Origin of the sequence: Hymenobacter terricola, assembly GCF_017921975.2 — a bacterium.
Taxonomy (GTDB): domain Bacteria; phylum Bacteroidota; class Bacteroidia; order Cytophagales; family Hymenobacteraceae; genus Hymenobacter; species Hymenobacter terricola.
In genome coordinates this window covers 1-57671 of record NZ_JAGEMO020000023.1, presented here as the reverse complement: position 1 = coordinate 57671, position 57671 = coordinate 1, and the positions used below count along the sequence as shown (strand labels likewise).

Here is a 57671-nt window from a genome sequence, read left to right as displayed (position 1 = left end):
CCCATCTACAGTCGTCTCGATGGCGTTCTCGTGCAGGGCAGCACCGCATCATCAGGTACTACGGCCAGCCGCTACTACCTCTACGACGCCGCTAACCCGGGCGCGGCCTTTGTTAACCCCGCCCCTGGCGTTACTAACGCTAACCTGAGCTCGTTGACGGCCGCCGATAAAATCGTGCTGGGCCAAACCAATCCGAGCATTTTCGGTGGCCTCGACAACAACATCACTTACAAAGGCTTCGACCTGGATGTGTTTGTGCGCTACAGCCTCGGAAACAAGCTGATGAACATCACGCGCCAGCAATTGCTGCGCACGGACTTTCTCAACAACAGCACCGAAATCCTGACTCGCTGGCAGAATCCCGGCGACCAGACCGACGTGCCCCGCATCGCATCGGGCAACAGCGGTTTTGTGAACCAGGACGGCAGCGGCTCGTCGCGGTTTGTAGAAAGTGGTAATTTCCTGCGGATGCAGAACATTACCCTGGGCTACAGCCTGCCCGCGCGCTTGCTAGGTCCCACTACGCTGAGCCGGGTACGGGTATTCGTACAAGCCCAGAACGTGTTCACCGTCACCAAGTACAGAGGTGTTGACCCGGAAGTAAACAACTCCCCCACCTCGAACAACACAACGGGGGTTGATTACAACAGCAACCCGCAGCAGCGTGTGTTCACGGGCGGCGTCAACGTAGCCTTCTAATTTCTAAATCTTGCTATTTTCATGAAGAACATATTCAACATAATTGCCGGCAGCCGCCAGCGGGTTCTGGCAGTGGCATTTACCGCCACTTTGGGCCTGGGAGCCTGCCAGGTAACGGACCTGCAACCGAAAGATGTGCTTTCGGAGACAGCCGTTTACAACGACCCTGCTCGCATTGCGCTGGCCGTGGCCGGTGTTTATAACTCTGCCCAATCGGGTTTTTACGACCCTTTGAATGGCACCGCGTTAGGTGTTCGCGGCTATCCTTTTGGCGCGGCCTCGATTGACCTGGGCGATGCTAGAGGCGAAGATGTGACCGATATGCTTGGCTTCTTTGGCATCGTGTTTTCGAACACCGTGACGACGGCTAGCCCGAACATCGTCAATATGTGGTCGAACTGCTATGCCGTGGCAAACCAAGCCAACGTAACCATAGAGGGCGTTCGGAAAGCTGCTGCGGCCGGGGTTATCACCGCCGCCGATGCCGCCGCTTATGAAGGCGAGTTGCGGTTTCTGCGGGCGCTGGCCCACCATGAACTGGTGCTGAACTATTCGCGGCCCTTTGCCGAAAATAACGGCAGCAGTCCCGGGGTGCCATATCGCGACGTTCCGGTAAACACCATTGCCGGTCTGGAGCTGGCTAAATCGCAAGGCCGCGGCACCGTAGCCGATGATTATGCCAAAATTCTGGCCGACCTCGACTTCGCCGAAGCAAACCTGCCCGTAACCCGCACACTGGCAATTACGCCCGCCCCGCCGGCCCCATCGGTAACGCGGGCTACCAAAGGCGCGGCAATTGCTCTGAAGCAACGCATCCGGTTGCACCAGGCTAACTGGGCCGAATTGGTTAGGGAAGGCAGCAAGCTCATTACGGGCACGACCACCTTCACGAGCCCGGCACCATTTGGGGGCGCAACGGCACAGTACCAGTTGATGCCCACGCAACGCGCTGCTTTTCCTGGTGGACCAGTTGCTACGGCAGAAAGCATCTTTTCAATTGAAAACAGTACCGCTGATAACACGGGTGTAAACGGCGGCCTGTCGAGCGTATTTGCCACCACCACCATCAACGGCCGCTCCTTGCTCGGGGTCAGCCCTATTCTCTACAATGCGCCTTTCTTCACCTGCGCAGACCTGCGCCGCACCGCAATGATGGTGGCTAACCCGGCCGCTCCGGCGTGCTACGTCATCAGAAAGTACACCGACCCCGCTAACAACTCTGATTTCGCGCCCATCATCCGCTACGCGGAGGTGCTGCTGAACCAAGCCGAAGCGCTGGCCCGCACTGGTAATAGCCCCTTGGCCCTTAGCCTACTGAATGCCGTGCGCAACCGCTCGGTAACAACTGCTGCTGACCAATTCGCTGCCGGCTCACTTACCGGAAATGCCTTGGTTCAGGCCATTCTAAACGAGCGTCGCATTGAGTTTGTGGGCGAAGGCAAACGCTGGGGCGATATCTCACGCCTTTCGTCCGAGGCCGCATTTGCTCCCATTCCAGGGGGTGGCATCCCGGCCAAGTTTTATGGCAACCTGGGCAGTAGCCAGGTTTCGCTGGCACGTTATTCCTGCGGCAATACCGGCTTGCTCACGGGCCAGCTGGTATCGGCTACGCCAGCCAATTCCACTCAGTTTCTGTGGCCTATCCCGGCCCTTGAGGTTGGCAGCAACCCCACGTTAGCCGCTCAGCAAAACCCTGGTTACTAACTGATTAACAATTCAATAAAAAGCCCTGGCCAATTGGCCTTGTCCTTACCCAAAACGCAAACGCCCTTCCGGCCATGTGGCTGGAAGGGCGTTTGCGCGGTTGCCTATCCGGTTTGCCGCTTTTCAAGCGGGGTCAGCCAGCAAAAAAGGGCCTTGGCGTTAACTCGGGAAGTCGGAAAAAGAGTTGGGTAAGGACAAGGCCAATTGGCCGGGGCTTTTCTGCATTAAAAACCAAACCGCCACTATAGAATATACTGGCTCAAATCGCGGTTTTTCACCATGCCGGCCAGGCGCTCGTCCACCAGGGCGGCGGTGATGAGGATGTGGGCGTTGGCCCCAATCTTGTCCGGTACGTCGTAGAGGATGTCGTTGAGCAAGCGGCTCATGACGGTGTGCAGGCGGCGGGCCCCGATGTTTTCGACCTCTGAGTTTACCTCGAAGGCAATTTCAGCCAAGCGCTCCAGGGCCGCGTCATCGAAGGTTAGCTCGACTTCCTCGGCTTTGAGCAGGGCCTCGTATTGCTTGGTGAGGGCATTTTTGGGCTCTTTGAGGATGTGGTAGAAGTCTTCCTTGGTGAGGCTTTGCAGCTCGACGCGGATGGGGAAACGGCCTTGCAGCTCGGGAATAAGGTCCGAAGGCTTGCTGACGTGGAAGGCGCCGGCGGCGATGAACAGGATGTGGTCGGTGTTGACGATGCCATACTTGGTGTTCACGGCCGAGCCTTCCACGATGGGCAGCAGGTCGCGCTGCACGCCCTGGCGGCTCACGTCGGGGCCACCGCCGCCGTTTTTGCCGCCGCTGCTGGCTACTTTGTCAATTTCGTCGATAAAGATGATGCCGGCGTTTTCAGCCTGGCGCACGGCTTCGTCCTTCACCTCGTCCATGTCGATGAGTTTGGCGGCTTCCTCGTCGAGGAGCAGCTTGCGGGCCTCGGCCACGGTCACTTTGCGCTTGCGGGTTTTCTTAGGCATCATGTTCCCCAGCATGTCCTGCAGGCCGGAAAGCGTGCCTTCGTCCATGCCGGGAGGCGCCCCCATGATGCCCACGCTGGGACCGGACTGCGCTACCTGAATCTCGATTTTGCGGTCTTCGAGCTCGCCGTTTTTAATTTTCTGGCGGAACCGCTCGCGGGTACGCTCGTTCAGTTCGGCATCCGACTGCGGCATGTCGTCCCCTCCCCCACTGCCAAAGCCAACGCCGGCTTTGGTACCGGCGGGCCGGGGCATGGCGGGAATCAGAGCGTCGAGAATCAATTCCTCCACAGCGTCGGCGGCCTGAGCTTTCACGGCTTCCTGGCGGCGGGCTTTCACGCGGTTGAACGACTGCTCGGCGAGGTCGCGCACCATGCTTTCCACGTCGCGGCCCACATAGCCCACTTCGGTGAACTTGCTGGCCTCTACTTTCACAAAGGGCGCGTCGGCGAGGTGGGCCAGGCGACGGGCAATTTCGGTTTTGCCCACGCCGGTGGCCCCAATCATCAGAATGTTGTTGGGCACTATTTCGGCCTGCATGTCGAGCGGGGCGTGCAGGCGGCGCCAGCGGTTGCGCAGGGCAATGGCGACGTGGCGCTTGGCCTCGTGCTGGCCGATGATGTACTTATCGAGTTCGGCCACAATCTGGGCCGGGGTTAGGAAATCTTGGTTGAGCATGGGAAGTGTACGGAAAACAGGGAGCAAAAGAACGTCATGCTGAGCTTGCCGAAGCGTCTCTGCCGCAGTACTAAATGTGATTAGTGGCGCGGTGGAGATGCTTCGGCTCCGCTCAGCATGACGTTCTGGTCGTGTATGAGTATAGGCTATTCCTTCTTCTTGAACAGCGAATCCAGGTTGCGCGACAGCGTGAAGTATTCGCTGGAGCCCGCTGCCTGCAGCGTGGCGTGGGTGTAGTCAATCTGAAACGTGCTGATTTTGAGCATCACGCCAAAGCTCAGGCCGGCGCTGCCGCTGGTATTGTCCAGGCGCAGTTCGCGGCGCTGAAGGTGGTTATAGCCCACCCGGATATTCAGGCCTTTGCCCAGGACCAGGGCCGCGCTGGCGGTGAAGTGCCGGGCCAGGTTGTCGCCGAAGCTTTTGGTGGGCTTCTTCTCCACGTTGTTGGCATCGAGGGTGCCGCGCTGGTTGGGGTCGAGGTACTGAATATCCCACATTTGCAGGTGGTGCGCGGTGAGGGAGAAGCGCAGCGGCATGTGTTCCGGTTTCACGGTGGCCCCTAGCTGCACATCAAGCGGCAGGGGCCCGCGGTCCGTGCCGGGGTAGGGCGAGAACTGATAGCCAGCGTTTTTCACGGCCAGGCCCGCCGTAAAATCGGCCGTGGGGTGCTTGTACACCACGCCCGCGTCGCCCACGCCCGCCAGCGAGCGGCTGCCTGCAATGCTGCTCACGGCCACCTTGGTAGTGACGCCAAACGTGAATTTGCCCTTGGTGTAGGAGTCCGTCACGCCCACCGTGTACTCGTTCACGCCGAATGTACCCAGGCTGTTGCCGGCCGCGTCATAGCTCTCGAAATCGCCGTAGTTGAGGTAGGTGACGCCAATGCCGAAGCGCCCGGCCTTCTTGGTATTGAAGACGTAGGCCGCAGTGCTCTGTTTGATATCGGCCAGATACGCCACGTAGCTTAGCGCCAGGCGGCCGTCCATATCCGGGTTCAGCAGGGCCGGATTGCCGTACAACATGGTTGGGTCGTCGTTGCGGGCCGACACGCTCATGCCGCCCAAAGCCGCCAACTGCGCACTCGGCGGCAGGTCCAGAAACGGAAATACCGCCCGCCCGCCAAGCTGCTGCGCGGCGGCCGGCCGCAACCCCATCACTCCCAACAAAAGGCCAAAACCGGCTACCCGGCGCGCGGAAAACTGCTTCATATAGCTAAGGTAACGGGTGTAGAATATGCTTCAGCTTGTTCCCGACAGAACGGCCGCAGCCTGCGAACTACTTAACGCCGATTAGGGCGCTAAAGTATTCCTCATGTTCTGTACCGGAACAAGCCAAAGCATGTTTTTACCTACTGTACTTCCACGCTGGGGCCGGCCACGGGCACGGGCTCGTCGCGTACGGGCAGCTTTTGGGGGTGCGGCACCAGCTCATCGAGCAGGGCCACGCGCAGCACATCGTCCACACGGTCGGCATAATGAATGGTGAGGCCCTTGAGGTAGTCCTCCTGGATTTCCTCAATGTCCTTGCGGTTTTTGGGACAGAGAATAATGTCCTTCATGCCGGCGCGGCGAGCGGCCAGCAGCTTTTCCTTGATGCCGCCCACGGGCAACACCTTGCCGCGCAGCGTGATTTCGCCGGTCATGGCGAGGCGCGGGCGCACCCGGCGCTGGGTGAAGGCCGAGGCCATGCTGGTAAAAATGGCAATGCCGGCGCTGGGTCCGTCCTTGGGCACAGCGCCCTCGGGGAAGTGAATGTGCAGGTCGTACTGCTCAAACAAGCGGTAATCGATGCCGATTTCGTCGGCCCGCGAGCGCAGGTAGGACAAGGCTGTGATGGCCGATTCCTTCATCACGTCGCCCAGCTGGCCGCTGAGCGTGAGCTTGCCCCGGCCCCGGCTCAGCAGGCTTTCCACGAACAGAATATCGCCGCCCACCGAGGTCCAGGCCAGGCCCGTCACCACGCCGGCGGTGTCGTTGTCCTGGTACTGGTCGCGGTCGAAGATGGCCGCGCCGAGGATTTTGCGGATTTCGGAGGGCTCCATCACGGCGGGCAGGGGCTCTTTGCCGGCCTTGCGGCGGGCCAGGTTGCGGGTCACGGCGGCCAACTTGCGCTCCAGGCCGCGCACGCCCGATTCCCGGGTGTAGTCATCGGCCACGCGGTGCAGGGCGGCGTCGGTGATTTTCACCTCGGCTTCGCCCAGGCCGTGCTCTTTGAGCTGCTTGGGCCAGAGGTGCTTGCGGGCAATCTGCACTTTCTCCTCCTGCGTGTAGCCGGTGAGGTCGATGATTTCCATCCGGTCGCGCAGGGCGGGCTGGATGGTGTCAAGCGAGTTGGCCGTGGCGATAAACAGGACCTTGCTCAGGTCGTATTCCACCTCCAGGTAGTTGTCGGTGAAGGTGGCGTTCTGCTCGGGGTCCAGCACTTCGAGCAGGGCCGAGCTGGGGTCGCCGCGGAAGTCGCTGCTCACCTTATCAATCTCATCGAGAATGATGACGGGGTTCGACACGCCCACTTTCTTAATCTGGGCAATAATGCGGCCGGGCATGGCCCCCACGTAGGTTTTGCGGTGCCCGCGAATCTCGGCTTCGTCGCGCACCCCACCCAGGCTCATGCGGATGTACTTGCGGCCCATAGCGGCGGCAATGCTGCGGCCCAGGCTGGTTTTGCCCACGCCGGGAGGGCCGTACAGGCACAAAATCGGCGCTTTCAAATCCTGCTTCAGCTTGAGCACGGCGAGGTATTCGAGGATGCGCTCCTTCACCTTTTCGAGGCCGAAATGGTCGGCGTCAAGGATTTTTTTGGTCTGTTTGAGGTTGAATTTATCCTTGGTGTACTCGCCCCAGGGCAGGTCCAGCATAAATTCGACGTAGTTCATGCTCACCGAATAATCGGGGGCCATGGGGTTGGTGCGGGCCAGCTTCTCCATCTCCTTTTTGAAGTGGAGCGCCACGGCTTCGGGCCATTTTTTGGTTTCGGCGCGGGCGCGCAGGCGGTGCACGTCTTCGTCGGGGCCGTCCTGGCCCAGCTCGTCCTGCAGGGTTTTGAGCTGCTGGCGCAGGAAATACTCGCGCTGCTGGGCATCAATCCCGGTGTGGGTTTTGGAGCGGATGTCCTGCTTGATTTCGAGCAGCTCGGCCTGGCTGAGCAGGGCTTCAAGGAGCTGGCGGGCCTGCTGCTCGGGGTCGGCCAGTGCCAGAAGGCGCTGTTTGGCGGGCAGGTCGAGCTGCACGTTGGAGGACAGGAAGTGCGTGAGGAAAGCCGGCGACTGAATGCCGTCGAGCATGGCCCGGGCTTCCATCGGAATCTCGGGCGTGAGCTCCAGCACCTTGGTGGCGGCTTCGCGCAGGGCTTGCAGCAGGCCGAACTCGCCCGGAATATCCGGGTTCAGGGCCACTTCGTTGAAGTAGCTCACCCGCGCCACCAGAGGCGTGAACGAGAGCTGCTCTTCGACGGTGAAGCGCACCTGGCCTTGCAGGATGATGGTAATCTGGCCATCGGGCTGTTCCAGCAGCTTCAGAATGCGGGCCAGGGTGCCCACGGGGTGCAGCTCGTCGGTAGTGGGCTCGTCGGCGTCGGGATTTTGCTGGGCCACCACGCCGAGGAGCTTGTCGGCGGCGTAGGCTTTGCGCACCAGCTTCACGCTTTTTTTGCGGGTGACGGTGACCGGCAGCACCACGCCCGGAAACAGGACGGTGTTGCGCACCGGCAGCAACGGCAGCGTGGGCGGGGCGTCGTCGCCGCGCAGGAGGTGGTCGGGGTCGGCGGCCATAATGGCGATGGCTTCGGGTTGAGAATTGGAGTCGCTGAGGGCCCGCAACGGGGACGCAGAGGAGGAGAAAGCAGATGCCAGACGCATGTACGAGAGTAAAGCCAGAAGCAACGGCGGCGGGTGCCAGATTGGCAGCCCGCCGCCTCAGGAAACAAGAGGTACAAGATACGTCCCCCCGCTGCGTTTGGCCTTCAAGGGCCGTGCCAGCGGCGGCGGGCCGCCAAAGCGGCGCACTCTGAGCAAGCCATACCCCGCAAAATCGCTAAATTGTTGGCAACTTGCGCAACTTATTCTTTCATTACTCTACTAATGCCCTTTTTATTGCGTCGGTGTTCGTTTCTCTTCTTGCTCGTGTTGCTGGGAATGACCGCCGCGCCGTGCGCCCACGCCCAGCGCCGGCCCACGAAACGCATTCCGGCCGCCGCCTCGCCCTCGGCCGATACCACCAGCGGTGGGGCTTCGGCGGCGCCTAAGAAATCGATTGCGAAGCCAGCGGCTAAATCAGGCCTTGGCAATCAGCCGGCTGGCACTCCCAAGCCCGCCATCGCGCCCGGCACCTACCGGGTGCGCGGCCTCAACAGCCGGGTGAGCCGCAAGCTGCACCTGCGGCCCGACGGCACGCCCGATTTCGTGAACATCAACCGCTATCCGTTTTACGAGGACAAAAAGGCCCTGCGCGCCATTGCCAAGGCTGAGCGCCGCCGCCAATACCACCAGACCCGGCTGCTGCTGGAGGACTACGTGGCGCGGTTTGGGCCCACCAATTTTGCCAGGAACACCGACATGCTCTGGCGCCTGGGCCAGCTGCTGGAACGCGACAGCCAATCGGTGAAAGCCAAGGCGTACTACCGCCTGGCCCTGAAGCACAGCCGCGCCAGCAACAAAGGCGTGCAGCTGTACTACGACTCGCTGGAAGCGAAGAACAAGGACCTGTACGTGCCCCTGAAAACGTACTACGACCTGGTAGAGTACCGCAAAAACCTCAACACCTTCCACCCGCCCAAGGGCGTGTACACGAGCATGGGCGACGCCATCAACAGCAAGGCGCCGGACTACGGGCCGGCCCTGGCCGGCAACGATTCGCTGCTGCTGTTCAGCAGCAAGCGCAAACGGCGCGGCCTGACCGGCGTGGTGGACGAGGACCTGTACACTTCGCACCGGGAAGGCGTGAGCTGGACCGATGCCGAGCCGCTGCCCAAGCCCATCAACTCGCCCAACAACGAGGGCTCGGCCTGCCTGAGCAAAGACGGGCGCACCATCTACTTCGCCCGCTGCGAGTGCGCCACCTGCCACGGCAACTGCGACCTGTTCACGGCCACGCGCGGAAAGGACGGCAAGTGGAGCACGCCCAAAAGCCTGGGGATGCTGGTGAATTCGCCGGCCTGGGACTCGCAGCCCACGCTCTCGCAGGGCGAGGACACGCTGTATTTCGCCTCGGACCGGCTGGGGGGCTTTGGGTTGTCCGACATTTATTACACCCACAAGCTGAAGAACGGGCAGTGGAGCGCGGCCGAAAACGTGGGGCCGGTTATTAATACCCGCGAGAACGAGGTGAGCCCGTTTTATCATCCGCTGTATCACGTGCTGTACTTCAGCTCGCGGGGGCAGCTGCTGAATTTTGGCGACTTCGACATCTACAAAACCTACAAGGTGGGCGGCCGCTGGCAGGAGCCCAAAAACATTGGCCCGCTGGTGAACGGCAAGGGCTCGGAATATTATTTCACGATAGACCGCGAAAGCAAAAACCTCTACTACGCCCGCTCCGAGGCCCAGGACTTGAACAACCTGGACCTTTATTCCTTCCCGCTGCCGATGGAAGCCCAGCCCCTGGCCACCACCAAAGTAGAGGGCACCCTCATCGATTCGGTGAGCAGCAAGCCGCTGAAGGGCATTGTGAGCATCATTGACACCGATAACGGCATTGAGGTGGCCAGCAAGTTTATCCGGCCCGATGGCACGTTCGACTTCGAGCTGATTGAGGGCTCGCACTATGCCATGCTGATTCAGAGCCCTGATTTTTTCAGCGTCGAAAAGCAGTTTGCGCTCAAGGGTGACACGGTGATGACCCTGCTCACGAACAGCATCGACTACAAGCTGCCACTCATTTTCCGGAACCTGGAGTTTGAGCAGGGCAAGGCCACGGTGCTGGCCAATATGCATCCCACGCTCGACCGCATCGCGCTGTTTCTGGTGGACCACCCCACGTTCCGGCTCAGCATCGCGGGCCACACCGACAGCAGCGGCGACCCCGACGTGAACGAGAAGCTCTCGCAGGACCGGGCCGAGGAAATCCGCCACTACATCGAGCGCAAGGGCAAGCTCCAGCCCAACCGCATCGAAAGCTTCGGCTACGGCTCCACCAAGCCCCTCAAGGACGAGCTGACCGATGCCGACGCCAGGGTGAACCGCCGGGTGGAGTTCAAGCTCATGAAGCCCGAAGGGGCCGACAAGCCGGCCGACGGCGGCGGGGACTGGAAGTAAGGCCAGCTCGATGGGCACTTTGGGATACTCAAGAGGCACTCGAGCTTGCTCAAGAGGCACTTTTGCTATCTCAAAGGACACTTTTGCCTCCTCAAGAAGCAGTCGGAGCATCTCATAGGCCACTTTTGCTTGCTCGTAGGCAATAAGTGAATGCTCATAAGGCACTTTTGCTTGCTCATAAGGTTTACGGAGCGGCTATGCTCCTACTCCACGGCCAGCACGCGCACGGGTTTGCCGTTGAAAACAGCCTCCTCCCCGGCCCGCAGGCCCTTGAGCGCCACGGCTACCGGCGCGGCGGCCGATACGGCAAATACGTCCGGCCCCGGCAACTGCCCGGCGCTGATGCTGATGTAGAACCGGCCCATGCTGGTGGTGACCAGGGCGCCGGGGCGCACGGTATCGCAGGCGGCTTCGGGGTTGATGCGGGCCAGCTCGGCTTGCAGCTGCTGGGCCTGCTGCATGTGGGCGGCGTTGCGGTCGCGCTCGGCGTTGGCCATTTCGCGGCCGGTTTCATACTTGTCGCCGGCGCTGCTCTTGGTTTCGGAGGAGGAGGATTCCTGGGCGGCCTGCATGGCGGTGCGGGCGGCAGCGATGCGCTGCGCGATGAAGGCGTGGCAGAGGGAGTGGAGGGCGGGTTTGGGTGTCATGGATTGGGAAAAATCTGTATCCAGGAAACCTTGGCATTAGTTGCAACAATTTTTACTGGTTCATCGGCCACTAGGAACTTACCTATATGCTCCTGTTTAAAAAACGCATATTCAATCCCAGGCTTATCTACTTCTCCTAAAAAAGCCATTTCAATATCCTGCATCATCATGTTTGGGACCGCCTGCATGGCCGGAAAAGCTGCTTTCAATTGACGGGATGTAGAGCCCACATGGATTCCCTGTGCTGTTTGATAGCTAGGGCTGAGCACAATCAACCCAGTTACTTTTTGGGTCTGTGGATTCATCCAGAACACGAATAGCTTTTGGCCGCTACGACTGACGACGGTAGCGTTAGGCTTATTGCCATATTCATCAAAGCCATACTTGGATAAGTAGTCCGGACTAAAAGCGCAGCCTGTGTATGTCTCTTTTAGCTTCAGCAGTGGCATTCCAATGCGCGCCTTCCCTACCGAATTTTCGGTAATAGTAGGCATATCCGGGAAAGCAGTGGGCGGCGTTTGGCCGTTGCTGCTGAAGGCAATGAGCCAGCAGCTAAGAAGCAGACGAAACTTGGGCACGGGGCTATTCATCCGGGTTCTGGGCGCTCAACAGGCGCAAATCTTCCTGGTCTTTGGCGCGGCCGGTGCTGGCTTTGTTGCGGCGCAGGTCATGGATGCTGATAACGGCCAGGGGCACGCCATCCAGCACGGATTCTTGTCGGTTGGGATAGCATTCGTCGAAACTGACCCCATCGATGACCGTGAGCACATCAATCCGAACCGGCTGTACCCCAATTTGCACGATGACATCCGTTTCCATAAAATCGGCAACGGTATAGCCCAAACCAGCGAAGCCGAAATCAGCCAGTACCTGCACCAGTCGGGCCGCGTTGTCGGGGGTTTGCCTTATCCAGACGTCAATATCTCCGGTGTTGCGCACCACCCCGTAGCGGGCGACAGCAAAGGCTCCAACGATTAAATACTCAACCGCGTGGGCGTTTAATAATTCGACAAACTCTTTGAAGTCGGGGCTGAGCTGATTGGCCTTCATCGGTATGGGAGAGGTGAAAAGCGAAGGTTTGCTGCCGAATGACTTCAACGGCCGCCATACGTTCTTCAGGCGTTTTGGTCAGCCAGAAAAGCACATCCTCCATATCCTGGTCGGCGTGCAAAGTGGTTTTGCGGGAAACGGTTTTATCGAGGCGGAGCATGGCTAAAGTTACGGATTTTAACCCGCGTTGGCCAGCCCTTCCGCCACCTTCCGGTCGTTCCCCAGGCGCGGCACTTTGTTCTGGCCGCCCAGCCGCCCCAGGCTTTTCATGTAGCGCTGAAAGGCGCCGGCGGGCAGCGGCGTAAGTTGCAGCGGCACGAGGATATTGCCTTTGCGGAGGTCGTCGTAATAGGTATTGCGGCGGCGCAGGGCCGCATCCAATGCGGCGGCGAAGGCGGCGGAATCCTGCGGGGGGCGGGCAAACTCTACCAGCCACTCGTGGCGCGAGGGGGTGGCGGGGTCGTCGCTCACGAGCGGCGCCACGGTGAATTCGGTGACTTCGACTTCGGGGAAAGTGGCCATGACTTCGCGCAGGGCCTGCTCCACCTCCTCCCCTATCACATGCTCGCCAAAAGCCGAGAGGAAGTGCTTGATGCGGCCCGTGACCACCACGCGGTGTGGGCGCAGGCTCACGAAGCGCACGGTGTCGCCGAGGGAATAGGCCCACAGGCCAGCATTGGAGGTGAGAACGACGGCGTATTGCCGGTCCAGCTCCACGTCGGCGATGGTGAGGCGGGGCGCGTCGGGCTCGAAAAACCGCTCGGCGGGCACGAATTCGAAGAAAATGCCGCTGTTCAGGAGCAGCAGCAGACCGGGGTTGCCGGGCTCGTCCTGGAAAGCCAGGAAGCCTTCGGAGGCGGGGAACAGCTCGATGCTATCCACCGGCCGGCCGATGCTTTCGAACAGCTTGGCGCGGTAGGGCTCGAAGTTGACGCCGCCGTAGACGAACAGGTTGAAATCGGGAAACAGGTCCTTGACGGGCCGGCCGGTGCGGGCCGTGAGGCGGTCGAAATACATCTGGACCCACGGCGGGATGCCCGAAATCAGGGTCATTTGCTGGCCCAGCGTCTCGTCCACGATGCGCTCCAGCTTGGTTTCCCAGTCCTCGATGATGTTGGTGGCGTAGCTGGGCAGCTGGTTGCGGCGCAGGTAGGCGGGCACGTGGTGGTTGGCAATGCCCGAAAGCCGGCCGGTGCGAATGCCGTGGTGCAGCTCCAGCTCCGGCGAGCCGGACAGAAATATCAGCTTGCCATCCAGAAACTGGCTGCGGCCGGTGCGGTAGATGTAGTAGAGCAGCGCATCCTTGGCCCCGTCGATGTGGTTGGGGATGCTGTCCTTCGTAATCGGGATGTACTTGGTGCCGGAAGTGGTGCCGCTGGTTTTGGCCAGGTACAGCGGCCGGCCGGGCCAGAGCACGTCGGCCTCGCCGGCCTGGGTGCGGTCGAAGTACGGTTTCAGGGCTTCGTAGTCGCGCACGGGCACCTGGCGGGCCAGGTCGGCGGGGGTGCGGATGCCGCCCAGGTCGTGGGCGCGGCCGAAGGCGGTGCCGGCCGCCGTGGCGGTCAGCTTCACCAGCAGCTCGCGCTGGGTGGTTTCGGGGCGGTGCTGCCAGCGCTGGTAGCGCCGGGCAATGTAGCGGGCCAGGGGCCGGCTCAGCGCAGATTTTAATCCCATAAATCCGAAGTAAAACGCCGTTGGAAGGGCTGCGAAGGTACGTTGGCCGAGTGTTCTACTGCACGGCGCGGCAACCCGGCTAACTTGCTGCCGTTAGCTTTACATCACTTACCTCAACCAAACCCAATACCCAATCATGGCAGACCATGCAGGCAAAGCCGTCTGGAACGGCGACATCAAAGGCAGCGGCACCCTCACCACCGACAGCGGCACGCTCAACGCCCCGTACTCCGTCGGCAGCCGCTTCGAAGGCAAGCCGGGCGCGAACCCCGAAGAGCTTATCGGCGCGGCCCACGCCGGGTGCTACACCATGTACCTGACCAGCGTGCTCACCAAGCACGGCCACCAGGTGCAAAGCATCACCACGACCAGCACCGTGACGATGGACCCCAATAACGGCCAGCCCGTTATCACCAAAATCCACGTCAGCACCGAAGGCCACGTCACCGGTGGCAACATCACGGCCGAGGATTTTCAGAAGCACGCCGAAGACGCCAAGGCCAACTGCCCCGTTTCGAAAGCGCTGAGCGCCGTGCCCAGCATGACGCTGGAAGCGAAGTTTGTTGGGTAATTCCAGGTTAGCGCCAGCAGCTGATAGAACGTCATGCTGAGCGGAGCCGAAGCGTCTCGCGTGCAGTAGTAACTCAATCGATTGGATTACTACCACACGCGAGATGCTTCGGCTCCGCTCAGCATGACGTTCTTTCATTTAGCTGTCCGCCTGACGTTCTTTTTGGTCCTGACAACCGACAACCAGCAACTGACAACTAAATTTGTCCCTATGCCCACTGGTACCACCCGCATCCGCCTTCGTCCCGCCAACACTTCCCGTGTCCCCTTTTGGGGGCAATTAGCCATCGGCGCCTTCTGGCTGGCCTACGTGCTGTTTTCGATGCGGAGCAACGCCGGGGCGCAGGATTATCATTTCCTGCACTGGGTATTCCTCGTGTTCACGTTCGTGTACATCGGCTACGTGCTGGTGAACAACGCCCCTATCTTCGGCACCCAGAGTTACCTGGAGTTCACGCCCGGCTACATCGTGCACAAAAACGGCCTGTTCCGCCCCAAGCAGGTATTCGCCGCCGAGCACATTGCCGCCCTGGAACTGAAGCCTCTCCAGCTACGTGTGCGCCAGAAAGACGGCGAAATCTACGCCCTCAACCTGCGCGAAGTGAAAGGCAAAATGCGCAAAATGAGCTTCCGGGAACAAGTGCGGCAGTTTGCCGCCCAGCACAGCCTGCCGCTGGCCGAAAGCAGCTCAACTCCCGCCGTTTAGCGCTACTCAAACAGCGGTGCGAGTGGCAGTTCGATGCCCGTGGCCGGGTCGGTCAGCGTCTGAGGATTGTGGAACAACACATAGGCATCGGGAGCCGAGTACACGGCAACGCCGCGCATTTTGGGCAGCACAATCCAACAGGATTTTACCCCAGCCTGGAAATACGCATTGGCTTTATCAATTAGCTCATTCAACGCTTGGCTTTCCGACAAAATTTCACTAGTGGTGAGCGGTAATTGCTCAATCACAATTTGGTCTTGTGCCATATCCACTGCCATCGGCTGGAAAATGCCAATGTCTGGCACCATCACTCTCCCCGCAACGTCGATATTAATTTCAGATAGAAAGCGAAACCGCTCGCGACAGCGGGTTTTTAACTCAAAAACCGCATTAGCCTGTACAATACTGTGGTTTTTGCTGGGCACGGGCTTTCCGCGTTCGAGCTCGTAGTCGGAAATTTCCGGGGCAACGGTTTCCATAGGGCGAAGGTTTTCCCAAATATAACGTGCCTGGACTGGAAACGGGTAGCCCTACTTCTTGGCGAATTTCTTCCGCAGCTCGTCCACCTGGTCGCGGAACTTCTTGTCCGAATCCACCAAATCCGACACCGTTTGCACCGAGTGCATCACGGTGGTATGGTCGCGGCCACCGAAGTGAAAACCAATGGTTTTCAGGGTGTGCGAGGTGTGGTGCTTGGCGAAATACATGGCCACCTGACGGGCCGTCACCACTTCCTTTTTGCGGGTTTTGTCCTTCAGCAGCTCCACCGAGATGCCGAAATAGGCGGCCACGGTCTTCTGAATGAAGTCGAGGTTGACCTCGGCCTCCACTTCCTCGATGATGTGGCGCAGGGCCTGCTTCACCATTTCCAGGTCGATGTCGCGGCGGCTCAGGCTGCTCTGGGCCACCAAAGACGCGATGACGCCTTCCAGCTCGCGCACGTTGGTGTGCACCGAGTTGGCGAGGTAGTCCACCACATGGTCCGGTGGAATATCGATGCCGTCCTGCTCCATCTTGTTGCGGATGATGGCCACCCGCGTCTCAAAGTCGGGGCTCTGCACATCGGCCGTGAGGCCCCATTTGAAGCGGTTCAGCAGCCGGTCTTCCAGGCCCAGCAGGTCTTTGGGTGGCCGGTCGGAAGTCATCACAATCTGCTTGCCCGACTGGTGCAAGTGGTTGAAGATGTGGAAGAACATCTCCTGGGTCTTGCCCTTGTTGGCCAGAAACTGCACGTCGTCCAGAATCAGGGCGTCGACTTGCAGGTAGAAGTTGGCGAAGTCCTGCACCTGCGCCCGCTGCACGCTGTCGATGAACTGGTTCGTGAACTTCTCCGCCGACACATACAGCACAAACCGCTCGGGCGAAGTCGCCTTGATATGGTTGCCGATGGCCTGCACCAAATGCGTTTTACCCAGGCCCACGCCGCCGTACACCATTAGCGGGTTGAAGCTGGTGGTGCCGGGCTTGTTGGCCACGGCCAGCCCCGCCGAGCGGGCCAACCGGTTGCAGTCGCCCTCGATGTAGTTGTCGAACGTGTACGAGCCGTTGAGCTGCGACGGCACGAGGTTGCCGTCCATCGGGCGGGCCTGGTCGAAGGGGTTGCGCGGCGGCGCCAGCGTATCGGCACCACCGCCGTTGGCGAAGTTGTTGCCGCGGGGCGTGGTCCGCACGGCCCCCGAGGCCACATAGCGCGCCGAAGCCGCCCGGCCGCTGCCGGCCAGCGGGTTGCCGGCGGCCGGCGTGTGGGGCATGGGCTGGGGCGCGTCGCGCGGGTCGGGCGCGGCGGCTTTGCGGGGCGGCGGCAGGTGCAGGGTGCGCGGCTGGGCCTGCTCATTGCCCTGGTCCACCACCACGCTGTATTCGAGGCGGCCTTCCACGCCCAGCTCCTTGTACAGGGCCCGGCGCAGCTCATCCACGTAATGTTCCTCCAGCCAGTCGTAGAAATAGGCGCTCGGCACCTGAATGGTGAGCACGTTGCCCTTAAGCTCGACGGGTACGATGGGCTGGAACCAGGTCTTAAAGCTCTGCTCCCCGATTTCCGCCGCGATACTGCGCAAACAGCCAGCCCAAACCGTGCGAAAATCTTTGAGCATGAGACCAGTTAAACATCAACCGGGTACGGGCCGGGGCGAAAAAAGTGACAAAAGCAGCCGCTTCAGGACGGCCCGTTTTTCTTAGGGGGGGACAAAATTGTGGAAAACTCTGCACTTAAAAAAGCTTAAAACGGCTTGTTTATGTCGTGCTTTTAACAGGCCGCCCGAACCGGCACTACTGCGGCGCTTGCCAGACCGGGCCGCTTGGTTTTTGCTGAAAATTCATAATCAAGCCGCCCCAGGTTGATGCCCGACCAGCCTACCTGGTTGATGAGGGTGGCGCGGCCATCGGGGCTGGTGATGGGCTCCGGGGCGTCCATGAACGTGTGGGTGTGGCCACCTAGTATGAGGTCGATGCCCGACACCTGAGCGGCCAGCTTGCGGTCGTCGAGCTTGGCTTCGGCGTATTTGTAGCCAAGGTGCGAGAGGCAGATAACCAGGTCGCACTTCTCGGGGCCGCGCAGCTGGGTTACCATTTCCTTGCATTTGGCCACGGGGTCGAGGTAGACGGTGGCGCCGAAATTCTTGTCGGCCACCAGCCCGCTCAGCTCAATGCCGATGCCGAACACGCCGATGCGGATGCCCTGCTTCTCGAACACCTTGTAGGACGCAAACCGGCCGGCCAGCGGTGTTTTGGAGAAGTCGTAGTTCGCGATGAGGAACGGGAAGGTGGCGTGAGGCAGCTGGCGCTGCAAGCCGTCCAGGCCGTTGTCGAAATCGTGGTTGCCGAAGGTCGTGGCGTCGTAGCCCATCTCGCTCATGAGCTTGTATTCCAGCTCGCCGCCGAAGAAGTTGAAGTACGGCGTGCCCTGGAAAATATCGCCCGAGTCGAGCAGCAGCACGTTGGCCTCTTTGCCGCGAATGTCCTTGATGAGGGCCGCGCGCCGCGCCATGCCGCCCAGGCCGGCCCACTGCCCGCCGTTGTCGGGAAAGGGCTCGATGCGCGAATGCATGTCGTTGGTGTGCAGGATGGTGAGCTTCACCGGGGCTTTGCTGCTCACGGCGGCTTCGGCCGGGTTGGCCAGGCCGCCCAGCACGGTGAGGCCGGCGGTGCCCAGGAGAGAATTGCGGAGGAATTCGCGGCGTTGCATAAAATTCAGTTAGCAGTTGGCAGTGAACAGTTATCGAAAAAGGGCAACAGTGAGCAACTAACGGGAGCGAACGACTATAAATAACTGCTCACTGTTAACTGATAACTGTTAATTGGCCTTTACCCGGCCTTCGACTTTGGCCGTGACGGGCTGGCCGGCTTTGGTGAGGGCGCGGATGTGGTCGGCGATGGCGGTGCGCAGCAGGATGTTGGTGTGGCGCGGCGTGAGGGCTTTGAAGAACGTCATGTTGTCGCCACCCGTGGCCAGGTAGTCGGAAATAGCAATGGGCCAGGTCCGGTTTTGGTTCACATCAAATAGCTGGTCACCGATGCGAATGTCCTTGGGCATGCCGTCGAACGTGACGGTGTAGGTAGCCCCGGACACGGCCATCTTGACGTGGGCAGCGTAGTCGAATAGCTGCTGCACCACCGGGCCGGGCGCGTCCAGCACCACCAGCTCGTTCTCAAAAGGCATCAGCTCAAACACCGAGCCCAGGGTGACGGGGCCGGCCGCAAAGCCGGCCCGCAGGCCGCCGTTGGTCATCACGCCCAGCGGAATGGGCTCGCCCAGCTCTTTGCTGGCGCGCTGGCGCTGCAAGTCGGCCACGAAATTGGACAGCGGCGACTCGCCGGGGCTTTTGACGAGGGCCGTGGGGGCCGTGCCCAGCACTTCGGTCATCTGCGCGGTCACCTTGTCGTGGTACGGGGCGATGAGCGCCGCGATGGCGGGGTCCTCGGCCTGGGTTTTGCTCACCGGCTGGCTGGTGACGGGCGCAAAGTGCGCCTTGGGCACGTAAGCGGCGCGCTGGCAGCCAGGAGATAGCGCCAAAGCAAACAAGAGCGGCGCAAAGGCGGCGCGAAAAGATTGTTGCAGCATGAAAACGAGTAAAGTGAGCGGCCTGCTTACGGGCCGGCCTTAAGCTTCCGCAAAGCTACGATGCGAGTATCTCCTATGGACCGCTGCACCCGGTTGGGCACTGGCTTTGGGGCTGGGGCGGTATCTTTCGGCCTGTTTCGGTTTAAGCAGTCTTTTTCCGGTTGAGCCTCTTTATTATGTCTGACACCCCGGCCGCCACGCCCGTTTCCTTCGCTGAGTTTCCGGCCGTGACCACGGCCGAGTGGCAGGCCCGCCTGGCCCGCGACCTCAAGGGCCAGGACCCCGCCACGCTGCGCTGGCCCCTGCCCGACGGCTTTGCCCTGGAACCCTTCTACCACCGCGAGGCCCTGGCGGCGCTGGGTGGCCCGCCCGCGCCCCTGCCCCACCCGCCGGCGCCCTGGCTGAACGTGCCCGCGCTCAGCGTGCCCTCGGGCGATGGCCGGGCCGAAATTGACCAGGCCGCGGCGGCCCTGGCCAACGGCGCCGATGGCATTCACTTCCGGCTGGCCGACGCTGCGGCCTTCGACGTGCATTACTTGGCCGAGCAGCTGCCGCTGGCGCGCACCTTCCTGGGCTACACCGTGGCCAATAAGCCGGAAATACTGCTCAGCCAGCTAATAGAAGCCGCGCCCGGGGTGGCGCTGCGGGGGTTTCTGCGCTTTGCCCCTGGCCCGGTGCCCGAGGGGGCCGAGCTGGCCGACTACCGCACGGCCCTGCGCCGCTGCGTGAGCCTGACCACCGGCATGCCCGATTTCCGGGCGCTGGCCGTGAACGGCGCGTTCTTCGGCAACCGCGGGGCCACGGCCACCCAGCAAATTGCCTTCAGCCTGAACACGGCCGCCGCCCTGCTGGCCGAGCTGCCCAACGAGGAAATCAGCGCGGCGCAGGTGGCGGCCACCATGCACCTGCACCTGGCCATCGCGCCCAGCTACTTCCCCGAAATGGCCAAGCTGCGGGCCCTGCGGCGGCTGTGGGCCACGCTGCTGCACGGCTTCGGCCTGCCCGCCGCGCTGAACGCGAACCTGCGCATTCACGCGACCACGGCTTCCTGGACCCAAACCACGCTCGACCCGCACACCAACCTGCTGCGCCACACCACCGAGGCCATGAGCGCGGTGCTGGGCGGGGCCGATTCACTGTCCGTGGCGCCCTTTGACAGCCTGTTTGCCGAGGCCAACGATTTTTCGGCCCGGCTGGCGCGCAACCTTGCGGTGCTGCTGCGCGAGGAAGCCGGCCTGGGCCGGGTGCAGGACCCCGCCGCCGGCTCCTATTTCATCGAAACCCTCACCGACCAGCTGGCCCAGGAAGCCTGGATGCTGTTTCAGCGCCTGGAAGCGGCGGGCGGGCTGCCGGCGGTGCGCGGCCAGCTGCTGGAAGAAATCAAGGCCGTGGCGGCGGACACGTTCCGGCGCATTGCCAGCGGCCAGCAGGTGATAGTGGGCACCAACCGCTTCCAGGACCGCCAGGAGCAGTTCAGCTTCCATCCCAAGAAGCTGTTGCGCTCGGCGGCATTCGATGTGACGCGCGCGGCCTACCCCACCGAGGTGTTGCGCCTGGCCACGGCCCTGCACTTCGAGCGGCGGGAAAAGAAGAGCAAGCGCGCCGCCGTGGTGCTGCTGGGCAGCAACACCAACCAGATTATCCTGGAGTCGTTTCTGCAAACGCTGCAGGCCCACGAGCGGCCTGAGATGGCGGCCAGCCACCCGCCGGGCACCTTGTCGCTGCTGTACTCGTCGCCCGAGGAAGCCACGCTGATGTACGCCACGCCCGAGCAGTTCCAACGGTTTACCCGCTTCATTTACCAGATTCCGAACGAGAAGCAGCTCTTTATCCCGCCCGCCCTGCTCACGTCCGACATGGCCACCATGCACGAGGCGGTGCGCGTGTTCGGCTTCCACGAAATGAAGGTGCAGGGCTACACCACCGAGGAAGTGCTGGCGCGTTTGCAAGGCCGGTAGCACATCAAATACTCAAACCCAGCCCGTCATGCGGAGCGCAGCCGAAGCATCTTTACCGCAGTAGTAATCCAATTGGTACTGATTAGTTGCGCGGTAGAGATGCTTCGGCTGCGCTCAGCATGACGTTCTTATTTGTCCCACCCATGAAGCCCGACTTCTCCACTATCTCCTACAACGCGGCGCCCGCGCCCGCCGCCTCGGCCGCGCCCGAAACGGCTGCTACGCTCACGCCCGAAGGCATTCCCATCAAGCCGGTGTACACGCCGGCCGACATTGCCGGGCTCGACCACCTGGGCTTTGGGGCGGGGCAGGCGCCGTACCTGCGCGGGCCGTACGCCAGCATGTACGTGCAGAACCCGTGGACCATCCGGCAGTACGCGGGCTTCTCCACGGCCGAAGCGTCGAACGCCTTCTACCGCCGCAACCTGGCTGGCGGGCAGAAAGGGCTGAGCGTGGCCTTCGACCTGGCCACCCACCGGGGCTACGACTCGGACCACCCCCGCGTGCAGGGCGACGTGGGCAAGGCCGGCGTGGCCATCGACTCGGTGGAGGACATGAAAATTCTGTTTGACCAGATTCCGCTGGGCGAGATGTCGGTGTCGATGACCATGAACGGGGCCGTGCTGCCGGTGCTGGCCTTCTACATTGTGGCAGCCGAGGAGCAGGGCGTGCCCCCGGAGAAGCTGGCCGGCACCATCCAGAACGATATTCTGAAGGAATTCATGGTGCGGAACACCTACATCTACCCGCCCGCGCCGAGCATGCGCATCATCGCCGATATCTTCAGCTACACGGCGGCGAAGATGCCCAAGTTCAACAGCATTTCCATCTCGGGCTACCACATGCAGGAAGCCGGCGCCACGGCCGATTTGGAGCTGGCCTACACCCTGGCCGACGGCCTGGAATACGTGCGCGCCGGCCTGGCCGCCGGGATGAAGATTGACGAATTCGCCCCGCGCCTGTCCTTCTTCTGGGCCATCGGCATGAACCACTTCATGGAGATTGCCAAGCTGCGCGCCGGCCGCCTGCTCTGGGCCAAGCTCATGCGGCAGTTTAACCCCACCAACCCCAAAAGCCTGGCCCTGCGCACGCACTGCCAGACCTCGGGCTACTCCCTCACCGAGCAGGACCCGTACAATAACGTGGCCCGCACTGCCATCGAGGCCCTCGCGGCCGTGCTCGGCGGCACTCAGAGCCTGCACACCAACGCCCTCGACGAGGCCATTGCCCTGCCCACCGATTTCTCGGCCCGCATTGCCCGCAACACCCAGCTTTACCTCCAGCTCGAAACCGACGTGACCAAAGTGGTGGACCCCTGGGGCGGCAGCTACTACGTCGAAACCCTCACCCACGAGCTGGCCGACAAGGCCTGGGCCCTCATTCAGGAAGTAGAAGAGCTGGGCGGCATGGCCAAGGCCATCGAAACCGGCCTGCCCAAGCTGCGCATTGAGGAAGCGGCGGCCCGCAAACAGGCCCGCATCGACTCGGGCAAGGAAATCATCGTGGGTGTGAACAAGTACCAGACCACCGAGAAAACGGAGGTCGAAGTGCTCGACATCGACAACGACGCGGTGCGCGAAAGCCAGATTGCCCGCCTCAAAACCATCCGCGCCACCCGGGATACCGTGGCCGTGAAAGTGGCCCTGGCCGCCCTCACGGAGGCCGCCGGAGTTCGTATTGATGACCTGGCCGCCAACCAGCCACCAGCAACCAACAACGAGAAACCAGAAACCAACCTCCTGGCCCTGGCCATCACCGCCGCCCGTGCCCGCGCCACCCTGGGCGAAATCTCCGACGCCCTCGAAGCCCAGTTCGGCCGGCACCAGGCCACCACGCGCACCGTGTCGGGCGTGTACTCGCAGGAGATGAGCCACAACGTGGCTTTCGAGCAGGCCCGCGCCGCTGCCGAGGATTTTGCCGCCCGCGAAGGCCGCCGCCCCCGCATGCTGGTGGCCAAAATGGGCCAGGACGGCCACGACCGCGGCGCCAAAATCATCGCCACCAGCTTCGCCGATGTGGGCTTCGACGTCGACATTGCCCCCCTCTTCCAAACCCCCGCCGAAGTAGCCCGCCAGGCCGCCGACAACGACGTGCACGTCGTGGGCGTGAGCAGCCTAGCGGCCGGCCACAAAACCCTGCTCCCCCAGCTCCTCAAGGAACTCAAGCAACTGGGCCGCGAAGACATTCTGGTGATTGCCGGCGGCGTGATTCCGGCCCAGGACTACCAATTCCTCTACGATGCCGGCGTGGCCGGCGTGTACGGCCCGGGCACGGTCATCGCCACGGCCGCGCTGGAGATTCTGGCGAAGCTGGGGGAGTAAGAACCATTAAAAAGGCCACGGCCCGGATTTGCATTCGGGCCGTGGCCTTTTTAAATAATCGGCTTACTGCACGCCCAGTTGGATGCGGGCCGTTTGGCCGTTACCGAGCATAGTAAGCAACTGATAAAGGCCGGGCGTGAGGCCGGCCAATGAGACGGCATATTCGCCCGCCGTGGCTGGCAATGCTTGCTGCTGCACAGAGCGACCCAGCGCATCGAGGACCACCAACTGGCCGCCGCCCGCCGGTAGTAGCAGCGTAGTATGGCCACTGGCCGGGTTGGGGTAGCAGGCGAGCACGGCAGCGGGCACGGTCGGGCGGGTAGGCGTGAGCACATTGCCAACCGTAAACTTTGCGATGACGATGTCGCTACTGGCAGTAGAAGTGCCGGGGGTAGTAGCCAGCGCGCCAAAAGCGGCGTTGCCCGTGGCACTGCCAACGACGAAGCCATTGCCGCTGGCATCAGCTACAATGAAGTTGCCAGTAGACGTGTCCGTACTGCTGGTACCAGCGGCCTGGTCGGCCCATACCGCATTGCCCTGGCTGTCGTATCGGGCCACAAACAGGTGGCGGCCGGCGGCGGTGAGCGGAATGGTGCCAAAAAGAGCCGAGTTCTCAAACATTCCCGTTACCAAGTAGCCGCCACGGCCATCGTAGGCCACGCTGTTGGCAGCGCTATACATTGTGCCGTTGGTCACCTGCCGCGCCCAAACCTGGGTACCCTGGGTGGTGTAGAGCGCTACATATGGCTGAGAGTTCGTGGAGGTACCGTACGCCCCCGCCACCACGGGGTTCCCGCCAGCATCCACGGCCACACTCAACGCAGAGCTGTAAACACCGTTAGTACCCGTCCCACCATCTCGCCGAGCCCAAACGAAGTTGCCGGCGGCATCCAGCTTGCACAACAGGATATCCGTACTTCCGGTGCCGACAACGGTGGTGGTGCCAAACGTAGCAGTGCCATTGAGCTCGGCGGCAATAAAGGCATTGCCTGCGGTGTCCAGCGCCAGGGAATTAACAATTATAAAGCTGCCCGTCGTGACCAGTTTAGCCTGTAGCACGGCCCCTGCGGGGGACAGCTTGCAGTAAAATATATCGGGTCTGGGTCCACCAACGGGAGTTGGCGGCCCGCCGAAGGATACCGCCCCCTCCGTATCGCCGGCAATAACGACGTTGCCCGCACCATCAATAGCAATGCCCCCAGTACTGATTCCATTGCCGTTGCCCTGGCGCACCCACTGCTGCACGCCTTGCGCGTCGTATTTCACGAGGTAGGAGTCGTAGTTATTGATTGCAGCAAGCGTGAGCGTGGTAGTGCCGAGGGCAATGGGTGTGGTAAAAAAACCCGTCATGTAAACATTACCGGCCGCATCTACTGCGATATGGCTACTTGATATACCTGGGATAATTTTATTCCAAATCAACGCGCCGGCGGCACTGTACTTAGCCAGAAACGTGTACCGTCCTCCTGCCCCCGCCAACGTTGCAGTACCCAGCGTGAGACTACCGCCCGCGTAAGCCCCGGTTACATACTGGCTGCCATCGGCCCCTATCACTATATGCCTCCCGCCGCTGCCACTGCCCGTGCCGCTGGAGATGCTGCGCTGCACGCTGGTCCAGGCGGGAGTGGTTTGGGCGCGAGCCCCCGGTTCCACCAGAAAGAAGGTCGCCAGCAGGAGCAGGAGGTACAGGTGCGGCCACCGAGGGCGAAACAGCGTAGAAAGATTCATTAGGTAAGAATTAAAGAAAAGGAACGGGAATCTACCCGCTTTCAAAGGTACGTGCCGTGCTAGTCTCGTGCAGGGCATTTCATCGGCGCGGCTAAACCCCACCCAAAATACCCGGCCCGGCCCGCCCCACCCGGCGGGCCTTTTTTATGCCCATTTTTGCACCACACCTATCCCCTTCCCATGCCCCTCTTCGCCGCCCTCAACCGCCTCAAAGCCGACCTCGACGCCCTGCGCTCCCTGGCCCCGGAACAGGAGCAGCGGGTGCTGCAACAGTTTCTCCCGGCACAGCACTAGTCCCCGCCCCACCCGGCGGGCCTTTTTTGTTGCCCGAAGCCCGGCCGCAGCACTCCGAAGCCCGTCCGCACCGGCAAGGAGCGCATTTGCACCAACAAGAAGCTTTTTTTCAGGGGCGAGGAGCCGGGGGCCACCGGCCAAAAGCCGCTTCCCAGGGCCTAGGAGCCGGTTCGCACCCGCAAGGAGCCAGTTCACACCGCCAAGGAGCCGGTTCGCATGGGTGGGAAGCGGCTCCTTGGCGGTGCGAACCGGCTCCAAACCGATACCTTACGGCTTCCATTTTCACCATTCATTTTCAAGCAGATGAAAAGAGCTACCGCAGTGCTTCGGCACTACACAACGGCTGATGCCGTGATGCGCCAAAACATGCGCACCATGCACGCGCACTACACCACCCACCAGGCGGCATTTGCGGCCTTCAACCCGGAATTCGACCCGGCCTTTGGGACGGACTGGCTGGCAGCCATCGACGCGGCCGACACCACCCCCGACAACACCGTGCGCACCGGCGAGCTCATGGAAGACACCACCGAGGTGACCGATGTGATGGAACAAGCCCGCACGGCCGTGCAAAGCGTGTTTTATTACGTAGGCCGGGCCTTTCCGCACAATGCCGGCCGCCTCGAACAGTACGGCCGCAGTACCTACGTGGCCGCCCGCGACAACCACGACCGGATGCGCACGCTGCTGAAAACGGCCTTCACCTCGGCCACCCGCGATAAGGCGCCGCTGGCGGCCAAGGGCTACTCCGCCCCGCAGCTCGCTACGCTGGGCACGCTGGTAGAGCAGCTCGCAACGACCAACACCACCCAGGAGGTGACCAAGGGCACCAATGTGGAGGGCACCGACCATTACGTGACCACCCAGAACCTGGCCTACGGCTACGGGCAGGAGGCGAGCGCGGCGGCCAAGCTGCTCTTTGCCGAGGACGCGGCCACGCTGGCTCTGTTCCGGCTGGGCGGGCCGGCGGCCAGCAGCCCCGAAAGCCACGAGGTGAGCGTGGGCCCCGGCGATGTTGCCAGCATCACCTTCGACACGGCGCTGCTGGCCACCACCCGGCTGCACCTGCGCCTGGCGGTGCCCACGGCCGGGCAGGTGGCGCTGGTGGGCCGCGTGGTGGCGGCCGGCGACAAGCTCACGCTGCGCGCCACGCTCACGGCCGGCACCAGCGAGCTGACCGTGCCGGCGGCCGAGCTGGGCCTTGCCGGCCAGGTGCTCCAGGTGCAGAACGACGGCCCGGAGGCCGTGCGCGTCGAAATGGCGCTGGCCTAAGCCGGCCCCAACAGCAGCAAACAGCAGCGGCCCGGATGTTTATCCGGGCCGTTTTTGCGTGGGGACCAGCCGGGGTGGCAGGGGTGTGGGAGGCGGTGCCCTGCTCCTTTGCCCCGCTACCCCATCCGCAAAATACACTTGAGCTTAACAATAATTATTGGATTTTTTATTAGTTTTTATCCAAAATAATACTCTAAATTCACCATTGAATCGCGCGCCTTCTACCCACGGCCGCTTGTGAGGCAGTGCGGGCGAGCTGCCAACCAGGGGATTTTAGGTAGATGAAGACCGGTTTTCGGCTTATTCCTTCCCATTTTACCCTCCCCACAATCACCATGAAACAACTACTACTGGCCCTGCTCCTGCTGATGAGCCTGACTACCCGGGCCCAATCGAATAACTACACGTTTGCCTACCCCGTGAGCGAGGTGAACGGGCTGATGGGCGTGGCCACCGACGACGATGGCAACGTGTACACCACCGGCCGGTTCACGGGCTCGCTGCAAGTGGGCGCTACCCGGCTCACCAGCCCCGGCCTGTGCCTCTACATTGCCAAATACAACGCCCACGGCACGGTGCTCCAGGTCACCAAGCTGGAGGCCAGCTCGTATGTGATGCCCTATGCCATTGCCGTGGACCGGGCCGGCAACAGCTACGTCACGGGCACGTTTGATGGCACGCTGCGCTACAACAACGGCCGCGAGTCGACGGCGCAGCTGGCGCAGGCGGGCAGCGTGGGCTTCACCCTCCGGTGCCGGGCCAATGGCACGGTGGACTGGATTCAGCAGGCCGAAGGCAACCACCGGGGGCCAGCCGGCGGGGCCGTGGGCACGGGCATTGCCGTGGACGCGGCCGGCAACAGCTACGTGACCGGCTACATTGGCGGGGCCAACGTGCAGCTGGGCTCGCTCACGTTTGGGCCCCGCTACCAGCAGCCGTATGTGGCCAGCTACAGCGCGCAAGGCACCCTGCGCTGGGCCCGCGTGTGGACCGCCCTGCACCCGAACGACCAGACCGTGGCCCGCGGCGGCAACGTGGCCGTGAATAGCGCCGGCGACCTCTACGTGAGCGGCAACTTCCAGACGGGGCTGGGGCTGAATGGCCCCACCCTGCGCACACCGGGGGACAACCTGTACCTGTTCCTGGCCAAGCTCGACCCCCGGCAGGGGCAGGTGCAGTGGGCCCAGGCGCTGGCCGGCAGCGGCGATGGCCGCGTGCTGACCACCACCCGACAGGGCGATGCCTACATCGGGGGCAGCTTTGCGGGCACCCTCACGCTGGGCCGCCACACCATCACGAGCAACGCGGGCAGCAACGACGTCTTTGTGGCCCGCTACAGTGCGCGGGGCGTCGCGAAAGCGGCCACGGCGCTGGGTGGCGATTCCTACGACGTGGCCGAAGCCCTGGCCGTGAACCTCCGCACCAACAAAGTCTATCTCTCGGGCACGCTCAACATCGGGGGTTCGGTGCCGAACAGTGCTTTTTTGGCGGAGGTGAGCCCCCAGGGCCGGGTGCGGCAGCTGGCCGCGGTGGGCGGGCCGGGCACCAGCTCCGGCGGCGGGCTGGCCGTTGACGAGGACGATAACCTGTACCTGGCCGGGGTATTCACCCAGACCTGCCACTTTGGCGCCATCACCCTCAGCAGCCCCTCCACGCAAAGCTTCCTGGCCCGCTACGGCAGCCAATCAGGCCACCACGGCCACAAAGACGCCAGGCCGCCGCTCGCCGTTAGCATCTTCCCCAACCCGGTGCAAACCCAGTTCACCCTCCGCCTCACCGACGCCGAGCAGGCGGTGCGCGCCACCCTCTTCGACCATCTGGGCCACGCCGTGGCCGTGCGCACCCTCCAGCCCGCCGCCGCCACTCCCAACACCGAATCGTCTTTCGATACTTCCACCCTGCCCAACGGCCTCTACATGCTCCGCCTCGAATCGGACAAGGAAATCACCACCCGCATGCTGAACGTGCAGCACTGAGGTGCCCCGGACTGGCCTGGTTGCCCCGCACCGGCCCGCTGCTTCAGCGGGCCGGTGTTTTTTTGGCCAGGCGGCCGGAGCCGGGCGGGCGCCGGGGCCGGCTGCTATATCGGGATATATTGAGTAAGTTGCCCGCTCCATCAGCGCGCCTTCTCCCCTTTTTTATGCTCCTGCTCAGTCAGCTTCTCGTCGGTTTCGTCATCCTCATTCACCTCTACATTGTGTGGCTGGAGATGTTTGCCTGGACCACGCGCGGCCCCAAAACGTTTCGGTCGCTGCCCGCCCATTTGTTTGAGCCCACCAAGGTACTCGCGGCCAACCAGGGGCTCTACAACGGTTTTCTGGCCGCCGGCCTCATCTGGTCGCTGCTGATTACGGACCCCGGCTGGCACCGCAACGTGGCCGCATTTTTCCTCGGCTGCGTGGCAGTGGCCGGCATCTACGGGGCGCTCACGGCCGGCAAGCGCATTCTGCTGGTGCAAACCGTGCCCGCCCTGCTGGCCCTGGCGGCGGTGTTGCTGGCCCGGTAGCAGCCCGCAGGTTGCTGCGCACCCAGGCAAAAAAGCCGGCCCGGCACGAAGTAATCGCACCGGGCCGGCTTGGGGGGTTCATTGGCAAAGGCCGGCTAGTCGCGCTGCCGGAACACAAAGGGCACCGGCAGAATGCGCGATACCCGCACGGGCTTGCCCGCCATCGTGCCGGGGTTCCACCAGGGCATGAGCCGAATGATGCGCAGCGCCTCCTGGTCGAAGGCATTGCCGCAGCCGCGGGCCACTTCCGCGTCGGTAATGCGGCCCTGCTCGTCCACCACAAAGCTCACGTACACCGTGCCGGATACCGCCTTGGCCAACAATTCTTCCGGGAAATGGGCATTCTGGCCGATGTATTTGCGGTAGGCCGCCTCGCCCCCCGGAAAGGTGGGCAGCACTTCCGAAAAACTCAGCACCGCACTGGGGCTGGCAGAGGTCGGCTCCGCCGCGCGGGCCGCCGCCGCTTCAGCCGGTTCCGTTGATAGGCTGGACGGCGCCGGCCGGTTCAAGGCATACATTTTCACGGTCATCTGGTTGCCGGTCGCCACCGGCATCATCTGGTCGCGGTAGCCCTGGCACTTAAACAGCAGCACCGACTTCACGTTGGTGAGGGTGAGTAGGAAGTTGCCCGATGCATTGGTGCTCGTGGCCTGGGGCGTGCCCTGCACCGCCACAAATACTCCCGGCAGCGGCTCGCCCGCCTCCGTGATGACGCGGCCCGCCACGGCCGGCAGGGCGGCGTGGCTGGCCATGGCCGGGCCGGATGCCAAAATGGGTTCTGCGGGCGCAATAGCCGCGGCCAGCAGGTGACTAACAAGCACTAGAGTAGAGGAAAACAGCATAGTTGGGTGGGTTTGTGGTTGAAAATGAAGAGAGAAAAGAAATGGGCACCGGCAACAATCGTTTTCTGCTATCGATTGCGCAAAGGGCCCAAGACTGTATGCTGCTGAAACTTACTCAAAAAATCTAATTGTGGTATACCGGGCAAGACATCCTATTATCGGTTCGTATTTAATTATTATCAATCATTGATTAATGACAAATAATCCCACTTGATATAGCTGTTTTTGATTCTCGCCATTGCCCTGTTTATCACAGGAATTGGCACTACATGAAGCAAATAAAGCAATTTTTTGGTTAGCATCTACATAAATCATTTCCCTGAATCAGGACATTTTATTGCACATTACCTAAATCCTATGAAAATGCACTTTTGCAAGCATAATCGTTAACTCTACTCGTCATTTGATAGTAGAATTTTTAACGATGGTTGCGGGTTGCTTTCGCTGCCTCGCAGCCGCGGAAATATCATTCTGAGCCCCAGCCAGAGTAAAAGGCAGCGGCCGGGCCGCTATTCGAGCGCGGCGACGTATCCAAATGCTGGCTCTGCTGGTTTAGCACGGTATATCTGCTCATTTCCCCCGCTCTTTATGGATTTGCAACTTGCCCACCGCCTCGCCCTCGTCACTGGTTCCACGGCCGGCATTGGCCTGGCTATTGCGCGCCGCCTCGCCGCCGAGGGGGCCGAAGTCATTATCACCGGCCGCACCGAAGCCCGCATTGCGGAGGCCAAAGCCGCTATTCTACAAGCCACGCCGGGCGCCGTGGTCCGGGGCGTAGCCGTCGACTTCGGCAAGGCCGACGAAGTGGCAAACTTGCTGCGCACCGTGCCCACCGTGGATATTCTGGTGAACAACGTGGGCATTTTCGAGCCCAAGCCCTTCGCCGAAATCTCCGACGAGGACTGGCTGCATTTCTTCGAAGTGAACGTGCTGAGCGGCGTGCGCCTGGCCCGCCAGTATTTCCCGCTGATGCTGGCGCGCAACTGGGGCCGCATCCTGTTTATTTCAAGCGAATCGGGGCTGCAAATCCCGCAGGAGATGATTCACTACGGCACCACCAAAACCGCGCAGCTTAGTGTAGCCCGCGGCCTGGCCGAGCTTACCAAGGGCACCGGCGTAACGGTGAATTCGGTGCTGCCCGGCCCCACGGCTTCCGAAGGCGTGGACGAATTCATCAAGAAAATGGCGGGCGAGGGCAAGTCGAAAGAGGAAGCTGAGCACGAGTTTTTCCGGAACGACCGGCCCACGTCGCTGCTCCAGCGCTTCATTACCACCGATGAAGTGGCTAGTATGGTGGCCTACCTGGCCAGCCCGCTGGCAGCGGCCACCAACGGCGCTTCGGTGCGTGTGGATGGCGGGGTTGTCCGCAGCATTGGGTAGCCGGTAGCGCGGACGGGGGTTGTTCACGCGCGGACTCACAAAGTCCGCGCTACGTGGGCCAGCTCGTGCCGGACGCGGCTCAACGACTCGGGCGTGATGCCCAGGTACGCGGCGATGAGCCGTAGTGGCAGGCGCTGGGCCAGGGTGGGATAGGTCTGGAGGAAGTCGAGGTAGCGCACCTTGGCCGGGGCGCTGAGCAGCAGCACCAGCCGCTGCTGCATGGCGTAGATGCGGTTGGTGAGCATGGCGATGGTCATCTCGGAATCGCGCACGGTGGGCAGGCCGGGCTGGTGGTAGAACAGGGCGTCGTAGAGCAGTACTTCAGAATCCTCCACGGCATCGATGGCGAATAGCGCTGGCGCGTGGTGCCTGAGGCTGTGCTGCTCGGCAATCCACCATTGCTCGGGGGCAAATTGCAGGATGTGCTCCTTGCCCTGCGCATCGACCACGAAAGCCCGCAAACAGCCCCGCGCCACAAAAGCGCCGTAGCTGGCCACCTCGCCGGCCAGGTGCAGCACTTCGTGCCGCTGCATGGTGCGCGGCCGAAAAAGCTGCCGCAGCACGGCAAACTCTTCTTCGGAGAGGGCGGCGCGTTGCTCGAAATAGGTCCGCAGCGCGGCGTAGGGGTCGGTTTTCATTGTAGCGCGGACTTTGTGGGTCCGCGTCCCCGCGCCGTTCGAGCGGTTTTAACGGCGCGGGGACGCGAACTATAAAGGTCGCGCTACGAGCCCCTATTTCTTACCATACCTCAAGGCATAGCCATTATAAGCGGGGGAAATTTGTAGCTGAATTCTAACCTAATGATTTTATGGAACGCCGCCCATTATTAAAAACCCCGGGCGTGCTGCCCCTCGCTCCCGCTGCCATGAACCTCCAGTCCCTGCACGCCACCGCTTCCAGTTTTGCCAAAACGGCGCCCATGCCCGTGCTTTTCGTGGGCCACGGCTCGCCGATGAATGCCATCGAAGACAACCCGTTCACCCGCAAGCTGCGGCAGGTGGGCGAAGACTTACGCCGCAACCGGCCGCCCTCGGCCATTCTGGTGGTGTCGGCGCACTGGCTCACGCGGGGCACGTTTGCTACGCTGAACGAGCGGCCGGAAACGATTCACGACTTTGGCGGCTTCCCGCAGGAATTGTTCGATATGCAGTACCCGGCCCCCGGCGCGCCGGCCCTGGTGCGCGACCTCATTGCCCAAGTGCCCGACGTGCACGGCACCAACGACTGGGGCCTCGACCACGGCACCTGGACGGTGCTGCACCACCTGTTTCCGGCCGCCGATGTGCCGGTGTTCCAGCTCAGCATTGATGCCACCAAACCGCTGGAGTGGCATTTCGACTTTGCCGGGCAGCTCCGGTTTCTGCGCGAGCGGGGCGTGCTCATCGTGGGCAGCGGCAACGTGGTGCACAACCTGCGCCAGAGCGTGCCCAGGCTCATGGCCGGCGATGCCACGCCCTACGACTGGGCCGTGGAGTTTGATGAGTGGTTTAAAACCCACCTGCTCAGCGGCAACTACCGCGCCCTGACCGACTACACCAAGGCTGGCAGCAGCGGCCCGCTGGCCGTGCCCTCGCTCGACCATTATCTGCCCACCCTCTACACCGTGGGCCTGGCCGGGAAAAATGAACCCGTGCAGCAGCTGTTCGAGGAAGTAAGCTACGGCGGGCTGGGCATGCGCACATTTATGGTGGGGTGAAAATCGGGTAACCGACCGTCATGCTTATCTGGCGGCCGCGTAGTCGAAGCATGACGGTTGGTTTATTCTTCCGCTTCGGCCGGCTCGCCGCCCAGCAAGGCCCAGGCGCCTTCGTTGCCCTGCTGGGCGGCCAGGTGCAGAGCGGTCTGGCCGCGAAAATCCTGGATAGTGGCAGCGGCGCCGGCGTCGAGCAAGAGCTTCACCAGCTCGTTGCGGCCAAACATGGTGGCAAACATAAGGGCGGTGCCGCCGTTGCCGTTTTGCAGGTCGAGGTCGGCGCCGTGCCGGATGAGCTGGCGGGCGATTTCGGGGTAGCCTTTGAAGCTGACGCCCATCAGGGCGGTGTTGCCGGAGGCGTCCTGCGCGTTGGGGTCGGCCCCGGCTTCAAGCAGGAATTTGGTGGCGTCGAGGTGGTTGTCGTAGGCAGTGAGAATGAGCGGCGTGAAGCCTTTGGCGTTGGCCGTATTGATGAGAAGGCCGGTGGCCAGCAATTCTTTCAGGGCCGCAACATCGCCGCGGCGGGCGGCATCAAACAACAAATCTTCGGGCTGAGCAGCAGTAAACGACATGGGCACGGGAAAACTGAACGGGTAAAACGGGGCTACTGGTACGGCAAAACCAGCGGCTGGGCTGAGGTTTCGTCCCCGTTCCGCTCAGGACCACAGCAGTAAAACCAGCACCAGCACAGCCAGCAAGGCACTTACGACGGCCGTGTTAACATAGGTTTCGGCGGTACGGCCTGGCCACACGCCCACGGCTGCCACGGCCGCCAGCAACAGGGGCAGCAGCGCAAACGTCCCGTAAATAGTGCCCCCATAGGGCTGAAAAGGGGCCGGCCCGTCGGGCGAAGCGGGCGAGCTCACGCGCTGCACAATCCCCAGCAAGGGCGTTTGCCACACGGTGATGTGCTGGGCGATGCGCACGCGGTGGCCAAGGGCGCTGGGCAGGCGGAACGTGGTGTGGTCGGTGTGCACCCGGTAGGCCAGCTGCGGGTCGGAGAGCGAGGCGGAAACGGAGATGGGAAAGCGGCTGTGCACGGTTTCGTTGGCGTATTCGCGCGCGGGCAGGGCCCAGTCGAGGCCCAGCAGCAGGCAGCAGGCCAGCAGTGCGGCGTTGAGGCGGCGGGCCACGCGGGCGTAACGGAGCTGGCGCTCGTCGGCGGTGGGCCGGGCCGGGAGTGCGGGGGCGGCGGGCTCATGGGCCCGGAGCAGGTCGTAGGCCAGGCGGCGGCGGGGGTTGCCCAGAATGCCGTAGCCGGCCTCCACTTCGACCAGCCGGGCCTTCATGGCGGGGTCCACGGCCAGGCGCTTGAGGCGGGTGCGCTGGCGCAGATAGCCCTGCTCAATTTCCAGCGCCGAGGCCGAAGGGCTGATGCCCAGAACGCGGTAATAGTTCTGCATAAGTGAAGCGCGGTACAGGCCGAAAATACAGCCTCCCGCCGCTACTTCAAAACGCTGCGCTGCCTTACTCTATTGTCCGCCGTGCCGGGCACTTACGAACGCAAACCGAGCGGCGCGGCCGCCTTTCGACAGCCACCATGATGGGCGAGCCGGCGCCAGGGCCGTACTTCGCAGCCCCGCCACTACCTATGGAAACCTCACGCACCGAAGGCTGCCCCGTGCCCGAACCCGCCGCTCCCCTGCCGGCCCGCCTGCCCAAGCCGACGGAATGGAGCACGCTGGCCGTGGCATCGGTGCGCGGCAAATCGCGCCTCGTGGCCTGCAAAAACATCCAGCCGCTCAAGCTGCTCCAGCCGGCCTCGCCCACCAGCGCCTGCCACGTGGTGCTGAGCAGCTACGGCGGCGGCATGGTGGCCGGCGATGCCATCCGGCTGCGCATTTCGGGCGGGGCCGACACGCAGCTCATCCTCAGCACGCAGGCCAGCACGAAGATTTTTCGGTCCATCGACGGGGCGGTGGCCGAGCAGCACACCGTGGGCGAGCTGGGTGAAAACGCCCTGGCCGTCGTGTTTCCCGACCCGGTGGTACTGCAAGCCGAAAGCCGCTACCGCCAAACCCAGGAATGGAACATCCAACCCACAGCGCTGCTGCTGCTGGTCGACTGGTTTCACTCCGGCCGCATGGATTTGGGCGAGCGGTTTGCTTTCACCTCGCTGCATTCGGAGCTGCGGGTGCGGGTGGACGGGCGGCTGGTGCTCCTGGATAGGTTTGCGTTTCGTCCCGAGGAACACATTGCCGCCGCGCCGGCCAACTTCGCCGGGTACCAAACCTTCTTCTCGGTCTTTCTGGTGGGCCGCCCCGAAGATGCCCGCTTCCAACGGCTGGCAGCGGTGCTGAAGCAGCAAAAGATGCCCGGCGGGGCCAGCCCGCATTTCAGCCTCAGCGGCCAGGAGTGCGTGGTGGCCGTGACCCAGGCGCGGGAGAACGTGTGGGTGCTGCGGGCTGCCGCGCACAGCCGCATGGCCTTGCAGCCGCTGTGCGAGCAGATTCTGGCGGCACTGGCCGATGGGGAATTGCTGGGGTATAACCCGTTGGGACGGAAATATTAGCCGTAGCGCGGACTTTGTAGTCCGCGCCCCCGCGCCGTATTCCGGATGTGCATAATGTGGGGGACGCGGACTACAGAGTCCGCGCTACTCTCCTACCGCCTGTCCTCCCGCACGGCGGCCAAGGCGCGGGCCTTGGCCGCTTTGATATGGCCGATAATCTCCTCCAGCCCAAAGCCATCCACGGCCCGCGCAAACAGAAACGGGCCGTCGCCGCGCATCTTCTTCGAGTCGCGCTCCATCACGCCGAGGTCAGCTTTGATTAAGTCTTTGAGGTCGATTTTGTTGATAATGAGCAGGTCGGACTGCGTGATGCCGGGGCCGCCCTTGCGCGGAATTTTATCCCCGCCCGACACGTCGATGACGTAGATGGAATAATCCACCAGCTCGCGGCTGAAGTGGGCGGCCAGGTTGTCGCCGCCGCTTTCCACGAAGAGGTAATCAAGGCCGTAGTTGAAGCGCTGCATGAGGCCTTCGAGCGCGTCCATGTTCAGCGAAATATCTTCCCGAATCGCGGCATGCGGGCAGCCGCCGGTTTCCACGCCCACAATCCGGTCCTCGCTCAGGGCGCTGTTACGAATGAGAAATTCAGCGTCTTCGCGGGTGAAAATATCATTCGTCACCACACCCAATTCGAACTCGTGCCGCAGCCGCTCGCACAGGGCTTTGAGCAGCGCCGTTTTGCCCGTGCCCACCGGCCCGCCGATGCCCACGGTGAAGGCCCGCTTGCGGAAGTTGCGGTAGGACGGCAGCCGGCGCGTTTCGCGCTCGTTGAAGTCGCCGGGCGATTCGTAGGCTTCGTGGGTATGGCCGTGGAGGAGCAGGGCAAGTTTTTCGACAAAAGCCATAAGTAGTAGCGCGGACTTTTAGTCCGCGAATGGGTGAGTTGAATACGGACTCGCGGACTAAAAGTCCGCGCTACTTAGTTCTGAAACAGCCGCGAGTATACGTCCTCGTGCAGCACCTGCGCCACATCGAGCATAAACGCCGAGCGGCTGGCCTCGCCAAAGCCCCTCCCCTCCTGCGCCGCTAAAATATGCTCGAACACCGCGTAGAAATCGTGTTGCAACTGGTGCCCCTCCAGCGGCCCCAGAAACCCGAGGCGAATGGCGGCGCTGAGCTGGTCGCGCAGCAGCATGTGGAGGTACATGGCCTTTTGCTCTTCCAAAGCAAAACCCACCCGCTGCAAGGCCAGCGCGAAAACCAGCGTGAAGTGCGGGGGTATTTCCTGCGCGGCAAACCAATTTGTAATGGTTTCCAATTCGGCATTCGGGTAGAACGTGGCCAGTAGTTTCAGCCAGTTGCGGCCCTGCACGGCGCTGGCTTTATAGAGGCCGGGGACCAATACTTGGGCATCGTATTCTTCGGCCAGCGTTTGGAATTCGGGGCTTTTTTCGGTGAGGTGAAAAGTGGAATGAATGAAGGGCAATTCGGCGCTGCCGGCTTGCTGCAAATAGGAATACAGGTAGTTCCGCAGCGCAACCGGCGTGGTGATTAGGCCAAACGTGAGGCTGCTTTCCAAGCCGTAGGAATAGGCGAACGAGCCGGTGGGGATGGCCGAATCGACGAGGTGCAGGAGGCGGGCGAAGTGCATGGATAGTAGCGCGGACTTTGTAGTCCGCGAGTGGATTGGTTAACTCGCGGACTACAAAGTCCGCGCTACATTAAAACAAATTATACAGCTGCGCCAGCGGCAGCACTTCCGCCGGCTCGCACGTCAGATGCACGCCGTCCACTATCACGCGGTACGTTTCGGGGTCCACCGAAATATTGGGCAGGTAGTCGTTCAGGGCCATGTCCTTTTTGCCGATGTTGCGGCAGTTTTTCACGGCTACCACCTGCTTCGTCAGGCCATAATCAGCCCGCACCCGCTCGACCGAAGCGCCCGACACGAAGACCATCGAACTCTTCCCGATGGCCCCGCCCAGCGCCCCGAACATGGGGCGCGAAAAGGAAGGCTGCGGCGTGGGAATGGAGGCGTTGGCGTCGCCCATCTGGGATTGGGCGATGATGCCGCCTTTGAGTATCATCTCGGGGCGCGAGCCGAAAAAGGCGGGCTTCCAGAGCACCAAATCGGCCAGCTTGCCGATTTCGACGGAGCCGACCTCGTGCGAAATGCCGTGGGCGCGGGCCGGGTTGATGGTGTACTTGGCCACGTAGCGGCGCACGCGGAAGTTGTCGGCCTGGGTGGCCGCGTCTTCGGGCAGGGAGCCGCGCTGCTGCTTCATTTTGTGGGCCGTTTGCCAGGTGCGGGTGATGACCTCGCCCACCCGGCCCATGGCCTGCGAATCGGAGGAAATGATGCTCAGCGCGCCCAGGTCGTGCAGGATGTCTTCGGCGGCGATGGTTTCGCCCCGGATGCGGCTTTCGGCGAAGGCCACGTCCTCGGGGATGTTGCGGTCGAGGTGGTGGCAGACCATGAGCATGTCGAGGTGCTCGTCGATGGTGTTCACCGTGAATGGCCGCGTGGGGTTCGTGGACGAGGGAATGACGTTCGGCTCGCCGCAGATTTTGATGATGTCGGGCGCGTGGCCGCCCCCCGCGCCCTCGGTGTGGTAGGAGTGGATGGTGCGGCCCTTGAACGCGGCGGTGCTCGTTTCCACGAAGCCGCTCTCGTTCAGCGTATCGGTGTGGATGCAGACCTGCACGTCGTACTCCTCGGCAATGCTCAGGCACATGTCGATGGCCGCCGGCGTGGTGCCCCAGTCTTCGTGCAGCTTGAAGCCCAGCGCCCCGGCCTCGGCCTGCTCGCGCAGGCCCTCCGGCTTGCTGGCGTTGCCCTTGCCCAGGAACCCGAAGTTGAGCGGGTAGGCTTCGGTGGCCTTCAGCATGGTTTCGAGGTAGAAGGCGCCGGGCGTGCAGGTGGTGGCATTGGTGCCCGCCGCCGGCCCGGTGCCGCCCCCAATCATGGTGGTGACGCCCGAGGCCAGCGCCTCCGGAATCTGCTGGGGGCTGATGAAATGGATGTGGCAGTCGATGCCGCCGGCCGTGAGCAATTGGCCTTCGCCGGCAATGACTTCGGTGGTCACGCCCACCACCATGCCGGGCGTGACGCCGGGCATGAGGTGCGGGTTGCCGGCCTTGCCGATGCTCACAATGCGCCCGCCCTTGATGCCGATGTCGGCCTTGTAAATGCCGGTGTAGTCGACCACCAGCGCGTTGGTAATCACGAGGTCCAGCGCGTCGGCCGGCCCGATGCCGGCGGCCTGGCCCATGCCGTCGCGCAGCACCTTGCCGCCGCCGAACTTGCATTCCTCGCCGTACACGCAGTAGTCTTTTTCTACCTGAATCAGCAGGTCGGTATCGCCGAGGCGCACCCGGTCGCCGGTGGTGGGGCCGTACATGTCGGCATACGCGCGGCGGGAGATGGGGAGGGACATATTGTAGCGTAAAGCTTATTCAGAAACAGCAGGTGCTTCGTAAAAAGCATCAATTCTTTGTAACAAAGGAGTCAATGGCTTCTTACCTGCCATTGTGTTATAGAATAGATGATTGACTGAATAATCTACAGGTTCCTCATTGACAATTTTAATCAGATAAGGAAAGCCTTTTCGCTCTTTCACGCCGTAAAGCATATGGGAAACGAACTTGCTATCAGGGCCACAATCAATATCCTCTCCATCTACAAAAACAATGTTTGTAGTGGGTTGCAATTGCGGCACAACGGTGTCTTTTGCAAATTCAAAGCTGCTTCTCCGGCTGTTATAAAAGAAGAATTTACTGCCATTTACACGGCTTAAAAATTCCTTATATTCCTTTTGAAACTCCTCTTGCTCCTTTTTAAACTGCTTATCTAAGTAAAACAGAATCAGCGGAAGGCATAGCAAAAGAACAAGCCCAATGGCGACAGCAAATGCTATCAATAGCAAGCCGATTCCAAGTACGTATTTAGAAAAGCAAGCCAGAATAATCACCCCAGCTACGCGAAGAATCTTGTCAGACCAATTACTTTTTTGATTTTCCATATCGCTAAGATGACAAGATTATCTGTCAATTATTGGCAAGTTTCTCAAGCGCCTGCTGCTTCTTTCCAGCATCCTCCAGCTGGCCATCAATCCAGCCATTGCCGCCGTACACGATGCGCTCGCCGCTGAGGGCCACTAATGTAACGCGCTTGCGTTCGCCGGGCTCGAAGCGTACTGCGGTGCCGGCCGGGATGTTGAGGCGGAACCCGTAGGCCGCCGCGCGGTCGAATTGCAGCGCGGCGTTGGTTTCGAAGAAGGGGTAGTGCGAGCCGACCTGCACGGGCCGGTCGCCCAGGTTCACGACGTCCACCGCGACGGTGGCGCGGGTTTCGTTGAGGATGATGTCGCCGTCGGCCAGCAGGTATTCGCCGGGCGGCGGGGGGCTGGCGGGCGCTGGCGCCGGGGCAGTGGCGCGGCTCAGGCCGGAGCCGTAGAGGGCCAGGGCGGCATCGCCGGTTTCGCGGCAGATGGGGTGGTGCACGGTCACGAGCTTGGTGCCGTCGGGGAAGGTGCCTTCGATTTGGACTTCGTGGAGCAGGTCGGCCACGCCGGGCAGCACGTCGGCCAGGCCCAGCAGCTGCTTGCCCTTGTCCATGAGCACGGCCACCCGCTCGCCGTCGCGGATGAACTCCAGCAGCTGCGTGGCGATGAGGGCCAGGGCTTCGGGATAGTTCAGGAGCAGGCCGCGGGCGTAGCGCTTCTGGGCCACCACGCCGGCCTGGTGGAGGATGAGCTTGTCGAGGTCTTTGGGGGCGAGGTGCATAGGGGGGGTGCGGTAAAGAACGTCATGCAGAGCGTAGCGAAGCATCTCGCTTGTGGTAGTACTTCAATCGTTAGGAATTAGTGGTGGCACGCGAGATGCTTCGCTGCGCTCTGCATGACGTGCTAAGTTTCACTAAACGGGCCAGTCCAGGTTTCCAGGTCGATGGGTTCCCAGTTGGGGTTGAATTCGGCAATTAGCTTTTCCTTGTTTGGCGCGGCTCCAACCTTTTAATTCCTTTTCGCGGGCAATGGATTGGGTGGCATCGGGCTGGATTTCAAAGTAGACGAGCAGGTTGGCCTGGTAGCGGCCGGTGAATTTGCCGTGGTTACCCAGGTTATTACTGTGCTCGGCGAGGCGACGCGTTAAGTCATTTGTTACGCCGATATATAGCACGGTGCGGTTGGGATTTGTGAGCAGGTAGACGTACATGAATTGTTGTTTTAGTCAGAGGAACGTCATGCAGAGCGCAGCGAAGCATCTCGCTTGTGGTAGTAATTCAATCGTCAGGAATTAGTGGTGGCACGCGAGATGCTTCGCTATGCTCTGCATGACGTTCTTTTTGGTTGACGTTCTACCATCGCACATTCCCATAAATCATCCAGCCGCCGTACCCAATGCACAGAAGCGACGACAAGGTAACGGTGCCAAACTTCAACGTCCGGCTAATTTTCATCCGTTGCGTGAACGGCACGCTGCACAGCCCGGCCACGATAAACATGCCCAAGATGGAGCCTGCGCCGAATACCGCGAAGTAAAGCACGCTCAGCCACGGGCTGCGGATTTCGCTCATCACCAGCAGCACCAGCGCGCCGCTGCCGGCCAGGCCGTGGAGCAGGCCCACGGCATAGGCCGCCCGCGACGGCGCAGCACCGGGCCGCACCTTGGCGGGCGGCCGGCGCTGCTCCAGCAGGCGGCTGATGCCCATTACTACTAGCATGAGGCCCACGGCGGCTTCGAAGTAGCCGGAGGTGAGGAAGGTGACGCGGCCCAGCAGGATGACGGCGCCCACGACGACCAGCGTGGTAGTGTGGCCCAGGCCCCAGTACACCCCGTCGCGAAGGGCTTCGGCAAGGGTGTCTCGGCGCGAAATCAGGTTGCCCACGGCCAGCAGGTGGTCGGGTTCGAAGGCATGACCCATTCCGGCCACTGAAGCGAATAAAATGGGCAGCAGGCCTTGCATTTGCCGGGGTGTTTGAGGAAAATGGTGCTGGAAACGTTTGGGGACCCTGGATTTTAAGGCAGGTTGGATTTCCTGAAGAAAGTAGGCTAAACTTTTTGGATTAGCAGCCGAATCTGAAAAAAGCTCCCGTAACTTACAGTTCCGTGCCGCTTGGCGGGGCAGGAAAACGTTCATTTAGCGGCTATACCTTCCTGTCATGCAGAGCGTAGCGAAGCATCTCGCGTGTAGCAGCAACTCAATCGTCAGAAAAGGATTAGTGGTGGCAAGCGAGATGCTTCGCTGCACGCTGCATGACGAGTTTTGACGTTGTACAATCACCACCTGCAATTTATTATAATTCAACAATTTATCAATCAATACAACGCTCTGGAAATAGTAAAGCAGCGAATAACGCCATTTTGTCTCCCACCGGCGGGCCGTTCCTTGTGAACGACTGTGTGCAACTGGCTGATTTTACGTCTGCCCATGCTGGCGTTCCCGCCGGGCGGCGGCACCCTTCTCATGAATTTTTAAACTCCCGATGCAATCCACTGACACTCCTCAGGGCCTGTACCGCCCCGAATTTGAGCACGATGCCTGCGGGACTGGCTTCATCACCTACCTCAACGGCCGCAAGACGCACCAGACCATCAACGATGCGCTGACCATGCTGGAAAACATGGAACACCGCGGCGCCTGCGGCTGCGATTCGGACTCCGGCGACGGGGCCGGCCTGCTGCTGCAAATTCCGCACTGGTTCCTGCTCCAGGAGTGCGTTGCGCTGAATATTCTCCTGCCCGAGCCCGGCAACTACGGCGTGGGCATGGCCTTTTTACCCAAGGACGACGGCCTGCGCGAAGCCTGCCGCACGGTCATCAACGGCGCGGCGGCGCGGCTGGGCTTCCCGCTGCTGGGCTACCGGCCGCTGCCGGTGAACCCGGCCGGCATCGGCCCCACCGCGCTGGCCGCCGAGCCGGTGATGGAGCAAGTGTTTTTCGGCCGCCCGGCCGGCATCACCAACCCCGACGACTTCGAGCGCAAGCTTTACGTGCTGCGCCGCCTGATTTTCAAGACGGTGCGCGAAACGGTGGGGGCGGCAATGGACGTGTTCTACTTCGCCTCACTCTCCTGCAAAACCATTGTTTACAAGGGCCAGCTCACCACCTACCAGGTGCGCGGCTACTTCCCCGACCTCAGCGACGAGCGGGTGGTTTCCACGTTCGGGCTGGTGCACTCGCGGTTTTCGACCAACACCTTCCCGAGCTGGAAGCTAGCGCAGCCCTTCCGCTTTCTGGCGCACAATGGCGAAATCAACACGCTGCGCGGCAATCTGAACTGGTTTTACGCCGGCCTGCGCAACTACGTGTCGCCGTATTTTTCTTCGGAGGAAATGGACATGCTGCTGCCGGTGGTCGACGCCGGGCAGTCGGACTCGGCCTGCCTCGACAACGTGGTGGAAATTCTGCTGCACTCGGGCCGCCCGCTGCCGCACGTGATGATGATGCTGGTGCCCGAAGCCTGGGACGGCAACACCCAGATGGACCCGCTCAAAAAGGCCTTTTACGAGTTCCACGCCACGTTTATGGAGCCCTGGGACGGGCCGGCCGCCCTCATTTTCACCGATGGCAAGCAGATTGGGGCCATGCTGGACCGCAACGGCCTGCGCCCCCTGCGCTACCTCGAAACCACCGACGGCCGCGTGCTGGTGGCCTCCGAGGCCGGCGTGCTCGACATCGACCCCGCCACCGTGGTGCAAAAGGGCCGCCTCCAGCCCGGCAAAATGCTGCTCGTGGACACCGTGGCCGGCCGCATCATCACCGACGAGGAGCTGAAGGCCCAGGCCGCCGGCCGCCAGCCCTACGGCGCATGGCTGAACGAGTACCAGATTCGGCTGGAAGAGCTGCCCGAGCCACGCCAGATGTTCACGGAACTGGCCACCGAATCGGTGTTCAAGTACCACCAGGTGTTCGGCTACACCCGCGAGGACATCGACATGCTCATCACGCCGATGGCCGTGGAGGCCAAGGAACCCATCGGCTCGATGGGCGTCGACGTGCCGCTGGCCGTGCTGTCGGACCAGCCGCAGCACCTGAGCAGCTACTTCAAGCAGTTTTTCGCGCAGGTCACCAACCCGCCCATCGACCCCATCCGGGAGCGGCTGGTGATGAGCCTGGCCACTTTCCTGGGCAACAACGGCAACATTCTCGACGAGGACAAGCACCACTGCCACTGCGTGGCCCTGCGCCAGCCCATCCTCAGCAACCACGAGTTGGAAAAGCTGCGCAGCATCGACACCGGCATGTTCAATGCCAAGACGCTGCAAACCTATTTCAAGGCCGACGGGCTGCCGGGTTCGCTCGAAAACGGCCTCGCCCGCCTCTGCCGCTACGCTGAGGACGCGGTGAACGACGGGTTTGAAGTGCTGATTCTGTCGGACCGCGCCGTGGATTCGGAGCACGCGCCCATTCCGTCGCTGCTGGCGGTTTCGGCCGTGCATCACCACCTTATTAAGCTGGGCTACCGCGGCTCGGTGGGCCTGGTGGTGGAAGCCGGCGACGTGTGGGAAGTGCACCATTTCGCCTGCCTGCTGTCGTTTGGGGCCACGGCCATCAACCCGTATCTGGCGCTGGCCACCATCCGGACCATGCACGAGGCCGGGCACCTGACCACCTCCCTAGACCCGTCGCAGCTGACGTACAACTACATTAAAGCCGTGTGCGACGGGCTGCTGAAGATTTTCTCGAAGATGGGAATTTCGACCTTGCAGTCGTACCACGGCGCGCAGGTGTTCGAGATTCTGGGCATCAACCAGGCCGTGGTGGACGCGTATTTCTGCGGCGCAGTCACCCGCATCGGCGGGCTCGGGCTCGATGAAATAGCCCGCGAAACGCTGTACAAGCACTTCCAGGGCTTCAAAAGCACCACGCCCGAGGAGCAAACCCTGCTACCCGACGGCGGCCTTTACCACTGGCGGCGGCGCGGCGAGGCGCACATGTTCAACCCCGAAACGGTGCATTTGCTGCAACTCGCCACGCGCACCAATAACTACGCCACTTACCAGCGCTACGCCAGGATGATTAATGAGCAGACGCGGCAGATGTTTACCCTGCGCGGCCTGCTCGATTTTGCCCACCACCGCGAGGCCATTGCCCTTGAGGAAGTGGAGCCGGCCGAAGGCATCATGAAGCGGTTTGCTACCGGGGCCATGTCGTTCGGCTCGATTTCGCACGAGGCGCACAGCACGCTGGCCATTGCCATGAACCGCATCGGCGGCAAGAGCAACACCGGCGAAGGCGGCGAGGACCCGATGCGCTACGAAAAAATGGCCAATGGCGACTCCATGCGCTCGGCCATCAAGCAGGTGGCCTCGGCGCGCTTCGGCGTCACGGCGCATTACCTGACTAATGCCGACGAGCTGCAAATCAAGATGGCGCAGGGGGCCAAGCCCGGCGAAGGCGGCCAGCTCCCCGGCCACAAAGTGGACGAGTGGATTGCCAAAGTGCGCCACGCCACGCCCGGCGTCGGCCTGATTTCGCCCCCGCCCCACCACGACATCTACTCCATCGAAGACCTCGCGCAGCTGATTTTCGACCTGAAAAACGCCAACCGCGCCGCCCGCATCAACGTGAAGCTGGTGAGCAAGGCAGGAGTGGGCACCATCGCGGCCGGCGTGGCCAAGGCGCACGCCGACGTGATTCTCATTGCCGGCTACGATGGTGGCACGGGCGCGTCGCCCATCAGCTCCATCAAGCACGCCGGCCTGCCCTGGGAGCTGGGCCTGGCCGAAGCGCACCAAACCCTGGTGCGCAACCAGCTCCGCAGCCGCGTGGTGCTGCAAGCCGACGGCCAGCTGAAAACCGGCCGCGACCTGGCCGTGGCCGCGCTTTTGGGAGCCGAAGAATGGGGCGTAGCCACCGCCGCGCTGGTGGCCGGCGGCTGCGTGATGATGCGCAAATGCCACCTCAACACCTGCCCCGTGGGCGTGGCCACGCAGGACCCGGAGCTGCGCAAGCTCTTCACCGGCCAGCCCGAGCACATCGTGAACCTGTTCCGCTTCCTGGCCGAGGAGCTGCGTGAAATCATGGCCGAGCTGGGCTTTCGCACCATCAACGAGATGGTGGGCCGGCCCGAATTCCTGAAAGTGCGCGAAGGCCTCACCCACTGGAAAGCCCGCCACCTGGACCTCTCCGAAATCCTGCACCCGGCCGTGAACATCTCCGGCGGCACCCTCTGCAACAGCGAAAGCCAGGACCACGGCCTGGATAATATTCTGGATTGGCAGCTGCTGGAATACGCCCAGCCGGCCCTGAATGAGCAGATTCCGGTGTATGGCGAGTTCGAGGTGCACAACACCGACCGCACCATCGGTACGCTGCTTTCAAATGAGATTGCCAAGCGCTACCACGCTGCCGGCCTGCCGCCCGATACCATCAACTACCGTTTCCGGGGCTCGGCGGGGCAAAGCTTTGGGGCGTTCAGCGTGGCGGGGCTGTCGTTTGCTTTGGAAGGCGAGGCCAACGACTACGTGGGCAAGGGCCTGAGCGGGGCGCAGCTGGCCATCTTCCCTTCCCCCGCCGCGCATTTTGTGCCCGAGCAAAACATCATCATCGGCAACGTGGCGCTGTACGGGGCCACGTCCGGCGCGCTGTTCGTGCGCGGGCAGGCCGGCGAGCGGTTTGCGGTGCGCAACTCGGGCGCCACGGCCGTGGTGGAAGGCGTGGGCGACCACGGCTGCGAATACATGACGGGCGGCCGCGCCCTCATTCTGGGCCAGACGGGCCGCAACTTCGCCGCCGGCATGAGCGGCGGCATCGCCTGGGTGTACGACCCCAACGGCACCTTCCCGGCCAATTGCAACCCCGAAATGGTGGAGCTCGACCCGCTCAATGCCGACGACGAGGACCAGATTCAGGAGCTGCTGCGGCAGCATGTGGAGCTGACCGGCAGCCAGGTAGCGACCTTTCTCTTAGGCAATTGGAATGAGGAAGCCGGGAAGTTCGTGAAGGTATTCCCGAGTGAGTATAAGAAGGTGCTGCAAAAGGCGCAGTACGCCAGGGTGTAGGAACGCGCCATGGCGCGTTCGGCGGTAGCACAATCCGGCAGCCGCCTGTTTCAATAGCAAAACATACAGCCCAAACGGGCACAACGATTGAACGCGCCGTGGCGCGTTCCTACTAAATAACATGGCCAACCCCACCGGTTTCAAAGAATTCGCCCGCGAGCTGCCGCCCAAAGCTGCGCCGCAGGAGCGCATTGCCCACAACCGCGAGTTCGTGGGCACCTACTCCGAAAATCAGCTCACGAAACAGGCCGCCCGGTGCATGGATTGCGGCATTCCGTTTTGTCACTCGGGCTGCCCGCTGGGCAATATCATCCCCGAATTCAACGACGCGGTGCGCGAGCAGGACTGGGAAAATGCCTACCAGATTCTCTCGGCCACCAACAACTTCCCCGAGTTCACGGGCCGCATCTGCCCCGCACCGTGCGAGGCCGCCTGCGTGCTCAGCATCCACAGCAGCCCGGTGGCCATTGAGGAAATCGAGAAGCACATCATCGAAATTGCTTTCTCGAAAGGCTACGTGCAGCCCACTTCGCCGGTCCTGAAATCGGACAAGACGGTGGCCGTGGTAGGCTCCGGGCCGGCCGGGCTGGCGGCAGCCGCACAGCTGGCCAAGGCCGGCCACACCGTCACGGTGTTCGAGCGCGACGACCGGCCCGGCGGCCTGCTCCGCTACGGCATCCCCGATTTCAAGCTGGATAAATGGGTGATTGACCGGCGCATCAGGCTGCTGGAAGAAGACGGCATCAGCTTCCGCTGCAACACCGAAATCGGCCGCGATATCCCGGCCGCCGACCTCACCCGCGACTTCGACGCCGTGGTGCTGGCCGGCGGGGCCAGCGTGCCGCGCGACCTGCCCATTACCGGCCGCGAGCTGCCCGGCATCCATTTCGCCATGGACTACCTCACCCAGCACAACCGCCGCGTGAGCGAGTTAGCGGTTGACGATGAGGCGATTTGGATGGAAGGCCAGGATGTGGTCGTCATCGGCAGCGGCGACACCGGCTCCGACTGCGTGGGAACGGCCAATCGCCAGGGCGCGCGCACCGTCACGCAGTTTGCCCTGATGAACCAGCCCGGCAACGAGCGCCCCGCGCACACGCCCTGGCCCGCCGAGCCGCACATTTTCCGCAGCAGCAGCTCGCACGAAGAAGGCTGCCAGCGCTACTGGGGCATCAATACCAAGGCTTTCCTCGGTGATGAGAACGGCCAGCTCCGCGCCCTGCTCGTGAGCGACGTGACCTGGGAAACCGACGTGCTGGGCCGCCGTCTCCGCTTCGAGGAAGTGTCCGATTCGGACCGCGAAATCCCCTGCCAGCGCGTGCTGCTGGCCCTGGGCTTCACCGGCCCCCGCATCGAAGGCCTGCTGACGGAGCTGGGCGTGGACCTGGACCAGCGCGGCAACGTGCTGGCCGATGAAAGCGCCTTTGTCACCAATCAGCCCACTATTTTCGTGGCCGGCGACATGCGCCGGGGCCAGTCGCTGGTCGTCTGGGCCATCTCAGAAGGCCGCGAGGCGGCGCGGCAGGTCGATGTGTTCCTGACGGGCAAGACGGCATTGCCGAGCAAGAATGCGGTGGGCATGTTTGCGTGAGCGTTTGTTATTGCGAGGCGAAGCCGTGGCAATCCGTCCCCCCGATGTGACCAGCCCAATAATGTGACAAGCCCCGGCTGTATTAAATGCCCGCGCTTGTCGCTTTTCAGTCTTTACTCAATTGTGGATAGACGACCTTTTGGATATAATCCATTATCGAATCTCCGGCCTGAGCCAGCAATTCTTTACGCTTATTCAATTCATCAATTGCGCGTTGCTTAAGACTATTATTCGGCTTCCATTCCTTGCCGTCTACTACAGCATTATCGTAAATAATCACGCATAGAGCTGAAAGCAGGACATGTTTTTTATGTAGCAGTGTGAGTGGGCTATCAAGTGCCCCCAATATCATTTCTAAATATCGTCCTTCTGCCAGTATCAATTCCTCATCCTGCCGTTCCACAAAGAGCCCCTCATCCTGCGCCCACGCTGTAATCAATTCTTCATCGAGCATGGGCATCGTGAAACTGCCTGTGGATTTGCTTCCACCACATACGACGCAAGTTGGGCCGAACAATTCAGTTGCATCGAAAAGCTCAAAAGCGGCTTCTCGTTTCGTAAGAGGCGCGTTTACTTCAAAGCCGCAATCGGTGCATTTTCTGTTTACTACATACTTTTTCATCGACAGCAGTTGCCTGGGGGTTAAGGGAATACTCATTAGAACACTCAACCTACAAAAATCAACGCCTGCCCCTACCCTATCGCCCGCTGCACCCAGGGCTTGAGGCCGGGCACGCGGGCCAGGCGCACCCCCGCGTTCACTAGCCACGGCTTGTTGCTGAGGAAGCGCATGAGGCGGTAGCTTTTGGCCAGCTTGCGGCTGATTTTGAGCGCCACCTGCGCGTCGTACTGCCGCATGGCTTCGGCGCTGAAATCCTGCTTTGCAAAGCAAGCCTCGGCCTGGGCGGCGGCCAGGATACCGCTCTGCATGGCCGTATCGATGCCGTGGCCCTGAACGGGGTCGATGAGCGAGGCCGCGTCGCCGCACAGCAGAAAGCGGGCCCCGCTCACAGGCACCGTGCGCCCGCCGCCCAGCGGCAGGCCGAAACCCTGAATGCCGCCGTGCTGCGTCGCATTATCAAACCGGCCCGCTAAGGCCGGGTGGCCCGTCAGCAGCTCGGGCAGCAGCTTTTTCAAATCGACTTTGTGCCGGGCCACGGTTTCTGCCAGCATGCCCAGGCCCACGTTGTAGCGGCCCGCGCCCACGGGAAAAATCCAGAGGTAGCCCTGCAGGTAGTCTTTGGTGAAAAAGTACTCCGTGAGGCCGGCTTCGGCCCCTTTTATGTTCTCGAAGTAGGCCCGCACGCCGGCGCAGTGGTGGGCGCGGTCGAGGGGCGCGGGCAGCAGCTGGCGGCGCACCACGGAGTTAGCCCCGTCGCAGCCGATGACCAGCTGGCAGGTGATTTCCGCGCCGGCCGTGGTGGTTAGCCGCACCTGGCCGGCTTCGATTTTTAGGGATTTCAGGCCGGTATTTTCCCGGATTTCGGTGGTGGAATGGGTCCGCACCAGGTCCAGCAGCGCCGCATCGAACGTCTCACGCGGGCTATTGAAGCTGGGCAGCTTCCAGCGCATCCACAGGCTGTCGCCGTTGGGGGCCACGAGGCGCGACTGGCGCACGGCATCGAGCGGCTGCAGGTGCCAGAGGCCCTCGGCAAAGGTGGGGTCGAGCTGGCGCAGGGCCTTGAGGGCGTGGCCGGGAATGGCATCGCCGCACACTTTGTCGCGGGGGAACAGGGCCTTGTCGAACAGGGCCACGCGCCGGCCGCTCTTGCGCAAAGCCAGGGCGCAGGCCGTGCCCGCCGGGCCCGCGCCGATGATGGCTACATCGTAATCAAATGGAGGGGAAGTCCGCACGGCTTCAAAGGTAGCGGGCGCGCTCGGCTGCCGGCGCAACAAAGTTGGCCGCAATGCCGCCGCAGATGCTTGATTTTACATATCTTTAAGCGCTACCCCACCGTACTGAGATTACCTGTTCGCTGCCAAAAGGCCCACCGTTCCTTTCTACCGCCGTGACTGCTCTACCTTCCTCCCTGATTCCTGCTACCGACGCGGCCCGCCTCCGCGCCCTCGAGCGCTACCAGCTGCTGGACGCCCGCAGCGAAAAAATCCTCGACGACGTGGTGGCCGCCACCGCCCGGCTGTTTCGCGTGGCCAACACCACGCTGACCATCGTGGAAGAAACCACGGTGCTCATCAAGGCGCCCTACAACCTGCCGGTGGTCGTTGAGCGCGTACTGCGCGAGCAAAGCCTGTGCTCGGCCACCATTTTGCAGGAAGACACGGCCGTGTTCGAGGACCTCAACCAGGGCAGCGCGCCGGGCGTCGACCTTTCCCTCATCCTGCAGCTGGGCCTGCGCTTCTACGCCGGCCACAACCTGCGCACGGCCGACGGCCACAACATCGGCACGTTGTGCCTGCTCGACGGGCTGCCCCGCCACTTCGCGCCCGCCGAGCGCCACTTACTGGCCCAGCTGGCCGGCCTGATGATGCACCTGCTGGAGCTGCGCCGCGTGCTGGGCCCGCACTCCGGCCTCACGGCCGTATTCTGGCAAGTCATTTACCGAACCATGAGCGAGCAGCTGGCGGGCCTCGCGGCGCTATCCGAACGGGCCGATACCGCGCCAGGGCCCCTCGCCGAGGCCGTGGCTATCGAAGCAAGTGCCCTTGTGGCCGGCCTCGACCAGCTGGTGACGGCTACGCTGCGGCAGAAGTAGGACCGCGCCGCCCACCGGGAACGTACTTTTGTGGCGTTTCCGTGTTTCGTCATTATGCTTGAAAAGAAAGAGGTAAAAACGCTGGCCTTATTGGGTGCCACGGGCTCCATTGGCACCCAGGCGCTGGAAGTGGTGCGGCAGCAGCCCGGCCGGTTCCGGGTGGCCGTGCTGAGCGCGCAGCGGCAATGGGAGCTGCTGGCCCGGCAGGCCCGGGAGTTTCGCCCCGCCGTGGTGGTTATTGGCGATGATGCCTGCTATCAGCCCCTGAAAGCCGCCCTGGCCAACCAGCCCGAAACCGAAGTCCTGGCCGGCGCGGCGGCCCTGGCCGAGGTGGTGACCCGGCCCGAAATCGACATCGTCCTCACCGCCCTGATGGGCTATGCCGGACTGCTGCCCACGGTGGCCGCTATCCGGGCCGGCAAGGACATTGCCCTCGCCAACAAGGAAACGCTGGTAGTAGCCGGTGAGCTGATTACCAGCCTCATCCGCCAGCACAACGTACGCCTGCTACCCGTCGATTCGGAGCACTCGGCCATCTTCCAGTGTCTGGTGGGCGAAGCGCGGAATCCGATTGAGAAAATCATTCTCACGGCTTCCGGGGGCCCATTCCGGGGCCGCACCGCCCAGCAGATGGAGGCCGTGACCAAGGCCCAGGCCCTGAAGCACCCCAACTGGGACATGGGTGCCAAAATCACCATCGATTCGGCCTCGCTCATGAACAAGGGCCTGGAGGTGATTGAGGCCAAGTGGCTGTTTGGCCTCACCAACGAGCAGATTGACGTGGTGGTGCACCCGCAAAGCATCGTGCACTCGCTGGTGCAGTTCCAGGATGGTTCGCTGAAGGCCCAGCTCGGCCTGCCCGACATGAAACTGCCCATCCAATATGCCCTCGGCTACCCCGAGCGGCTGGCCAACACCTTCCCGCGCTTCTCGTTTCTCGACTACCCCACCCTCACCTTCGAAGCGCCCGACCGCGCCGCCTTCCCCAACCTGGAGCTTGCCTTCGGGGCCATGCGGCGGGGCGGCAACGCGCCCTGCGTGCTCAACGCGGCCAACGAAGTGGCGGTGGCCGCCTTCCTGCGCGAGCAGGTGGGCTTCCGCCAAATGTCGGATTTGGTGGCCGGGTGCCTGGCGCGGGTTTCGTACCTTGCGGAGCCGGTATTGGCCGACCTCGTGGCCACCGATGCGGAAACGCGCCGGCTGGCCGAAGCGCTGGTTTCGGCCGGCTGATTTCGGCGCGTTGAAAATTTGGTCACTCATTTGAGGGAAGCGCTGCGCAGAACATTGTTCGGCAATTCCCCGGCAAGGGCCGTTGTTTGGCTGCCAGCTTGTCACTTTCCTCTCTAATCCCCTCGTTTCCCCTTGGCTATCCTCACCATGATTGGCCAGCTTGTGCTGGCCCTTTCTATCCTCGTTGGCTTGCACGAATTCGGCCATTTCGCCTTCGCCAAGCTCTTCAAAATCCGGGTCGATAAGTTCTATATCTTCTTCGACTTCCTGTTTCCGATGCCGGGCGTGATGAATTTCGCGCTGCTCAAGAAAAAAATCGGCGAGACGGAATACGGCATTGGCTGGTTCCCGCTGGGCGGCTACGTCCAGATACACGGCATGATTGACGAGACGCAGGACGCCTCGGCCCTGGCCGGCCCGCCGCAGCCCGACGAGTTTCGGGGCAAGCCCGCCTGGCAGCGCCTGCTGGTGATGCTCGGCGGCATCATCATGAACGTCATCCTCGGCGTCATCATTTTCGCGGCGATGACCTTCCACTACGGCGACACGTTTCTGCCGGCTTCGGAGGCGCGCTACGGCATCCTGCCCAACGGGTTGGGCCGCGAAATCGGTTTCCGCACGGGCGATAAAATCGTGAAAATCAACGGCCGCCCATTCAACGAGTTCGACGACGTGTACAACCCCGATGTTATTCTCGGCGACAATTCCTACTACACCGTGGAGCGCAACGGGCAGCTGGAAGACATCAAAATCCCGAAGGGCTTCCTCGATAAATTCGGCAAGCAAAGTGCCGACAGCCTGCTGGTGCGCCCCCGCGAAACCTTCGCCGTGGACCGCGTGACGCCCGGCGGCAACGCTGCCAAAGCCGGCCTGCAAGTGGGCGACGATATCAAAAGTGTAGCCGGGAAGCCGGTGCAGTTCTTCGATGAGCTGCAAGCCGCCCTGCTGGCCAACAAGGACAAGACGGTGCCCGTGGTGGTGGAGCGCAGCGGCCAGCCCCTCACGCTGAACGTGGCCGTGACCAGCTCCGGCCGCATCGGCTTCGAGCGCAAGTCGACGCTGCACCTCGGCACCCGGCAGTACACGCTGGCGCAGTCCATTCCGCAGGGCGTGAGCAAGGCCTTTGGCGTCATCGGCCTGCAAGCCCGCGCTTTCAGCAAAATCGCGCACGGCGAAGCTTCGGCTTCCGAAAGCCTGGGCGGCCCGGTCGAAATCGCGCAGCAATTTGGCGGCATCTGGGACTGGCAGCACTTCTGGGGCCTGGCCGGCGGCCTGAGCATGGTGCTGGCCTTCATGAACCTGCTGCCCATTCCGGCGCTGGACGGCGGCCACGTCGTGTTCCTGCTCTACGAAATGATTCTGCGCCGCAAGCCGTCGGACAAGTTCCTGGAAGGCGCGCAGCGCGTGGGCACCGTCCTGATTCTGGCCCTGATGGCTTATGTGATTGTTTTTAAGCAGGTGATGAAGCTGTTTCACTAGCCGAAACTGACGAAATACCCAGAACGTCATGCTGAGCGAAGCCGAAGCATCTCTCCCGCAGTAGTAATCCAATTGAATGGGTTGGTTGCGCGGTAGAGATGCTTCGACAAGCTCAGCATGACGTTCTGCTATTATGTACCCACTCTTCTCTCCCCAATGACGCGCCTACTTGCTGCCTGCGCCGCCATGTTGCTGCTGTTTCCGCTGGCCGGGGCGGCGCCGGCGCTGCACGCCTACCACTCCACCATCACGGAGCTGCGCTACAACGCCGCCAAGAAGCAGCTGGAGTTGTCGGTGAAGGTGTTTACCGATGACTTCGAGAAGGCCCTTTCGCAGGGCCAGCCTACGCACGTCAACCTCACCGATGCCGGCCCCCGGCCGCTGGCCCTGGCCACCGCCTACCTGCAGCGCACCTTGCAGATAAGCACGGTGGCGGGTGCCCCGCTGCCCCTGCAAGTGCTGGGCAAGCAGTCCGAAAACGATGGCTACTGGTTCTACTGCAAGGTGCCGCTACCGGGACCAGTGCCCGGCATAAAGCTGCGCCAGGCCATGATGCTCGACCTTTTCGGCGACGAAGCCAACATCGTCAACATCGAAGCCGGGGCTAAAAAGCAGAGTGCCCTGTTCCGCAGCGGCCACGAGGAAGAAGTGCTGACGTGGTGATGTAGCGCGGACTTTGTAGTCCGCGAGTTCAACGATTCAACTCGCGGACTGCAGAGTCCGCGCTACTGCGTGGCCCCACGCAGGAACTGGCAGAACGGCACCATCGCCCGAAATACCTCCAGCACATACTCCCGAAAACCCTCGTGGCTAAGTACGTCGGCATCCGGCATCTGGTGGGTGGCGGTGAAGGATTTGTGCTTCAGCAGCTCGATTTCGGGGTGGTCGACGGAATAGGCGGCGGGGGATTTCTTGAGCTTGTCGCCGCCCATGGGGCCGAAGTAGCGCTGGAAATCGGGCACGGCCAGAATGGCTTTTAGCTGGTCGGCGTTGTAGTCAATTTCCTGGCGAATGGCGGCCAGCTGGGTTTTGTCGGGCATGTAAAGGCCGCCGGCAATCATGGTCTGGCCGTTGGGCCCGAGCTGTATATAGTAGCCGGGCGCTTCGATGTCCTTGCCACCGGCCGTGAAATAGGCCGAGAAATGCGTTTTGTACGGGTCTTTGTTTTTGCTGAAGCGCACGTCGCGGTAGATGCGGAAGAGGCTTTTGCGGCCCTCGGCCCCGGCCAGCGCGGGGTCTGACTTGGCGAGCTCTCGGGCCCAGAATTCGGCATCTTCCTCAAACTGGGCGCGGAGTTGGTCGTAAGTGGCTTTGCGCTCCTGGAACCAGGGCCGCTCGTTGTTTTTAGCCAGGTCGGAGAGGAAAGTGAAGAGGGGGTTGAGCTGCATGAAGTCGTGAATAATTGGGCGGCAAATGAGCGCGCTTTCTCTTAAAACGGATGGCGGCTATTTGTTCAGTCAGCGTCGCCTTCTTCTTCCTCATGCCCCGCCTTGGCCTCGCGCACGGCGGCGCTGCGGCGGGGCGCGGGCATGTGGCTATGCTCGCCGCGCACAGCCTGCCAGATGTTCTCATTGAAGGCCAGGTCGGGCGCGGCGTCTTCGCGGCTCATGTCGAACTGCCGGGCGCGGCGGGCGGGGGCGTTGAAGGCGGTGTTGCGCACGTCCTGCGGCGTGGTAGCCGGGCGGGCAGTATAGGGCGCGAGGTTGGGCGTGGCGGTGAAGCAGGCCCAGAGCGGCACGGCGGCGGCATCGTACTGGCTCATGGGCGGCAGGCCGAGGATGAGCTCCAGCGTGCGCAGCATGCCGGACGTGGTGTAGGCGGCGTGCACCACCGCGTGGCGGCGGATGTACGGCCCCATGAGGTAGGCCGTAGAGCGATGGGCGTCGATGTGGTCGGGGCCGTTCTGGGCGTCGTCTTCCACTATCATCACCACCGATTCTTTCCAGACCGCGCTGTGCGAAAGGTGCTCAATCATCCGGCCAAGGGCCAAATCATTATCCGCGGCGTAGCTCAGCGGGCTGAGTTCGCCCTTGCGGGCACCCATGGTGTGGTCGTTGGGCAGGCGGATGATGCTGAGGTCGGGTAGCTTGTTGGCGGCCAGCAGCTGGTCGAAATCCTGCTCCCAGATTTTCTCGCGGTCCACGTCCTTGATGTGCAGGTCGAAGCCGGGGTAGGGATGGCAGTAATTGGCGGCGATGGAGGGCGTGGTGGGCTTGCCTTTGAATACGAACTCGCCATAGGAGCGGAAGCTGTGGCCGGCACGCTTGCAATAATCCCACAGGAAGCCGTCTTTGGGCTCGGCTACCTCGCCCCGGTTGCCCTCAAAATCGTACTCGCCGCCCCGGCCGCTGTAGTTGCTGGGCCAGCTTTTTTCCACGAAATCGGTGGCGTAGGCGGCGGTGCTCCAGTTGTGGCCATCGGCGCTCACCTCGGCATCGACGTAGAAATTATCGAGCAGCACAAACTCCCGCGTGAGGGCGTGGTGGTTGGGGGTCACCTTTTCGGGGAAGAGGCAGAGGCTGGCATCGCCGTTGCCGGCCGGCAAATCGCCCAATACCTGGTCGTAGGTGCGGTTTTCCTTGATGATGTAGAAGACGTGCCTGATGGGCGAGGCGGCGCCCACGCGCTGGGGCACGGGATTGCCGGCGGGCACTTCGGGAGCGGCTTCGCGGGCTTTGGTGAAGGGCGTGTTGGCGTAGACCTGGGCCGAGAACGTGGCCAGGGAGGCCGCATCGGGCACGGGCAGGCGCGAGAGCGAGCTTTTCAGCAGCCCGCCAATGTAGCCTTTGCCTTTTTCGCCCACGTCGTGCACCGGGTTGGGGCCGTTGGGGTTGGCCAGCGAGGTACTGCCTTTGCCGTTGGTAATCAGCAGCTGGGTGCCGGCCACGCGCACCGCCGTGGGGTACCAGCCGGTAGGCACGAAGCCCAGCGGCCGGCTGGCGGCGGGGTCGCGCACGTCGAACACGGCCAGGCAGTTGTTGTCGGCGTTGGCGATGAAGAGCTGGCTGTCGTCGGCGCTCAGGCTAACCCCGTCGGGCGTGCTGCCGACGGGCGAAGTGGGAAACAGAGCCGTATTCAGCGTTTCGGTGACCTGGCCGAGGCGGGTATCGATGATGGAAACGGAGTTGCTATTGGCGTTGGCCACGAACAGGCGGCGGCCGTCGCGGGTCAGAGCGAGGTCGTTGGGGTGACTTTCGACGGTGATGCTGGGCAGCAATTGCTGCTTGTCCACATCGTACATCGCCACCGCGTGGCCGCCCCAGAGGCTGATGTAGAGCCGGGCGCCGTCGGGGCTGAGCAGGACGCCGTAGGCTTCGGCCGGCAGCTTGAGGGTGCGCAGAATCCGGCGCGTTTTCAGGTCGAAGGTGTAGAGCGAATTGTCCTCCCGCGTCACGGCGTAGAGCTGCTGGCGGCGGCCATCGACGGCGAGCCCGGCCACACCGATTTTCTGCTTGGGCCATTTCTCACCCAGCACTAAAGCGCTGTCGGGCTGTAGTTTTTGGCCTTCGATTTTGAAGCAGTGAATGCGGTTGTGCTGGCCACCCGAGGCGTAGAGCGTGCGGCCATCGGGGGCGAAGGCGAGGCCGGCCCAGGCGGCCGGCACCACGCGGGTATCGAGCAGCTGGCCGGTGGCGGCATCGAGCAATTGGACCGAGTTTTCGCCCCAGCCGGCGTTAACCACGGCGGCCAGGCGGCCATCGGGGCTGATTTGCAGGTTCATGGGCAGGTCGCCGAGGACGGTGGCGGTGCCGGCGGGGCTGAGCTTCCAGCCGTTGGGCAGCTGGGTTTGGCTGGTGCCGGCAATGGGGCCGGGCAGCACGCCGGGGGCCTCGGGCGCGGGCCTGGTGCTGGGGCTGCCGGTGCAGGCCAGCAGCGTTAGCAGCGGTAAAAGCGGGGCAAAACGGCGGTATTCAACGGGGAAACGCATAAGCAGGCGGCCGCGCGAAAAAACAGCCGCGCCAGCCGCTACGAAGGTAGCCCAGCGGCACGGCAGCGGCCATTACGGCGGGGTTACGGATTGGGAGCCGAACTATTTTCGAGAGTCCTAGGACGTGTGAACAATTAAGGTAGCTTTGAAGATGCAAAAAGACCGCACATTCCTGACCGACCCGCACTGGCAACGCCTTTCGCCACTCTTGCCGGGCCAAGCGAATGCCTGCGGCGTGACGGCCAAGGACACGCGCTTGTTCGTGGAG

Annotated in this window: 47 protein-coding genes (1 of these 47 running past the window's edge); 20 read left to right on the top strand and 27 right to left on the bottom strand. The window is 62.2% G+C overall.

Going from position 1 to position 57671, the window contains the following annotated elements; translation table 11 throughout:
- Together J4G38_RS16480 and J4G38_RS16475 are read left to right on the top strand one after the other, a co-directional pair.
- Positions 1 to 699 carry the final stretch of a SusC/RagA family TonB-linked outer membrane protein gene (locus J4G38_RS16480; RefSeq protein WP_226163485.1) on the top strand. 2463 nt of this gene lie to the left of the window's left edge, so 699 of the gene's 3162 nt are visible here — the last part of the coding sequence; the start codon falls outside the window, past its left edge; the stop codon is at positions 697 to 699.
- A gap of 21 nt (positions 700 to 720) precedes the next feature.
- The gene (locus J4G38_RS16475) at positions 721 to 2403 is read left to right on the top strand and encodes a RagB/SusD family nutrient uptake outer membrane protein (RefSeq protein WP_210519585.1); all 1683 of its coding nucleotides are present in this window, start codon (positions 721 to 723) and stop codon (positions 2401 to 2403) included.
- A gap of 242 nt (positions 2404 to 2645) precedes the next feature.
- Here the strand turns inward: J4G38_RS16475 and hslU are convergent, their stop codons facing one another.
- The 3 genes from hslU to lon form a co-directional block, all read right to left on the bottom strand.
- Positions 2646 to 4052: an ATP-dependent protease ATPase subunit HslU gene (gene hslU / locus J4G38_RS16470; protein ID WP_210519583.1), complete on the bottom strand. Its 1407-nt coding sequence runs from the start codon at positions 4050 to 4052 to the stop codon at positions 2646 to 2648.
- Between the two features lie 146 nt (positions 4053 to 4198).
- Positions 4199 to 5260: a type IX secretion system protein PorQ gene (gene porQ, locus J4G38_RS16465; protein WP_226163484.1), complete on the bottom strand. Its 1062-nt coding sequence runs from the start codon at positions 5258 to 5260 to the stop codon at positions 4199 to 4201.
- Between the two features lie 140 nt (positions 5261 to 5400).
- A complete protein-coding gene (gene lon, locus J4G38_RS16460; RefSeq protein WP_210519581.1) occupies positions 5401 to 7908 on the bottom strand; it encodes an endopeptidase La in 2508 nt (835 codons plus the stop codon).
- Between the two features lie 264 nt (positions 7909 to 8172).
- On the opposite strand from lon, the gene J4G38_RS16455 reads away from it, so the two are divergent.
- Entirely contained in the window at positions 8173 to 10302 is a 2130-nt protein-coding gene (locus tag J4G38_RS16455) for an OmpA family protein (RefSeq protein ID WP_226163482.1), read from the top strand.
- A 203-nt stretch (positions 10303 to 10505) separates the two neighbouring features.
- Here J4G38_RS16455 and J4G38_RS16450 read toward each other — a convergent pair whose 3' ends face one another.
- The 3 genes from J4G38_RS16450 to J4G38_RS16440 form a co-directional block, all read right to left on the bottom strand.
- On the bottom strand, positions 10506 to 10949 hold the full coding sequence (locus J4G38_RS16450) for a 3-oxoacyl-ACP synthase (RefSeq protein ID WP_210519579.1): 444 nt from the start codon (positions 10947 to 10949) through the stop codon (positions 10506 to 10508).
- Positions 10946 to 11443 (bottom strand): hypothetical protein, encoded by a 498-nt coding sequence (locus tag J4G38_RS16445; RefSeq protein ID WP_210519577.1) that lies wholly within the window; start codon positions 11441 to 11443, stop codon positions 10946 to 10948. The genes J4G38_RS16450 and J4G38_RS16445 overlap by 4 nt, the downstream gene beginning before the upstream one ends.
- An 88-nt stretch (positions 11444 to 11531) precedes the next feature.
- Complete coding sequence (locus J4G38_RS16440; protein ID WP_210519575.1) at positions 11532 to 11999, bottom strand: nucleotidyltransferase; 468 nt, start codon at positions 11997 to 11999, stop codon at positions 11532 to 11534.
- Positions 12000 to 12012: 13 nt separating this feature from the next.
- Here J4G38_RS16440 and J4G38_RS16435 point away from each other — a divergent pair, with 13 nt between their 5' ends.
- Positions 12013 to 12165: a hypothetical protein gene (locus J4G38_RS16435; protein WP_226163480.1), complete on the top strand. Its 153-nt coding sequence runs from the start codon at positions 12013 to 12015 to the stop codon at positions 12163 to 12165.
- A gap of 11 nt (positions 12166 to 12176) precedes the next feature.
- Here J4G38_RS16435 and J4G38_RS16430 read toward each other — a convergent pair whose 3' ends face one another.
- The gene (locus tag J4G38_RS16430; RefSeq protein WP_210519571.1) at positions 12177 to 13673 is read right to left on the bottom strand and encodes a GH3 family domain-containing protein; all 1497 of its coding nucleotides are present in this window, start codon (positions 13671 to 13673) and stop codon (positions 12177 to 12179) included.
- Positions 13674 to 13809: 136 nt separating this feature from the next.
- On the opposite strand from J4G38_RS16430, the gene J4G38_RS16425 reads away from it, so the two are divergent.
- Positions 13810 to 14244: an OsmC family peroxiredoxin gene (locus tag J4G38_RS16425; RefSeq protein ID WP_210519568.1), complete on the top strand. Its 435-nt coding sequence runs from the start codon at positions 13810 to 13812 to the stop codon at positions 14242 to 14244.
- Positions 14245 to 14454: 210 nt separating this feature from the next.
- Positions 14455 to 14949 (top strand): hypothetical protein, encoded by a 495-nt coding sequence (locus J4G38_RS16420; RefSeq protein WP_210519566.1) that lies wholly within the window; start codon positions 14455 to 14457, stop codon positions 14947 to 14949.
- 2 nt (positions 14950 to 14951) lie between these two features.
- Here the strand turns inward: J4G38_RS16420 and J4G38_RS16415 are convergent, their stop codons facing one another.
- From J4G38_RS16415 to J4G38_RS16400, 4 genes are all read right to left on the bottom strand, one after another.
- The gene (locus J4G38_RS16415) at positions 14952 to 15428 is read right to left on the bottom strand and encodes a Uma2 family endonuclease (protein ID WP_210519564.1); all 477 of its coding nucleotides are present in this window, start codon (positions 15426 to 15428) and stop codon (positions 14952 to 14954) included.
- Positions 15429 to 15479: 51 nt separating this feature from the next.
- Entirely contained in the window at positions 15480 to 17042 is a 1563-nt protein-coding gene (gene dnaA / locus J4G38_RS16410; protein ID WP_210519561.1) for a chromosomal replication initiator protein DnaA, read from the bottom strand.
- Positions 17043 to 17194: 152 nt separating this feature from the next.
- Positions 17195 to 18133: a bifunctional metallophosphatase/5'-nucleotidase gene (locus J4G38_RS16405; protein WP_210519559.1), complete on the bottom strand. Its 939-nt coding sequence runs from the start codon at positions 18131 to 18133 to the stop codon at positions 17195 to 17197.
- 108 nt (positions 18134 to 18241) lie between these two features.
- Positions 18242 to 19009, bottom strand: a complete 768-nt coding sequence (locus J4G38_RS16400) for a 5'-nucleotidase C-terminal domain-containing protein (RefSeq protein WP_210519557.1) — start codon at positions 19007 to 19009, stop codon at positions 18242 to 18244.
- Between the two features lie 176 nt (positions 19010 to 19185).
- Between J4G38_RS16400 and J4G38_RS16395 the strand changes: the two genes are divergently transcribed.
- Together J4G38_RS16395 and scpA are read left to right on the top strand one after the other, a co-directional pair.
- Positions 19186 to 20967, top strand: coding sequence for a methylmalonyl-CoA mutase family protein (locus J4G38_RS16395; protein ID WP_210519554.1), 1782 nt, complete (start codon positions 19186 to 19188; stop codon positions 20965 to 20967).
- Between the two features lie 143 nt (positions 20968 to 21110).
- Complete coding sequence (gene scpA / locus J4G38_RS16390) at positions 21111 to 23288, top strand: methylmalonyl-CoA mutase (RefSeq protein WP_210519552.1); 2178 nt, start codon at positions 21111 to 21113, stop codon at positions 23286 to 23288.
- Between the two features lie 63 nt (positions 23289 to 23351).
- On the opposite strand, the gene J4G38_RS16385 is transcribed toward scpA, so the two are convergent.
- Positions 23352 to 25016, bottom strand: a complete 1665-nt coding sequence (locus tag J4G38_RS16385; RefSeq protein ID WP_210519549.1) for a hypothetical protein — start codon at positions 25014 to 25016, stop codon at positions 23352 to 23354.
- 597 nt (positions 25017 to 25613) lie between these two features.
- On the opposite strand from J4G38_RS16385, the gene J4G38_RS16380 reads away from it, so the two are divergent.
- The 3 genes from J4G38_RS16380 (at position 25614) to J4G38_RS16370 (ending at position 29088) form a co-directional block, all read left to right on the top strand.
- Positions 25614 to 26582, top strand: a complete 969-nt coding sequence (locus tag J4G38_RS16380) for a hypothetical protein (protein ID WP_210519547.1) — start codon at positions 25614 to 25616, stop codon at positions 26580 to 26582.
- A gap of 335 nt (positions 26583 to 26917) precedes the next feature.
- Positions 26918 to 28558 carry an SBBP repeat-containing protein gene (locus J4G38_RS16375; protein ID WP_210519544.1) on the top strand — a complete coding sequence of 547 codons (1641 nt, stop codon included), beginning with the start codon at positions 26918 to 26920 and terminating at the stop codon, positions 28556 to 28558.
- Positions 28559 to 28722: 164 nt separating this feature from the next.
- The gene (locus J4G38_RS16370) at positions 28723 to 29088 is read left to right on the top strand and encodes a DUF1304 domain-containing protein (RefSeq protein ID WP_210519542.1); all 366 of its coding nucleotides are present in this window, start codon (positions 28723 to 28725) and stop codon (positions 29086 to 29088) included.
- Positions 29089 to 29183: 95 nt separating this feature from the next.
- Here the strand turns inward: J4G38_RS16370 and J4G38_RS16365 are convergent, their stop codons facing one another.
- Complete coding sequence (locus tag J4G38_RS16365; protein WP_210519540.1) at positions 29184 to 29930, bottom strand: TonB family protein; 747 nt, start codon at positions 29928 to 29930, stop codon at positions 29184 to 29186.
- Between the two features lie 588 nt (positions 29931 to 30518).
- Here J4G38_RS16365 and J4G38_RS16360 point away from each other — a divergent pair.
- Positions 30519 to 31310: an SDR family NAD(P)-dependent oxidoreductase gene (locus J4G38_RS16360; protein WP_210519538.1), complete on the top strand. Its 792-nt coding sequence runs from the start codon at positions 30519 to 30521 to the stop codon at positions 31308 to 31310.
- A 35-nt stretch (positions 31311 to 31345) separates the two neighbouring features.
- Here J4G38_RS16360 and J4G38_RS16355 read toward each other — a convergent pair whose 3' ends face one another.
- Positions 31346 to 31948 (bottom strand): Crp/Fnr family transcriptional regulator, encoded by a 603-nt coding sequence (locus J4G38_RS16355; RefSeq protein ID WP_210519536.1) that lies wholly within the window; start codon positions 31946 to 31948, stop codon positions 31346 to 31348.
- Positions 31949 to 32175: 227 nt separating this feature from the next.
- Between J4G38_RS16355 and ygiD the strand changes: the two genes are divergently transcribed.
- On the top strand, positions 32176 to 33006 hold the full coding sequence (gene ygiD, locus J4G38_RS16350; RefSeq protein WP_210519533.1) for a 4,5-DOPA-extradiol-dioxygenase: 831 nt from the start codon (positions 32176 to 32178) through the stop codon (positions 33004 to 33006).
- A 62-nt stretch (positions 33007 to 33068) separates the two neighbouring features.
- Here the strand turns inward: ygiD and J4G38_RS16345 are convergent, their stop codons facing one another.
- The gene (locus tag J4G38_RS16345) at positions 33069 to 33575 is read right to left on the bottom strand and encodes an ankyrin repeat domain-containing protein (RefSeq protein WP_210519531.1); all 507 of its coding nucleotides are present in this window, start codon (positions 33573 to 33575) and stop codon (positions 33069 to 33071) included.
- Between the two features lie 84 nt (positions 33576 to 33659).
- Positions 33660 to 34406: a J domain-containing protein gene (locus J4G38_RS16340; RefSeq protein ID WP_210519529.1), complete on the bottom strand. Its 747-nt coding sequence runs from the start codon at positions 34404 to 34406 to the stop codon at positions 33660 to 33662.
- Between the two features lie 188 nt (positions 34407 to 34594).
- On the opposite strand from J4G38_RS16340, the gene J4G38_RS16335 reads away from it, so the two are divergent.
- On the top strand, positions 34595 to 35515 hold the full coding sequence (locus J4G38_RS16335) for an urease accessory protein UreD (protein ID WP_210519527.1): 921 nt from the start codon (positions 34595 to 34597) through the stop codon (positions 35513 to 35515).
- Between the two features lie 92 nt (positions 35516 to 35607).
- On the opposite strand, the gene ureG is transcribed toward J4G38_RS16335, so the two are convergent.
- The 7 genes from ureG to J4G38_RS16300 all read right to left on the bottom strand — a co-directional run bounded on the left by ureG (position 35608) and on the right by J4G38_RS16300 (position 41420).
- Positions 35608 to 36360, bottom strand: coding sequence for an urease accessory protein UreG (gene ureG, locus J4G38_RS16330; RefSeq protein ID WP_210519525.1), 753 nt, complete (start codon positions 36358 to 36360; stop codon positions 35608 to 35610).
- 74 nt (positions 36361 to 36434) lie between these two features.
- Complete coding sequence (locus tag J4G38_RS16325) at positions 36435 to 37106, bottom strand: urease accessory protein UreF (RefSeq protein WP_210519523.1); 672 nt, start codon at positions 37104 to 37106, stop codon at positions 36435 to 36437.
- A 70-nt stretch (positions 37107 to 37176) separates the two neighbouring features.
- On the bottom strand, positions 37177 to 38892 hold the full coding sequence (gene ureC, locus J4G38_RS16320; protein WP_210519521.1) for an urease subunit alpha: 1716 nt from the start codon (positions 38890 to 38892) through the stop codon (positions 37177 to 37179).
- A 15-nt stretch (positions 38893 to 38907) separates the two neighbouring features.
- Positions 38908 to 39477, bottom strand: coding sequence for a hypothetical protein (locus J4G38_RS16315; RefSeq protein WP_210519519.1), 570 nt, complete (start codon positions 39475 to 39477; stop codon positions 38908 to 38910).
- A gap of 25 nt (positions 39478 to 39502) precedes the next feature.
- The gene (locus J4G38_RS16310; RefSeq protein WP_210519517.1) at positions 39503 to 40240 is read right to left on the bottom strand and encodes an urease subunit beta; all 738 of its coding nucleotides are present in this window, start codon (positions 40238 to 40240) and stop codon (positions 39503 to 39505) included.
- Positions 40241 to 40372: 132 nt separating this feature from the next.
- On the bottom strand, positions 40373 to 40669 hold the full coding sequence (locus tag J4G38_RS16305; protein WP_317198205.1) for a GIY-YIG nuclease family protein: 297 nt from the start codon (positions 40667 to 40669) through the stop codon (positions 40373 to 40375).
- 142 nt (positions 40670 to 40811) lie between these two features.
- Positions 40812 to 41420 (bottom strand): urease accessory protein, encoded by a 609-nt coding sequence (locus J4G38_RS16300; RefSeq protein WP_210519515.1) that lies wholly within the window; start codon positions 41418 to 41420, stop codon positions 40812 to 40814.
- 520 nt (positions 41421 to 41940) lie between these two features.
- On the opposite strand from J4G38_RS16300, the gene gltB reads away from it, so the two are divergent.
- Positions 41941 to 46461, top strand: a complete 4521-nt coding sequence (gltB, locus tag J4G38_RS16295; protein WP_210519513.1) for a glutamate synthase large subunit — start codon at positions 41941 to 41943, stop codon at positions 46459 to 46461.
- Positions 46462 to 46582: 121 nt separating this feature from the next.
- Positions 46583 to 48052, top strand: a complete 1470-nt coding sequence (locus tag J4G38_RS16290; protein ID WP_210519511.1) for a glutamate synthase subunit beta — start codon at positions 46583 to 46585, stop codon at positions 48050 to 48052.
- 106 nt (positions 48053 to 48158) lie between these two features.
- On the opposite strand, the gene J4G38_RS16285 is transcribed toward J4G38_RS16290, so the two are convergent.
- Positions 48159 to 48710 carry a hypothetical protein gene (locus tag J4G38_RS16285; RefSeq protein WP_226163478.1) on the bottom strand — a complete coding sequence of 184 codons (552 nt, stop codon included), beginning with the start codon at positions 48708 to 48710 and terminating at the stop codon, positions 48159 to 48161.
- 35 nt (positions 48711 to 48745) lie between these two features.
- Entirely contained in the window at positions 48746 to 49906 is a 1161-nt protein-coding gene (locus tag J4G38_RS16280) for a geranylgeranyl reductase family protein (protein ID WP_210519508.1), read from the bottom strand.
- Positions 49907 to 50061: 155 nt separating this feature from the next.
- On the opposite strand from J4G38_RS16280, the gene J4G38_RS16275 reads away from it, so the two are divergent.
- From J4G38_RS16275 to J4G38_RS16260, 4 genes are all read left to right on the top strand, one after another.
- Positions 50062 to 50766: a GAF domain-containing protein gene (locus J4G38_RS16275; protein WP_210519506.1), complete on the top strand. Its 705-nt coding sequence runs from the start codon at positions 50062 to 50064 to the stop codon at positions 50764 to 50766.
- A gap of 54 nt (positions 50767 to 50820) precedes the next feature.
- Positions 50821 to 51996 carry a 1-deoxy-D-xylulose-5-phosphate reductoisomerase gene (locus J4G38_RS16270; protein ID WP_210519505.1) on the top strand — a complete coding sequence of 392 codons (1176 nt, stop codon included), beginning with the start codon at positions 50821 to 50823 and terminating at the stop codon, positions 51994 to 51996.
- Between the two features lie 132 nt (positions 51997 to 52128).
- The gene (gene rseP, locus J4G38_RS16265; RefSeq protein WP_226163476.1) at positions 52129 to 53475 is read left to right on the top strand and encodes an RIP metalloprotease RseP; all 1347 of its coding nucleotides are present in this window, start codon (positions 52129 to 52131) and stop codon (positions 53473 to 53475) included.
- Between the two features lie 156 nt (positions 53476 to 53631).
- The gene (locus tag J4G38_RS16260) at positions 53632 to 54138 is read left to right on the top strand and encodes a DUF6702 family protein (protein ID WP_210519503.1); all 507 of its coding nucleotides are present in this window, start codon (positions 53632 to 53634) and stop codon (positions 54136 to 54138) included.
- 62 nt (positions 54139 to 54200) lie between these two features.
- Here the strand turns inward: J4G38_RS16260 and J4G38_RS16255 are convergent, their stop codons facing one another.
- Both J4G38_RS16255 and J4G38_RS16250 read right to left on the bottom strand, forming a co-directional pair.
- The gene (locus J4G38_RS16255) at positions 54201 to 54863 is read right to left on the bottom strand and encodes a DUF2461 domain-containing protein (protein ID WP_210519501.1); all 663 of its coding nucleotides are present in this window, start codon (positions 54861 to 54863) and stop codon (positions 54201 to 54203) included.
- A 65-nt stretch (positions 54864 to 54928) separates the two neighbouring features.
- The gene (locus tag J4G38_RS16250) at positions 54929 to 57403 is read right to left on the bottom strand and encodes a bifunctional YncE family protein/alkaline phosphatase family protein (protein ID WP_210519499.1); all 2475 of its coding nucleotides are present in this window, start codon (positions 57401 to 57403) and stop codon (positions 54929 to 54931) included.
- Between the last annotated feature and the right edge of the window lie 268 nt (positions 57404 to 57671).

Coding starts and splice junctions, on each gene's coding strand:
- J4G38_RS16450 (WP_210519579.1), bottom strand. CDS start 10,949: ATGACACCCAAACCCGCCCTCCACTCCCTCTGCCACGCCTTCATCGCG.
- J4G38_RS16285 (WP_226163478.1), bottom strand. CDS start 48,710: ATGAGTATTCCCTTAACCCCCAGGCAACTGCTGTCGATGAAAAAGTAT.
- J4G38_RS16405 (WP_210519559.1), bottom strand. CDS start 18,133: ATGCAACGCCGCGAATTCCTCCGCAATTCTCTCCTGGGCACCGCCGGC.
- J4G38_RS16415 (WP_210519564.1), bottom strand. CDS start 15,428: ATGGAAACCGTTGCCCCGGAAATTTCCGACTACGAGCTCGAACGCGGA.
- J4G38_RS16305 (WP_317198205.1), bottom strand. CDS start 40,669: ATGTACGTCTACCTGCTCACAAATCCCAACCGCACCGTGCTATATATC.
- J4G38_RS16425 (WP_210519568.1), top strand. CDS start 13,810: ATGGCAGACCATGCAGGCAAAGCCGTCTGGAACGGCGACATCAAAGGC.
- J4G38_RS16380 (WP_210519547.1), top strand. CDS start 25,614: ATGAAAAGAGCTACCGCAGTGCTTCGGCACTACACAACGGCTGATGCC.
- J4G38_RS16345 (WP_210519531.1), bottom strand. CDS start 33,575: ATGTCGTTTACTGCTGCTCAGCCCGAAGATTTGTTGTTTGATGCCGCC.
- J4G38_RS16355 (WP_210519536.1), bottom strand. CDS start 31,948: ATGAAAACCGACCCCTACGCCGCGCTGCGGACCTATTTCGAGCAACGC.
- dnaA (WP_210519561.1), bottom strand. CDS start 17,042: ATGCTCAAAGATTTTCGCACGGTTTGGGCTGGCTGTTTGCGCAGTATC.
- J4G38_RS16400 (WP_210519557.1), bottom strand. CDS start 19,009: ATGCTGCAACAATCTTTTCGCGCCGCCTTTGCGCCGCTCTTGTTTGCT.
- J4G38_RS16475 (WP_210519585.1), top strand. CDS start 721: ATGAAGAACATATTCAACATAATTGCCGGCAGCCGCCAGCGGGTTCTG.
- J4G38_RS16300 (WP_210519515.1), bottom strand. CDS start 41,420: ATGCAAGGCCTGCTGCCCATTTTATTCGCTTCAGTGGCCGGAATGGGT.
- J4G38_RS16385 (WP_210519549.1), bottom strand. CDS start 25,016: ATGAATCTTTCTACGCTGTTTCGCCCTCGGTGGCCGCACCTGTACCTC.
- J4G38_RS16250 (WP_210519499.1), bottom strand. CDS start 57,403: ATGCGTTTCCCCGTTGAATACCGCCGTTTTGCCCCGCTTTTACCGCTG.
- J4G38_RS16340 (WP_210519529.1), bottom strand. CDS start 34,406: ATGCAGAACTATTACCGCGTTCTGGGCATCAGCCCTTCGGCCTCGGCG.
- J4G38_RS16430 (WP_210519571.1), bottom strand. CDS start 13,673: ATGGGATTAAAATCTGCGCTGAGCCGGCCCCTGGCCCGCTACATTGCC.
- gltB (WP_210519513.1), top strand. CDS start 41,941: ATGCAATCCACTGACACTCCTCAGGGCCTGTACCGCCCCGAATTTGAG.
- J4G38_RS16335 (WP_210519527.1), top strand. CDS start 34,595: ATGGAAACCTCACGCACCGAAGGCTGCCCCGTGCCCGAACCCGCCGCT.
- J4G38_RS16445 (WP_210519577.1), bottom strand. CDS start 11,443: ATGCCTACTATTACCGAAAATTCGGTAGGGAAGGCGCGCATTGGAATG.
- J4G38_RS16325 (WP_210519523.1), bottom strand. CDS start 37,106: ATGCACTTCGCCCGCCTCCTGCACCTCGTCGATTCGGCCATCCCCACC.
- J4G38_RS16365 (WP_210519540.1), bottom strand. CDS start 29,930: ATGCTGTTTTCCTCTACTCTAGTGCTTGTTAGTCACCTGCTGGCCGCG.
- J4G38_RS16375 (WP_210519544.1), top strand. CDS start 26,918: ATGAAACAACTACTACTGGCCCTGCTCCTGCTGATGAGCCTGACTACC.
- J4G38_RS16420 (WP_210519566.1), top strand. CDS start 14,455: ATGCCCACTGGTACCACCCGCATCCGCCTTCGTCCCGCCAACACTTCC.
- lon (WP_210519581.1), bottom strand. CDS start 7,908: ATGCGTCTGGCATCTGCTTTCTCCTCCTCTGCGTCCCCGTTGCGGGCC.
- scpA (WP_210519552.1), top strand. CDS start 21,111: ATGAAGCCCGACTTCTCCACTATCTCCTACAACGCGGCGCCCGCGCCC.
- J4G38_RS16310 (WP_210519517.1), bottom strand. CDS start 40,240: ATGCACCTCGCCCCCAAAGACCTCGACAAGCTCATCCTCCACCAGGCC.
- ygiD (WP_210519533.1), top strand. CDS start 32,176: ATGAACCTCCAGTCCCTGCACGCCACCGCTTCCAGTTTTGCCAAAACG.
- hslU (WP_210519583.1), bottom strand. CDS start 4,052: ATGCTCAACCAAGATTTCCTAACCCCGGCCCAGATTGTGGCCGAACTC.
- porQ (WP_226163484.1), bottom strand. CDS start 5,260: ATGAAGCAGTTTTCCGCGCGCCGGGTAGCCGGTTTTGGCCTTTTGTTG.
- J4G38_RS16260 (WP_210519503.1), top strand. CDS start 53,632: ATGACGCGCCTACTTGCTGCCTGCGCCGCCATGTTGCTGCTGTTTCCG.
- J4G38_RS16315 (WP_210519519.1), bottom strand. CDS start 39,477: ATGGAAAATCAAAAAAGTAATTGGTCTGACAAGATTCTTCGCGTAGCT.
- J4G38_RS16440 (WP_210519575.1), bottom strand. CDS start 11,999: ATGAAGGCCAATCAGCTCAGCCCCGACTTCAAAGAGTTTGTCGAATTA.
- ureC (WP_210519521.1), bottom strand. CDS start 38,892: ATGTCCCTCCCCATCTCCCGCCGCGCGTATGCCGACATGTACGGCCCC.
- J4G38_RS16255 (WP_210519501.1), bottom strand. CDS start 54,863: ATGCAGCTCAACCCCCTCTTCACTTTCCTCTCCGACCTGGCTAAAAAC.
- J4G38_RS16360 (WP_210519538.1), top strand. CDS start 30,519: ATGGATTTGCAACTTGCCCACCGCCTCGCCCTCGTCACTGGTTCCACG.
- J4G38_RS16395 (WP_210519554.1), top strand. CDS start 19,186: ATGTCTGACACCCCGGCCGCCACGCCCGTTTCCTTCGCTGAGTTTCCG.
- J4G38_RS16290 (WP_210519511.1), top strand. CDS start 46,583: ATGGCCAACCCCACCGGTTTCAAAGAATTCGCCCGCGAGCTGCCGCCC.
- J4G38_RS16370 (WP_210519542.1), top strand. CDS start 28,723: ATGCTCCTGCTCAGTCAGCTTCTCGTCGGTTTCGTCATCCTCATTCAC.
- J4G38_RS16270 (WP_210519505.1), top strand. CDS start 50,821: ATGCTTGAAAAGAAAGAGGTAAAAACGCTGGCCTTATTGGGTGCCACG.
- ureG (WP_210519525.1), bottom strand. CDS start 36,360: ATGGCTTTTGTCGAAAAACTTGCCCTGCTCCTCCACGGCCATACCCAC.